Source organism: Desulfoluna sp. (assembly GCF_030145185.1).
Taxonomy (GTDB): domain Bacteria; phylum Desulfobacterota; class Desulfobacteria; order Desulfobacterales; family Desulfolunaceae; genus Desulfoluna.
This window is the reverse complement of sequence record NZ_JAQYWB010000032.1, coordinates 1-57,671: the sequence shown is the minus strand read 5'-3', so window position 1 is coordinate 57,671 and position 57,671 is coordinate 1. Positions and strand designations below refer to the sequence as shown.

39 protein-coding genes (1 of these 39 running past the window's edge) are annotated in these 57,671 nt (G+C 53.8%); 13 read left to right on the top strand and 26 right to left on the bottom strand.

Annotated elements, in window-relative coordinates:
- Window positions 1-345: the 5' end (the start) of a CBS domain-containing protein gene (locus Q1Q75_RS11995; RefSeq protein ID WP_300670743.1), read on the bottom strand. The gene continues 957 nt to the left of window position 1, outside the view; only the first 345 of its 1,302 coding nucleotides appear in the window; its start codon is at window positions 343-345; its stop codon lies off the left edge, out of view.
- A 686-nt stretch (window positions 346-1,031) separates the two neighbouring features.
- Between Q1Q75_RS11995 and Q1Q75_RS11990 the strand changes: the two genes are divergently transcribed.
- Both Q1Q75_RS11990 and Q1Q75_RS11985 read left to right on the top strand, forming a co-directional pair.
- A complete protein-coding gene (locus Q1Q75_RS11990) occupies window positions 1,032-1,583 on the top strand; it encodes an ACT domain-containing protein (RefSeq protein ID WP_300670741.1) in 552 nt (183 codons plus the stop codon).
- A gap of 57 nt (window positions 1,584-1,640) precedes the next feature.
- Complete coding sequence (locus Q1Q75_RS11985; protein ID WP_300670740.1) at window positions 1,641-3,014, top strand: PFL family protein; 1,374 nt, start codon at window positions 1,641-1,643, stop codon at window positions 3,012-3,014.
- A 207-nt stretch (window positions 3,015-3,221) separates the two neighbouring features.
- Here Q1Q75_RS11985 and Q1Q75_RS11980 read toward each other — a convergent pair whose 3' ends face one another.
- The 4 genes from Q1Q75_RS11980 to Q1Q75_RS11965 are packed head-to-tail and all read right to left on the bottom strand — an operon-like array spanning window position 3,222 to window position 6,200.
- The gene (locus Q1Q75_RS11980; RefSeq protein WP_300670739.1) at window positions 3,222-4,121 is read right to left on the bottom strand and encodes a thiamine pyrophosphate-dependent enzyme; all 900 of its coding nucleotides are present in this window, start codon (window positions 4,119-4,121) and stop codon (window positions 3,222-3,224) included.
- Window positions 4,122-4,134: 13 nt separating this feature from the next.
- Window positions 4,135-5,328, bottom strand: coding sequence for a pyruvate ferredoxin oxidoreductase (locus Q1Q75_RS11975; RefSeq protein ID WP_300670737.1), 1,194 nt, complete (start codon window positions 5,326-5,328; stop codon window positions 4,135-4,137).
- Window positions 5,329-5,331: 3 nt separating this feature from the next.
- A complete protein-coding gene (locus Q1Q75_RS11970; RefSeq protein WP_300670735.1) occupies window positions 5,332-5,637 on the bottom strand; it encodes a 4Fe-4S binding protein in 306 nt (101 codons plus the stop codon).
- Window positions 5,637-6,200: a 2-oxoacid:acceptor oxidoreductase family protein gene (locus tag Q1Q75_RS11965; protein WP_300670734.1), complete on the bottom strand. Its 564-nt coding sequence runs from the start codon at window positions 6,198-6,200 to the stop codon at window positions 5,637-5,639. Before Q1Q75_RS11965 ends, Q1Q75_RS11970 begins: the two co-directional genes overlap by 1 nt.
- A gap of 720 nt (window positions 6,201-6,920) precedes the next feature.
- Here Q1Q75_RS11965 and Q1Q75_RS11960 point away from each other — a divergent pair.
- Window positions 6,921-7,985, top strand: a complete 1,065-nt coding sequence (locus tag Q1Q75_RS11960) for a branched-chain amino acid aminotransferase (RefSeq protein ID WP_300670732.1) — start codon at window positions 6,921-6,923, stop codon at window positions 7,983-7,985.
- Window positions 7,986-8,394: 409 nt separating this feature from the next.
- On the opposite strand, the gene Q1Q75_RS11955 is transcribed toward Q1Q75_RS11960, so the two are convergent.
- The 4 genes from Q1Q75_RS11955 to Q1Q75_RS11940 all read right to left on the bottom strand — a co-directional run bounded on the left by Q1Q75_RS11955 (window position 8,395) and on the right by Q1Q75_RS11940 (window position 12,335).
- Window positions 8,395-9,681, bottom strand: coding sequence for a GMC family oxidoreductase N-terminal domain-containing protein (locus Q1Q75_RS11955; RefSeq protein ID WP_300670731.1), 1,287 nt, complete (start codon window positions 9,679-9,681; stop codon window positions 8,395-8,397).
- 134 nt (window positions 9,682-9,815) lie between these two features.
- Complete coding sequence (locus Q1Q75_RS11950) at window positions 9,816-10,202, bottom strand: FCD domain-containing protein (protein ID WP_300670749.1); 387 nt, start codon at window positions 10,200-10,202, stop codon at window positions 9,816-9,818.
- Window positions 10,203-10,493: a GntR family transcriptional regulator gene (locus tag Q1Q75_RS11945; RefSeq protein ID WP_300670729.1), complete on the bottom strand. Its 291-nt coding sequence runs from the start codon at window positions 10,491-10,493 to the stop codon at window positions 10,203-10,205.
- A gap of 459 nt (window positions 10,494-10,952) precedes the next feature.
- The gene (locus Q1Q75_RS11940) at window positions 10,953-12,335 is read right to left on the bottom strand and encodes a sodium:alanine symporter family protein (protein ID WP_300670728.1); all 1,383 of its coding nucleotides are present in this window, start codon (window positions 12,333-12,335) and stop codon (window positions 10,953-10,955) included.
- Between the two features lie 533 nt (window positions 12,336-12,868).
- Here Q1Q75_RS11940 and Q1Q75_RS11935 point away from each other — a divergent pair.
- The 4 genes from Q1Q75_RS11935 to Q1Q75_RS11920 all read left to right on the top strand — a co-directional run bounded on the left by Q1Q75_RS11935 (window position 12,869) and on the right by Q1Q75_RS11920 (window position 21,350).
- The gene (locus Q1Q75_RS11935; protein ID WP_300670727.1) at window positions 12,869-14,476 is read left to right on the top strand and encodes a tail fiber domain-containing protein; all 1,608 of its coding nucleotides are present in this window, start codon (window positions 12,869-12,871) and stop codon (window positions 14,474-14,476) included.
- A 44-nt stretch (window positions 14,477-14,520) separates the two neighbouring features.
- Window positions 14,521-20,265 (top strand): choice-of-anchor U domain-containing protein, encoded by a 5,745-nt coding sequence (locus Q1Q75_RS11930; RefSeq protein WP_300670725.1) that lies wholly within the window; start codon window positions 14,521-14,523, stop codon window positions 20,263-20,265.
- A gap of 30 nt (window positions 20,266-20,295) precedes the next feature.
- Window positions 20,296-20,574 carry a hypothetical protein gene (locus Q1Q75_RS11925; RefSeq protein ID WP_300670724.1) on the top strand — a complete coding sequence of 93 codons (279 nt, stop codon included), beginning with the start codon at window positions 20,296-20,298 and terminating at the stop codon, window positions 20,572-20,574.
- A gap of 68 nt (window positions 20,575-20,642) precedes the next feature.
- The gene (locus Q1Q75_RS11920; RefSeq protein ID WP_300670723.1) at window positions 20,643-21,350 is read left to right on the top strand and encodes an MgtC/SapB family protein; all 708 of its coding nucleotides are present in this window, start codon (window positions 20,643-20,645) and stop codon (window positions 21,348-21,350) included.
- Window positions 21,351-21,429: 79 nt separating this feature from the next.
- On the opposite strand, the gene Q1Q75_RS11915 is transcribed toward Q1Q75_RS11920, so the two are convergent.
- Window positions 21,430-22,275: a 3-hydroxyacyl-CoA dehydrogenase family protein gene (locus Q1Q75_RS11915; RefSeq protein WP_300670722.1), complete on the bottom strand. Its 846-nt coding sequence runs from the start codon at window positions 22,273-22,275 to the stop codon at window positions 21,430-21,432.
- Window positions 22,276-22,767: 492 nt separating this feature from the next.
- On the opposite strand from Q1Q75_RS11915, the gene Q1Q75_RS11910 reads away from it, so the two are divergent.
- Window positions 22,768-23,529, top strand: a complete 762-nt coding sequence (locus tag Q1Q75_RS11910) for a hypothetical protein (RefSeq protein ID WP_300670720.1) — start codon at window positions 22,768-22,770, stop codon at window positions 23,527-23,529.
- A gap of 89 nt (window positions 23,530-23,618) precedes the next feature.
- On the opposite strand, the gene Q1Q75_RS11905 is transcribed toward Q1Q75_RS11910, so the two are convergent.
- The 5 genes from Q1Q75_RS11905 to Q1Q75_RS11885 all read right to left on the bottom strand — a co-directional run bounded on the left by Q1Q75_RS11905 (window position 23,619) and on the right by Q1Q75_RS11885 (window position 31,297).
- Window positions 23,619-24,041, bottom strand: a complete 423-nt coding sequence (locus Q1Q75_RS11905; protein ID WP_300670718.1) for a DUF126 domain-containing protein — start codon at window positions 24,039-24,041, stop codon at window positions 23,619-23,621.
- Window positions 24,038-25,303 carry an aconitase X gene (locus Q1Q75_RS11900; RefSeq protein ID WP_300670715.1) on the bottom strand — a complete coding sequence of 422 codons (1,266 nt, stop codon included), beginning with the start codon at window positions 25,301-25,303 and terminating at the stop codon, window positions 24,038-24,040. The genes Q1Q75_RS11905 and Q1Q75_RS11900 overlap by 4 nt, the downstream gene beginning before the upstream one ends.
- 97 nt (window positions 25,304-25,400) lie before the next feature.
- Window positions 25,401-26,132, bottom strand: coding sequence for a transglutaminase family protein (locus tag Q1Q75_RS11895; RefSeq protein WP_300670713.1), 732 nt, complete (start codon window positions 26,130-26,132; stop codon window positions 25,401-25,403).
- A 226-nt stretch (window positions 26,133-26,358) separates the two neighbouring features.
- On the bottom strand, window positions 26,359-28,296 hold the full coding sequence (locus Q1Q75_RS11890; RefSeq protein ID WP_300670710.1) for a M28 family peptidase: 1,938 nt from the start codon (window positions 28,294-28,296) through the stop codon (window positions 26,359-26,361).
- Between the two features lie 445 nt (window positions 28,297-28,741).
- Complete coding sequence (locus Q1Q75_RS11885; RefSeq protein WP_300670708.1) at window positions 28,742-31,297, bottom strand: PAS domain S-box protein; 2,556 nt, start codon at window positions 31,295-31,297, stop codon at window positions 28,742-28,744.
- 614 nt (window positions 31,298-31,911) lie between these two features.
- Here Q1Q75_RS11885 and Q1Q75_RS11880 point away from each other — a divergent pair.
- Window positions 31,912-33,015, top strand: coding sequence for an NADH:flavin oxidoreductase (locus tag Q1Q75_RS11880; protein ID WP_300670705.1), 1,104 nt, complete (start codon window positions 31,912-31,914; stop codon window positions 33,013-33,015).
- A gap of 363 nt (window positions 33,016-33,378) precedes the next feature.
- Window positions 33,379-34,596 (top strand): amidohydrolase family protein, encoded by a 1,218-nt coding sequence (locus Q1Q75_RS11875; RefSeq protein WP_300670703.1) that lies wholly within the window; start codon window positions 33,379-33,381, stop codon window positions 34,594-34,596.
- Between the two features lie 560 nt (window positions 34,597-35,156).
- On the opposite strand, the gene Q1Q75_RS11870 is transcribed toward Q1Q75_RS11875, so the two are convergent.
- The 5 genes from Q1Q75_RS11870 to Q1Q75_RS11850 all read right to left on the bottom strand — a co-directional run bounded on the left by Q1Q75_RS11870 (window position 35,157) and on the right by Q1Q75_RS11850 (window position 42,666).
- The gene (locus Q1Q75_RS11870) at window positions 35,157-35,756 is read right to left on the bottom strand and encodes a TIGR00730 family Rossman fold protein (RefSeq protein ID WP_300670700.1); all 600 of its coding nucleotides are present in this window, start codon (window positions 35,754-35,756) and stop codon (window positions 35,157-35,159) included.
- 109 nt (window positions 35,757-35,865) lie between these two features.
- Window positions 35,866-36,873, bottom strand: a complete 1,008-nt coding sequence (locus Q1Q75_RS11865) for a diguanylate cyclase (protein ID WP_300670698.1) — start codon at window positions 36,871-36,873, stop codon at window positions 35,866-35,868.
- Window positions 36,874-37,003: 130 nt separating this feature from the next.
- Complete coding sequence (locus Q1Q75_RS11860) at window positions 37,004-37,600, bottom strand: chemotaxis protein CheB (RefSeq protein ID WP_300670695.1); 597 nt, start codon at window positions 37,598-37,600, stop codon at window positions 37,004-37,006.
- A gap of 40 nt (window positions 37,601-37,640) precedes the next feature.
- The gene (locus Q1Q75_RS11855) at window positions 37,641-38,489 is read right to left on the bottom strand and encodes a protein-glutamate O-methyltransferase CheR (RefSeq protein WP_300670692.1); all 849 of its coding nucleotides are present in this window, start codon (window positions 38,487-38,489) and stop codon (window positions 37,641-37,643) included.
- Between the two features lies 1 nt (window position 38,490).
- Window positions 38,491-42,666, bottom strand: a complete 4,176-nt coding sequence (locus Q1Q75_RS11850) for a response regulator (protein WP_300670690.1) — start codon at window positions 42,664-42,666, stop codon at window positions 38,491-38,493.
- Between the two features lie 392 nt (window positions 42,667-43,058).
- Between Q1Q75_RS11850 and Q1Q75_RS11845 the strand changes: the two genes are divergently transcribed.
- A complete protein-coding gene (locus Q1Q75_RS11845) occupies window positions 43,059-43,592 on the top strand; it encodes a MarR family transcriptional regulator (RefSeq protein ID WP_300670686.1) in 534 nt (177 codons plus the stop codon).
- Window positions 43,593-43,595: 3 nt separating this feature from the next.
- Here Q1Q75_RS11845 and Q1Q75_RS11840 read toward each other — a convergent pair whose 3' ends face one another.
- From Q1Q75_RS11840 to Q1Q75_RS11815, 6 genes are all read right to left on the bottom strand, one after another.
- Entirely contained in the window at window positions 43,596-43,976 is a 381-nt protein-coding gene (locus Q1Q75_RS11840) for a hypothetical protein (RefSeq protein ID WP_300670683.1), read from the bottom strand.
- Between the two features lie 310 nt (window positions 43,977-44,286).
- Window positions 44,287-45,405 carry a patatin-like phospholipase family protein gene (locus tag Q1Q75_RS11835; RefSeq protein ID WP_300670681.1) on the bottom strand — a complete coding sequence of 373 codons (1,119 nt, stop codon included), beginning with the start codon at window positions 45,403-45,405 and terminating at the stop codon, window positions 44,287-44,289.
- A 321-nt stretch (window positions 45,406-45,726) separates the two neighbouring features.
- On the bottom strand, window positions 45,727-47,643 hold the full coding sequence (locus Q1Q75_RS11830) for a long-chain fatty acid--CoA ligase (RefSeq protein ID WP_300670678.1): 1,917 nt from the start codon (window positions 47,641-47,643) through the stop codon (window positions 45,727-45,729).
- 720 nt (window positions 47,644-48,363) lie between these two features.
- A complete protein-coding gene (locus tag Q1Q75_RS11825; RefSeq protein ID WP_300670676.1) occupies window positions 48,364-49,017 on the bottom strand; it encodes a class I SAM-dependent methyltransferase in 654 nt (217 codons plus the stop codon).
- A gap of 40 nt (window positions 49,018-49,057) precedes the next feature.
- Window positions 49,058-49,465, bottom strand: coding sequence for a CGGC domain-containing protein (locus tag Q1Q75_RS11820; protein WP_300670673.1), 408 nt, complete (start codon window positions 49,463-49,465; stop codon window positions 49,058-49,060).
- A 357-nt stretch (window positions 49,466-49,822) separates the two neighbouring features.
- Window positions 49,823-50,824: an MBL fold metallo-hydrolase gene (locus Q1Q75_RS11815; protein ID WP_366945203.1), complete on the bottom strand. Its 1,002-nt coding sequence runs from the start codon at window positions 50,822-50,824 to the stop codon at window positions 49,823-49,825.
- Between the two features lie 376 nt (window positions 50,825-51,200).
- Between Q1Q75_RS11815 and Q1Q75_RS11810 the strand changes: the two genes are divergently transcribed.
- Together Q1Q75_RS11810 and Q1Q75_RS11805 are read left to right on the top strand one after the other, a co-directional pair.
- A complete protein-coding gene (locus tag Q1Q75_RS11810; RefSeq protein ID WP_300670671.1) occupies window positions 51,201-51,563 on the top strand; it encodes a CGGC domain-containing protein in 363 nt (120 codons plus the stop codon).
- 916 nt (window positions 51,564-52,479) lie between these two features.
- On the top strand, window positions 52,480-57,459 hold the full coding sequence (locus Q1Q75_RS11805; protein WP_300670670.1) for a papain-like cysteine protease family protein: 4,980 nt from the start codon (window positions 52,480-52,482) through the stop codon (window positions 57,457-57,459).
- The last annotated feature ends 212 nt before the right edge of the window (window positions 57,460-57,671 follow it).

Sequence of the window (57,671 nt, the reverse complement as noted above, 5' to 3'; positions counted from 1 at the left end):
GGACCCCAGCCCATCATTGCGGACCTGATCCGCTTTGATGTCTCCGCCGTCATGGTGATCCCAGAGGTGAATGGTCAGATCGTCACGATCCTTCAAGGGAGAGAAGCCATCGAGACGTTTCCAGCTGTTGGTGTCCACAACAATCAGGTGGGTCACTTCATCCAGATTGATTTCCTTGGGATGAAGGACCTTGAAAAGGTCCTTGTGAATGGCCATGAAAGCACGGACATTGGCATTCACACTTTTAGGAAGAACCGGAACAGCGTCCGGGTAAATCATGGTGGCGGCAATAAGAGAAGCCAACGCGTCGAAGTCGGTCCCCTTGTGGGTCGTCACGATCTGCATAGTGTCTCCTGTTTCTCAACACTCCGGTCCCAGAGGTCGGATTGAATGGTTTTCCTGGTCATCATCCTCCCGATAGCAGCACCCTTTATGGATCATCCCCAAGCACGCGAAACCCTCTGCCCCCCAGGGATCCATAAAAGGTTTGAGAACTGTATCAAGCCTATTGTAGAAAGGATAACGAATTTTTCAACCCCTGGCTCAACTTTTCGCTCCAAAAAGTCCGCTATCCGGTCCCCGTATCATAAAAATTGCGCAAACACGCAATCCGCTTCGATTCAGAGCCACCCATCCCATAAAATTGTCCCTTTATAATGGCAATACGCGACTCACGCCCGCGGGCTCTCCCCCGATTAAAAATCCTTTATTGAGGTTTTCAGCAATCGTATAAACACCCTCCCCTCCCCCTCCCTGCGTCGACACGCTCAAAAGCGCTATCCATTTATTTTAAGGGTGTTCATGCAAAACAGTTCATGGTACATAGGACAGATCGTGTCAAATCTTCACGCCTTCGGGAACGACACGATTGATATTTAGCGCTGAAACCGCGGGACAGTCTTCGTATTTACGCAATCGCATGCTTGCCTACTGATGGAATACACTGAACAGACCTCCCCAGACAGCCCATTTCACTCAATGGCCCCGAAAATCACAGGGCCATACCAACACTTTAGAGTCAGGTTGTGCACATGAGCAAGATCATCATTACGGCAATCGGGAAAGACCGACCCGGCATCGTCTCTTCGGTGGCCCGGGTTCTTTTTCAGCTGGGCTGCAACATTGAAAACGTCAGTCAGACTATTCTTCAGTCGGAATTTGCCGGCATTTACATTGTTTCCGTTCCGGATGGCACTGATTTTGAAACCTTCTCTGAACAATTTCGAGAGGCGTTTGGTGAGGTAGGACTTCACGTTCACATCGAGTCCATGGAGACCGAGCTCCCCCATGTTGAGCCCTCCGGCGAACATTTTATCATCACCACCATCGGCCCGGACAGCAAAGGCCTGGTGTATGATATCTCCACGGTCATTGCCGAGGCGGGTGTCAACATCATTAACCTGACGGCGGTGTTTGAAGGGGGGGACAACCCAGAGAAAAACATCATGGTCTACGAGGTTCTGGTCCCCGACAGCGTGGATCGCCACATTCTCTCTGGAACGCTGAAGGAGAAGGCCGCAAGCCTCAAACTGGCCCTCACCTTTCAGCACAAAAACATCTTTGACACAGTGAACCGCATCTGATCTTCCGGTCACCCGGTGTTTCTCATCAATACGTCACAGACATTTCAGGATAAGACCATGCTTAGCGAAAGCGAACTGATATCAACCGTCGAGATGCTCAAATACGAGCACCTGGATGTACGGACCGTCACCCTGGGAATTAACCTCTTCGATTGTGCCAGCCATGACTTAGAGGTCTTCAAGGCCAACCTGCACAAAAAAATCACCCGCCTGGCAGGTCCCCTCGTGGAGACATGCAACACCATCGGCGATAAATATGGCATTGAGGTGGTGAACAAACGCATCTCTATCAGCCCCATCGGCGTGGTGGCAGCCCCTTTCAATTCGGCCCAGATGGTGGAAATCGCCAAGACCTTGAATGATATTGCCGTGGAAGTGGGCGTGGACTTCATCGGCGGCTTCTCTGCCCTGGTGGAAAAAGGCATTGCCAACGGCGACCGGGCACTCATCGAGGCCATTCCCGAAGCCCTCACCCAGACCGATCGCATCTGTGCCTCCGTCAATGTCGGCTCCACCCGGGCAGGCATTAACATGGACGCCATCCTGCTGATGGCCAATGCCATCAAACGCGGGGCGGCGCTCACCGCCGACAAAGACGGCCTGGCCGTTGCCAAGCTCTGCGTCTTCTGCAACATCCCCCAGGATGTGCCTTTCATGGCCGGCGCCTACCTGGGAACCGGAGAGGCCGACGCCGTCATCAACGTGGGCGTCAGCGGCCCCGGTGTGGTGAAACGCGCCATTGACCGCGCCGTCGAATCCGGCTCCAGTCTCGGCCTGGGCGATATCGCCGAAGTCATCAAGCGCACCGCCTGCAAAGTGACCCGCGTGGGCGAGCTCATCGGCCGTGAAGTGGCACAGGCCCTTGATATCCCCTTCGGCGTGGTGGACCTCTCCCTGGCCCCTACCCCCACCGTGGGCGACAGCGTGGGCGAGATCTTCCAGAGCATGGGGCTCACCAGCATCGGCCACCCAGGCAGCACCGCGGCCCTGGCCATGCTCAACGACGCCGTGAAAAAAGGCGGCGCCTTTGCCAGCTCCCACGTGGGTGGCCTCTCCGGTGCCTTTATCCCCGTGAGTGAAGACCTGAACATCGAAGAGGCCTGCAGAAACGGCTCCCTCAACATCGAAAAACTCGAAGCCATGACATGCGTCTGCTCCGTGGGCCTCGACATGGTGGCCATCCCAGGAGCCACCTCCGAAGAGACCATCGCAGGCATCATCGCCGACGAGATGGCCATCGGCATGATCAACAACAAAACCACCGCCTGCCGGCTCATTCCCGTCCCTGGGAAAGCCGCTGGGGACAATGCCCACTTCGGTGGCCTCCTTGGCCACGCCACCATCATCGACGTAAAGAACTGCGAGGGCCAGAACGGCTTCGTCCGCCATGGTGGTCGCATCCCAGCGCCGATTCACAGCCTGAAAAACTAGCAAATCCTGCTCCGCAGGCGGGGTCATTCGCCCCAAGGCAATGTGACCAAGACATTCTCCGAGAATGCAAAAAGCCCGAATCATCCGTTGAGATGATTCGGGCTTTTTTTGTGTTCGCCTTGCCCTGGAGCCAAGGTTTTCCATGATAAAAAAAACGAGCGCCCCATGGGGTCGCCCGTTTTTTATATGATACGATTTATTCTATTTTCAGGCGGTGTAGTTGGCCCACTTCGCGTCGATCATGCCCTGCATCTCATCGGTCAACTCCTGGGAGAGAGAGCGAAAACGACGCTGGGTTTTGAAGTATTCCTCGACGGGGGTGCGCTCTTTGCCCACGCGCTTGGCGGACTCGCCGGTGAGGGAGAACTCGCCCTTGACGATCTCATACAGATCAAAGAGACCGGTGGTCACGCCCAGCTTGCCGATGTGGACGGTGTACTGAGGCGCAAAGCCCCAGCCCGAGGGACACGGGGTATGCACGTGGATATAGCGGGTCCCGCCCTTCATGGAGGCGGCCTTCTTCACCTTGTCGTAAAGATCCAGGGGATAGGCGGCGGAGGCGGTAGCCACGTAGTCAATCCCATGGGCGGCGATGATGCTCGGCACGTCCTTTTTGTGCTGAAGCTTGCCTTTGATGGGGGTGGTGGTGGTCATCACCCCTTTGGGGGTGGTGCCGGAACGCTGGACCCCGGTGTTCATGTAGGCTTCGTTGTCGTAGCAGATATAAATGATGTCTTCACCACGCTCGCAGGCGCCGGAGAGAGCCTGGATGCCGATGTCTCCGGTCCCGCCGTCACCGGCAAAGGCGACCACGTTAAGATGATCCCGCCCGGTGGCCCGCAAGGCGGCACGCACGCCCGTGGCAGCCGCAGCCGTGGAGGCAAAGGTCACGTTCACGCACGGAAGCTTGGTGGAGGCCACGGGATAGAGCCCCTGAAGCACGGTCAGGCAGCTGGGAGGAACGGCCAATACCGTGTCCTTGCCCAGGGCTTTCAAGGCGGTGCGATACACAATACCCAGACCACAGCCGGAACAGGCCCGGTTGCCCGGATTCACAATCTCTTCATCCGTCAGAGTTAAAACCGTCGTTTTCTTATCATTATCCATAGCAGGCAGGCCTCTACAGCTTTAAGCCGACCCACTGGGGTTCATCCCCAATGGCGGCTTCGTTTTTGATGGATTCGGTCAAGGCGTCATAAAGGTGGTGGGTTTTGATCTCCCGCCCCCCGAGGCCCACGATGTAGTTGTGCACAAAAGGACGGGTCTCGGCGCTGTAGAGCGCGGACTTGACATCCGCATAGAGAGCCCCCTGATTGCCGTAAGAGAGCGCCTTTTCGAACACAATGACCCCCTTATGAGCGGTCAAGGCGTCACGCACCGCGGCATCGGGAAAAGGACGATAGACCTTCAGGCCGATAACTCCAATTTTGGTCCCCTCTTCCCGCATGGCATCCACCACGTCGCGAAGTTGGTATGAAAGAGACCCCATGCAGAAGGCCACGTAATCGGCATCCTCGCAGCGGTAGGGCTCCACAAAGGGATCGCCGCCCCGGCCGAAGGCCTCACCAAACTCGCCGTCAATTTTTTCGATTTCGGTCAATGCCGCGCGAAGGTCCGAATGAAGGGTCTTGCGGATCTCCATATAGCCGGGAGCCGTGTTGCCGTGAAGGTCGGGTCGGACATCCGGCAGGGTCACGGTGTTGAAGTTCCGGGGCTCCTCCGGGTTCAGGAAATGGGTGGGTTTAAACGGCGGCAAAAAGGCGTCCACCTGCGCCTGCTCGGGGACGTCAAAGGGCATGTAGGTGTGGGAGAGGAGGTAGCCGTCGTAGCAGACCATCACGGGAATGCTCACGGTTTCAGCCAGTTTAAAGGCCTTGAGCACCGTGTCATGAATCTGCTGATGATCGGAACAATAGAGCTGAATCCAGCCCAGATCCCTCTGGCTGACGGTGTCCTGATGGTCGTTCCAGACGGTCCAGGGCGCCCCGACACCGCGGTTGGCCACACACATGACGATGGGAAGCCTGGCCCCTGCAGCCCAGTGAAGCTGCTCGTTCATGTAAAGAAGGCCGTTGGCGCTGGTGGCCGTGAAGGACCGTGCACCGGTGGTGGAGGAAGCGATACAAACCGCCATGGCGCTGTGCTCGCTCTCCACGGGGATGTATTCCGCCGAAAGCTCGTCGGACTCGACAAACTCAGATAATTTTTCCGTCAGCGGGGTCTGCGGCGTGATGGGGTAGGCGGCGATCACCTGGACTCTCGCCAGTTTGACCCCTGTTGCGGCAGCCACGTTGCCTGATTCAATCACATGCATGGTCTATTTCTCCTCCTTGGTAAAGCTCGCTTCATCCACCATGGTGATGGCGCCGGCGGGACACTCCTCGGCGCAGATACCGCAGCCCTTACAATAGGTGTAGTCGATGGTAGGCGGAAGGGTCTTGGTGACCACCGCATCGGGGCAGTAGAGCCAGCAGTTGAAACAAGAGGGCTTCCCAGTCTTGGCCGGGATGCACTTTTCCAGATCGATCACGGGACGGACCACCCGCCAGGAGCCGGTGTTCCCCCCGTCTCCGGGGCCAGGCTCACTGACTGAAATCATGCTGCAAAATTCTTCTTTGGACATCAGGCACCTCCGATGACTGTACGATCATAAGTAAGGGCAGCCGCCCGCGCGTTCTCTTCGGGCTTCATGGCGGAGAACTCATGGCGGATGGCCTCCCTCAAAAGCTCCCGACTCACAAGGCCGGTGGCCTTGGCAAAGGCACCGATCACCCCGGTGTTCACGATGCCGGGGGCAAGGCCGGCCTCAAGGGCATAGGCCGTCACATCGGCCACTGAGAGCCGATGGGCACCAAAGTCATAAGAATCTATGGATTTCGGAGTGTTGAGAATAATCTGCCCCCCCTCCTTCAAGCCGTGGGTCACATCCACCTCCTCAAGGAGGGTATGGTCCAAAACCACCACCATGTCAGGGGTCGCAATGGGAGAGAGATCATAGATCTTCTCCCGTGCAATCTTAAGGGATGTATAAACGGGGGCGCCCCGTCGCTCGGTCCCGAAGGTGGGGGCCATGACCACGCCGTTGTAGCCCGACTTGAATGCGGCGTTGGCCACAATCTTGGCGGCGGTAATGGCACCCTGACCTCCCCGGCCGTGCCAACGGATTTCAATGATGTCCTGTCTCATGCTTTCACCACTTTCAGCACTGATGTGCCTTGATCATGCCTGGCACCCGAAGGAGGCAACCTCTTCAGGCGCAGAATATCATTTAGGTATCCGACCCGGAATCATTCCGAGACGGAAGGATACGATACCACTGAGTCGGCCTTTCCGTCTACCCACGGAAAACCCGGTCATGTGAAAACAAAATCGCATCCCCTCAGGTCCACTGTCTTGGTCTGACCTTGACGTTAACGTTAAGATCAATTGCAAAGCAATATCCCAAACCAAATTCCCTTGTCAAGAACCTTTCCACAACTTCGGCCCATGCAGCAAAAAAACTTTGTTAACAAGCGTTTTTCAAAGACATTGGCCATATTCTCCTTGATTTAACCTTGGGATACCGCTATCTAAATTTAAATCCTTTGCGCACTTGCCGCTCAAGGCATCACCCGGCCGAGACCGATTCGTCATCCAGCCTTTCGGTCCTCTACCCCGGCCCAGGGTCAGTGCCTGTCCCTTCTGCGCATCCGAATGATCGAGGCACATTTAAGGGCATTGCACCCGAAAAGTCTCTCTCTTATCTGACTGTATTCTATGAAAGATAACTCTGAAGGCCGTGTTTTAATTTTCCCTTATTCGATGCCCAAAACAATATTCATTCCGAGTGACGATTCGTCATCTGGTAAATCAACCCCAATGGCTCCGTACATCACGCTGCCATGACCAGAATTTTGAGGTTCCCTAATGGAAATTGCTATCAACAAAATCGATACACCCAAAGCTCATCCCGATGAATCCAATCTGGGATTTGGTACCTTTTTTACCGACCACATGTTCTGCATGGACTACACCAAAGGCATCGGCTGGCATGATCCCCGCATCGTCCCTTACGGCCCCTTTGAAGTCAGCCCCGCCACCATGGTACTGCACTACGGCCAGACCATCTTTGAAGGGTTGAAAGTCTACAAGACCGGCGACGACTCCGCACAGCTCTTCCGACCCCGGGACAACTTCGAGCGACTGAATCGCTCTGCCGAAGCCCTCTGCATTCCCGAGATCAATGTAGACGAATGCATGGAGGCCCTTGAGGCACTGCTGGAGATGGAAAAAGAGTGGATCCCGTCTGCTCCCGGCACCTCGCTGTACGTCCGCCCCTTTATCATCGCCATGGACCCCTACATCGGCCTGAAATCCTCCCCCATCCATCGGTTCATGATCATCCTCTCCCCCGTGGGTGCCTACTACCCCGAAGGATTCAACCCGGTAAAAATCTGGGTCTCTCCCGAGCACGTCCGCGCGGTCCGAGGGGGCCTTGGCGCCGCCAAAACGGCCGCCAACTATGCCGCGAGCCTTTACGCCACCGAGATCGCACAGGCCGAAGGCTACACGCAGGTACTTTGGCTCGACGGGGTGGAACGAAAGTATATTGAAGAAGTGGGCTCCATGAACATCTTCTTCGTCATCGACGATGAGATCGTAACGCCCGAGCTTAACGGAAGCATCCTGGCCGGGATCACGCGGGATTCAGTTCTTAAGCTGGCGCGTCATCAGGGCAAAAAAGTGGTTGAAAAACGCATCTCCATTGACGAGGTGTTCCAAGCCCATGAAGAGGGACGCCTCCAGGAAGTCTTTGGCTCCGGGACGGCAGCCGTTATCTCTCCCGTAAACCAGATCAAGTTCGGAGACCGGGAGATCACCATCGGAGACGGCAACGCCGGCCCCATCTCCTCCGGCATGTTCAATGACCTCATGGATATCCAGTTCGGCCGCGCCGAAGATCCCCTGAAATGGATCGTGCCTCTCAAGTAAAACTTTTTTAGAGTTAAAAAAAATATAAAAGGCGGTATCCGAAAACTGGATACCGCCTTTTTTTATTTACAATAAAAATTCACTCTGCAATTCAAGCCATATTGTACAAAAGATGCCTATGTTGCAACGTCTTAAGACGTTATCCCACATTCGAGAATCGACAGAACCGGGGTGAATGGGCCGTGGAAGCCCGGCTCGCCCGAAGGGTGAGAAAATCAAACAGAATCCCGTGGATTACATTTTGCATTTTTGAAACGACTAAAAATATTACTGCAAAGAACTGTAATTACGAATTATTCCTTAGCCCTGATTGTTTTCTCATGAAATATCCAGGTTAGATGCTTCGGGGGTGGATCGGGTGGGGAAAAAAATCGTCTCGGTGAGATAACCCCAAAAGGGAGAGCTTGCTTTACGCCAGATGACCGGCCAGACGCTTGCCCAGCCCAAGGAGGGTCAGCGTGGGGGGAAGGCCCCAGGCTTCAGGAACCACCGAGCAGTCACACACGTAAAGATTTTCCTTTTCTGTTTTCAGGTCTGTGTCCACCATATGATTGATCTTCAGAGTTCCGCCGGGGTGGGCAGCCGCCCGCCATCCGGTGTACACGCTTTTTGCTCCGGCGTTTTTTAAAATATCGGACGCCCGGGACACCCCGGTTTTCATCTTCACCAGGTCCTCGGCGGCCAGGCTCTTACGGACCCCGCCATTCCACGTAATCCGCCCCCCCAGCTCGTCTTTGACCTTAATCATCAGCATCAGGGTATCCGGCCTGGAGAGCATGCGGTGAAATTTCAGTTTCGGAGCGATCTGGGCGGCAAAAATCGGGGTCGGGAAATGAAGATCCACCATGAGATACCCCTCCTCTTCCATGTTAATGCCGGCGGACATCTGAGGTTCCCCTTTGCTGTTCAGCCCGTCGACAGACCCGAAGACCATCACGAGAGGATCAAAAAAGAAATCATAACCGGCGCTGTAGAGGCCGCTGTGACGCAAAATGACCGGGGACCCGATCCCCCCGGCGGCGATGACCACCTTGTCGGCAAAGACCGAATGGGATTGAAATCCCTTTTTATAGGTCACGCCAATGGCCGTGTCGCCATCAAACAGAACCTTCTCGACTTTGGCCCCGTTGATCAGGATGGCACCACCGTCTACGGCCTCGTTCACAAAATGGCGAGCGGTCCACTTGGCATCGTAGGGGCACCCGTAGCTGCACTTTCCACACTCGGGCCGACACTTTTCCTGGTCGATGAACTTATTTAATTTTTCCCACGCATACCCGAGATCCCGGGCGCTTTCCATCAGGCGAAGGGCTCCGGGACCCATCAGCTCATCTTTAAGGGGAGCCACAGGAACCTCCCGTTTCGCCTCTTTCACCTCGGCACGGATATCGATGCCATAGGAGTCGAGCAGCTCATAGGGCGGCTCAAAGGCCGTGGCACAATAAAAAATAGAGCTGCCCCCCGTGCAGGTGCCTCTCACCATCCCCAAAAGGGTCTTGTCGCTGAAAAGAATATTTTTACCCGGAACACCGGCATTCTTTGCCAGTTGAAGCAGGGATCCTTTGACCGGCTTGTTATCCCCCCACTCAAGAATCAGCACCTTCTTCCCCTGAGCCGTGAGCTCTCTGGCGACGGTGGCCCCACCCGGCCCGGAACCCACTACAATCACATCAACCTGTGCATCGATGGTCTCCATAATGCCTCCCTCTTGTAATTGTCGACAATCTACAATATTGAGCATTACACGGTTGCGAACCTATGTCAACTTAGATTAACACCGTTCACCATCATGGCAAAAAAGAAGCAACCCATGGAGGGCCACCGCCTGGCTTATCTTGGACAATGGATGAGTAAAGAGGATCGGAGGGCTATCAGCGCATACTCTTTTTCAGTCGCCACATAGGTCTCAATGGCCTGAACCCCCCCGTCAATATCATGGGTTTCCAGGCAATCAATGATGGTTTTAAAATAGACCGTTTTATCGATGAGACAGGCACGTCCCATGGAGATAGAGAGGTATTGCAGGCGTTGAATATTGGGCAATAAGGCAAAAAGGGTCTGCGTCAGAATGGGGTTGTTCGTCGTCTCCAGCCCCACGGTGGCAAAGTTGAAAATGGCCGCGTAGACCTCTGGGGAATCCCCCTGCTCGGCAGCAGCCACCATCTGATCGTGGGCGAAGATTAGCTGCATGCGGTGAGCCTCACCGCATCGCTCGATTCAGCGTCGGACCACAAGGCCATACAAGACCGCCAGCACATCGGCGTACCCCTCAATGGTCTCCTCAGTGACCTGGCTCACCCTCGCCCCGCACCGGGGGATGATCTCCACCAGTCCACTCTTTTCAAGGATACGAATCGCTTCCCGGATGGGAGATCGGCTCACCCCCAACTCGTCGGAAATGGTCTGTTCAAGAATCCGTTCCCCGGGTGCCAGCTTCAGACGAACGATCTTTTCAGTCAGGTAGGTGGCGATGCGATCGGATAAATTCTCAGAGATCTTGAAGGCCATGGAGTACGCTCCCAATCGAAGAGATGAGATGAGATGTCGACTGCCGATCGTTCACCCATACCACCCGGATTGTTTTTTGTCGACAGGATGTTACACGAGCAAGTCTCTGTACCTTTCCGCCACCTGAAGAACCGGCAGAACGTCAATGTACCGGCACAATAAAACAGCTTGAATTGCCTCAGACATACAGGATGACGATAACATTCCGCCATGCGAGACCTCGTAGGGTGCGGCTCCCGCACCGTTCAACGTCACGCAAACCGCTGGCCCCGTCTCAACATTTATCACAAAATGCGGCGTTGCAGGTTTATCGGACGTTAAGCGGTGCGCACGGCGCACCCTACATTTCACCTCAACACGGTTACCAAAGGACAGACCCTTTATACGGTTTCCGTCTTCATCGACCCTGCCGCATCGGTGTGTGGCGATTGGGTGGCATGAGCTGAATAGTTACTTTTTTTATTCCACCGTCCGGTCATCCCAGATCCCCGGCTCCAGCTGATCCTGAATCTCGGGGTATTTTGAGGCGTCGAAGGTGGGAAGCTTTCCTGATTTAAGCTGATCGTTGTAGTCCCTGGCCAGCTTCACGACCACCCCCGAAAGAAGTAAAATGGCGATGAGGTTGATCAACGCCATAAATCCCATGGAGAGGTCTGCCATGGACCAGACCAGGGGAAGCTCTGCCACGGCACCAAACATCACCATCCCGAGAACCAGAAAACGGAAAACGGTCAGACCGCCGGGATGGTTGCGTTCGAGGAAGATCAGGTTCGTCTCCGCGTAGGAGTAGTTGGCGATCACCGAGGTAAAGGCAAAAAACAGAATGGCAATGGCCACAAAGCCATTGCCCCAGCTGCCAACGCTTGCGGAGAGAGCCTTTTGAGTCAGTTCGATGCCGCTCATGCCACTGCCCGTCTCCAACGTTCCGGAGACAAGAATCACAGCGGCCGTGGCCGTACAAATCACGATGGTATCGGTAAAAACACCCAGCATCTGAACATACCCCTGGGAGGCGGGATGCGGAGGATAGGGCGTGGCCGAAGCGGCTGCGTTCGGGGCCGAACCCAAACCCGCTTCGTTGGAGAAAAGCCCCCGCTTAATCCCGTTCATCATGGCCTGGGCGATGGTATACCCCAAGGCCCCAGAGACGGCCTTGTCCCAACCGAAGGCACTCTTTATGATCAGGGAGATCACGGCCGGCACTTTCTCAATCTGAGACCCCACAACATAAAAGGCCAGGATGAGATAGACAAGGGCCATGACCGGCACGATGAGCTCTGCCACCCGGGCGATGGTGCGAAGGCCACCGAAAATCACGATCCCGGAGACGACCACCAGAACCATCCCCATGATCACCGGAGAGATGCCAAAGGCCACGTCCATGGCCTGGGCGATGGAGTTAGCCTGAACCGCGTTGAACACCAGCCCGAAAGAGATAATCAGAAAAATAGAAAAAAGGACGCCCATCCAGCGCATCCCCAGGCCCTTCTCCATATAATACGCCGGACCACCGCGATAATTACCAGCATCATCACGGGTCTTATAAAGCTGCGCCAAAGCGCTCTCGGCAAAGGCGCTGGACATTCCCACCAGGGCCACAAGCCACATCCAGAAAATGGCACCGGGCCCCCCGAGGGTCAAGGCAACGGCCACACCAGCGAGATTACCTGTCCCCACGCGGGCGGCAAGGCTGGTACAAAGGGCCTGAAATGATGAAATGCCTGCACTGTCCGCCTTCCGACTTTTTCTCAGCACAGTAAACATATGGCCAAAATGACGAAACTGGATAAACCCCAGGCGAAGGGTAAAATAGACCCCCACACCAATCAGGAGATAAATCAAAACAGATCCCCAAATCAAACCATTCAGACTATTTATAATACTGTTTAACACACGTTCCTCCTTACTGTTTTCAGGAACAGTCTTCTTGTCAATGTGACTCCAAAATAAAAAAGCACGAGCCCGGGGAGCGTCTGTTTACGCTATCCCGTTCGTGCATGCATGTATTTAATTACGCCGTTCCTGATGATTCACATTTCACATTTTCGAATAAAAATATAGTATGTATTACCTTAAATTGCAATCATGTAAAGTCACCTAAAATTCAAAATTTATTTTCCAGAAAACTCATCAACGCTTGATAAACAGGCCCCACACGTTCCCGGTCTGCAGGATCAAAACAAGCCAGACCCCTATTTATGTACAATATTTCAGCAAAAAATATTTACTTTATCTTTACTTAGCATTATACTTTTTTCCTCTTTAGCTTCCCTTCACGGGAACACTATCCATCAGAATACCGACAGAACACGTACCCGAATTTTATCTCATCCCAAGTGATAATACATATCACGCGCCAACAAAAAGGGGGTCCCATGCGTTTATCTGATTTTACGGGAAAAGGAACAGTAGCCGCTGCCATCCTCATCATGAGTCTGTGGATGCAAACGGCCTTTGCCGGCACCCATCGCCCTGCAGAAGTACGGATTGAAAACCAGAGCGTCACGGTAAGCACAACGATCTCCGGAGCCACCTACCTCTTGCTTCGGATCATGGGGCCTTCCGGAAACCATATCGGCGACTGGCAAACCACGGGAGCGCCCGTTACCTGGGCTTTACCGGAGCAGGCAGAAAATGGCCTCTACCGTTACGAACTCCGCGTAGGGACCACCCCGAGGAAGGCACGAACGGCAGACACAAACACAGCCCCTGCCGCGCGTGAGCATGTGGAATCCGGCGTCTTCCGGGTCACCAGCGGCACCATCGTCATCCTCGACCCCACCGCAGAAGAGACGGGCATGATAGACAACCTGGGCACCCAGGCCCTTACGGCTGTTGTGTGGGTCCTGGATGCCATCGCCTCCCCTGCCCATGCCGACCAGGTTATCCTGGACGACGCCATCATCACGGGCAGTGAATGCATCGGAAACGACTGCAATAACGGGGAGAGCTTCGACTTTGACACCCTGCGCATCAAGGAGAACAACCTGCGCATCCACTTTCAAGACACCTCCAACTCAGCCAGCTTCCCCCAAAACGACTGGCGAATCCTCATCAACGACACGGCCAACGGCGGGGCCAACTTCTTCGGCATCGAAGACAGCTCAGCGGCCCGACGGCCGTTCACCATTGAGGCCGGAGCTCCGTCCAACGGCCTTTATCTCTCCGCCACCGGTAACCTCGGTCTGGGCACCGCCACCCCCCTTACCGACCTTCACCTCGTCACCGGCAATACCCCCACGGTGCGCCTGGAACAAAACGGAGCAAACGGTTTTGCTCCTTACACCTGGGACCTGTCCGGCAATGAAAACCGATTCTTTCTCCGAAACGTCACCACCCAGACCAGCCCCCTGGTGATAGATGCCGCAACCGGCGCCATGGGGCTGGGGACCCTTGCCCCCCGTGCGGCCCTTGAGATCCAGCAAACTTTCAAAAATGCGGACCTTCTTCTGTCGTACAAAGATGTAACCAAGGATGGGGAACCTGAGGTCATTACCAAAATCGAAGCCTCCGACACGGCAGCGCGCATGGGCTCGGCAAGCAGCCACCCCCTTCAGTTGATGGCCGCCTCCCAACCCTTTGTCACCCTTACCCCTGAAGGCCGCCTGGGCATCGGAACGACCACCCCTTCCGACACCCTGCATGTTACCGGCAACGCCTTTATCACCGGCAACCTCGAACTGGGGAGCAGCCGAACCTTAAAGTTCAACATCACCCCCCTTGCCCCCCACGATGCGGAAGCGGCCCTTACCGCCCTTGAACCGGTCCGGTACCGCTACAAATCCGACCCCGACGAAGAGTCACTGGGCTTTATCGCCGAAGACGTGCCCGACCTTGTGGCCACCAACACCCGAAAGAGCGTCAGCCCCATGGACATCGTGGCCGTCCTCGCGCGGGTGGTCAAAGACCAGCAGGAGACCCTCGCAACGCAGCAAAAGGCCATCGACGCCCTGCAGAAGCGACTCGACGCCCTGGCTCGCTGATTACAGCACGCCCCAACCTCAGGACCTCTCACGCGGATGGCATCATGACCCGACTTGTATCCCTACCCACGCTCCTTTCTTTTGCGGCCTGGCTCTTTGCCTTTCCGGTCTCCGCCGGAAATATCACGGTACACGATGGGGCTCGACTGGAGCTCCATTCGTCCACCCTTACCCTCAACTGCGGTGACCTCTCCGTGACCTCAGGGGGAGCTGTTCACCTGGGATCCGGCACGGTCCTGGGCAGCCGTTCCATGGAAGCCGACGCCTCCTCCACCCTGGAGTTGGGCACGGCCGCCATCAACCTCTGCGATGCACCCGGCCCTCCGGCCCCCACCACAGGGACTCTTTTCATCGACAGGGTACCGGATGCCGTCGTCTCGACCTGGAGTCTTTCCGGCCCTGTCGCCCGGTCAGGAAATGCCGACACAAAGCTGACTGATCTCCCCGAAGGGACCTACGCCCTCACCTGGGGCGATGCACCCCCAGGCTGGAAAGGCCCCGCAACTGCCATCCAGCCCCTGGCCCTTCCCGCCGGAGTCACCGCCACCCTGACAGGCACGTACACGGCCTTAGACGCAGACAATGACGGCGTGCCCGATGCCCAGGACACCGGAGACTCCGATGGAGACGGCCTCTCAGATGCCTGGGAGACCGCCCACCGCCTGAACCCGGCGGTAAACCAGGGCATCATGGATCAGGATCTGGACGGTTACTCGGACTTTCGAGAGCTCCTTGCTGGGACCTCACCCACCGACAAGGCCTCCACCCCCTCGGCAACCACCGTCTTTGTCACCCCCGACGGCACCGGCTCTGGCACCTCCTGGGGCGATGCCTTTGGCAGCATTCAGACCGCCATCTATTATGCCGGCCCCGGTGAGGCCATCTGGATGCAGGCGGGGACCTACGTTCCGAAACAGAACCCTCATCGCGTCCCCACGGATATCCGCAGGGAGGTGGATCCGGCCACGGGTATCTTAATAGAGCCCCTCTCCCCGCAAGAAAATCCACGTTCGCGCCATCTTGCCTTAAAGCCAGGGATCACCCTCTACGGGGGGTTTGCCGGCACGGAAACCGCGATTGACCAACGGGATGTCCTCGCCAACCCCACCTTATTGAGCGGCGACCTTGCAAGAAACGACAATCCAGACGATGAAACCACCCTTACCGACAACCTTTACCACATCATTTATCATCCCACAGAGAGCACCCCATGGGACGGCATGGCGACCTTAAACGGACTGACCCTCTCCGGTGGAAATGCTGCCCCATCCTCCCCTGAGGAGGTTCTCCCCGATGACGCCCTCCGAGGGGGAGGGCTTTTCCTAAGCGGTATCAACCTCCATCTCATCGACTGCCGCATCGAAGGCAACCGGGCCACCGAAGGGGGTGGGCTTTACCTTGCCGACGGAGAAGCAACCCTCACCGCCTGCCGCCTCGAAAACAACCGTGCCACGGATGGGGGGGGCGCCTATGGAATCCGTGCCTCCATGAAATTCACCAACTCGGTTCTCGCCAGGAACACCGCAACAGAAAAAGGCGGAGGGTACTACAACACTTACGGAAGCTTGCTTGCACTGCGTGGCTGCACGGTCGTCGGCAACATGGCAGCCAATGGGGGCGGTGCCTTCCTGAACAGTTGGGTTGAAACCGCTGACAACTGTCTTTTCTGGAACAATACCGCCGCAACTGGGTCCAACATAGGGTCTCCTTCATACCCCTACGAGATCTTTGACTTCGTCACCAAACATTCATCCAACCTGGATCCCCTGTTCGTCAACACCACCGAAGGCAACTACGCCCTGCAGGAAGGCTCCCCGGCCATCGATGCCGGCAACCCCGACACGGACCTGAACCTCTTCGGTATCACGGACATGGCCGGCAATGCCCGCTACGACGGTCGCCTCGACATCGGAGCCTTTGAATACCCCTCAAGCGCAGCCCTGCCCCCCGAAGGGGATGCAGACGAAGACGGCCTTACCAATGCGGTAGAAAGGGCCGCAGGACTCAATCCGCGCCTTGCAGACTCCGACGCCGACGGCATGACCGACGGTTACGAGTCAAACAACGGGCTCTCGCCCCTTTCGAACGATCGCTGGCTGGATGCCGATGAAGACGGGTTTGTCAACATCCGGGAGTTCACCGACGGGACATCGGCCAACGATCCCGGTGCCACGCCGTCCTCCCGTGCTGTCTGGTATGTGTCGCCGACAGGAGACGCTGCCAACGACGGACAAAGCTGGTCCACCGCGTGGAAAGATCCCCAACGGGCCATCTGGTATGCAGCCCCTGGCGAGGCGGTATGGGTGGCAACGGGAACCTACACACCGACGTGGTCTCCCAACCTCCCGGGAAACCTCGACCCGAGAGCCCGGCATTTCTCCTTGAAAAAGGGAATTGCTGTTCATGGGGGATTTACCGGCACCGAAACAACCCTTGCCGATCGATCCTTTGCTGCAACTGAGACGATCTTCACTGGGGATTCTTTGGGAAACGACAACCCCCTGGCTCCCGAGACCTGTTCAGAGAACCTCAGGCACACCTTCTACCACCCGGCAGGTCTATGTCTTGACGCCACGGCAACCCTGGATCGTGTCACGATCTCCTCCGGCAACGCCGATGGGACAGACCTCCACAGCCTGGGTGCTGGCATGCTCAACCTGTCTGCCAGCCCCACCCTCACCTTGTGCCGGTTCACAAAAAACCAGGCCAGCAACGGCTGCGTACTCTACAACGACAATGCGTCTCCCAGATTGGTGCAATGCCTGGCAACCGGCAACCAGGCCATTGCCATCACCAACCGCAACCACAGTCGCCCCAACCTGATCAATACCACCGTCGCCAACAACACCGGCGGAGTCATAAACGACCCCACAAGCTCGGTGCGCCTTGATAGCTGCATCATCTGGGACAATGGGTTTGAAGCCCAAGTCTCAGACGCAGGTAACACCAGTACGATTCTCTGGTCCCTCGTGGGCGGCCCCGAGCAAAACCCAGCCGCCGATCCTGAATTTACCGACCCCGAAAACGATGAGTTCACCTTAAGCGACACCTCGCCCGCCATCCATGCCGGCAACCCGGCCGCAACGGTCGACACCCTCGGCACCCAGGACCTCGGTGGAAACCATCGCCTCTGCGGCCCCATCGACATGGGAGCCTTTGAAAACCACACCGCCGATATCGACTGTGACGGCATCAAAGAGGCCGACAAAGATTCCGATGGAGACGGCCTGCCCGACCTCTATGAAAACGCCCATGGCACCGACCCATCCCAGGCCGACACCAACGGGGATGGCACCCCAGACGGCAGAGAAGACACCGACGGAGACGGTCTCAACGCCCTTGAAGAACTCTCCGCAGGAACCGATCCCGCCCTGGCCGATACCGACGGGGATGGCCTCACCGACCGTGAGGAGGTCGCCTTCGGATCCAGCCCCACCGAAAAAGACCGATGGGCTGACACCGATGAAGACGGCTTCTCCAACGGCCGGGAGGTCATGGCAGGCACCCTGTGCAACGACGCGGCCAGCTACCCCGCAAAGCAGACCGTCTTTGTGGATGTGGACGCGTCCGGGGCGAACAACGGATCCTCTTGGGGCCAGGCCTTCACCAACCTCCAGACGGCCATCTTCTATGCGGCCCCGGGGGAAGAGGTGTGGGTGGCTGAAGGCACCTATGTGCCCTCTGACGCCCCCCACCTCCCTGACAACACGGAACCCAAGGGGTATCATTTCACCCTCAAGGCCGGGGTGTCTATTTATGGAGGATTTGAAGGAGACGAATCTCTGCGGGACCCGCGAGACACGGAAACCCACAAAACACGCCTCAGCGGCGACCAGGGAGGCGGCATCCACAGCAACCATGTGATCTGGCACAAGGCCCTCAGCAGCTCTGAAACCCTCCTGGACGGGGTCACCGTGGAAGAGGGAGACGGCACAACCCCTTCCGCTGACATAACATCCACTTATGGCGGCGGCCTGCGAAACGAAGGCAACCTGCGGCTCAACCGATGCAAAATAATCAACAACAGCGCCTTCTGGGGGGGAGGCATCCATGCCGCCGGGGGCAGCCTGACGATCACAAACTGCCTCATCGCCACCAACACCAGCCTCATTCAGGGTGGTGGTCTCTATCTCTCCGGCGATGACTTCAAACTGATAGCCACCACCGTCGCTGAAAATACGAGCCCCAATGCCGCCAACCTCTACGTTGCCAATGCCACCTCTACAGTAGCGGGTGAAGAGACTCAGCAGATCTCCGGATCCATCATCGGGACCGGCTTTACCGTGTTCAAAGGGACCCCGCTTCATATCACCGGCTCCTGCATCCCCGAAGGCACCCTGAGCTCTGTCGACGAACCCGGTAACACGGTCTCTGCGCCCCTGTTCGTGAATGCCTCCGGCGGTGATTTCCACCTTCAGAGCATCTCCCCCTGCCGCAATACCGGGCCCGTCAATACCGAAGACGGACCAGGCCTCCTGGACTTGTCCGGTGAGCCACGGGTGAGATGCTGGATAGACATGGGCGCCTATGAATTCCAGGAGGAGCCAGACACCGACGGCGACGGCACGCCAGACTGTACGGATGAATGCAGTGCAGACCCCGGCAAGGTAACTCCTGGCTGCAATGGTTGCGGCACGCCCGACGTGGACACGGACGGCGACGGCATCCTGGACTGCCGCGACGACTTCCCCGGGACACCCGGTGAATCCGTGGACACCGATGGCGACGGCGTGGGCGACAATACCGACTCGGATGATGACAACGACGGCATGCCCGATGCCTGGGAGCAGGCCCATGGCCTCAACCCCCTCTCCCCGGCAGATGCCGACCTTGACATGGATGGAGACGGGATCAGCAACGCAAGAGAGTATGCCCTGGGAACCCTCCCCGACAACCCAGCGGATCACCCGGCACGGGCGATTCGGGTTTTGCCGGAGAGCGGATCGTTTACCGACCTGGCCCCGGTCCTCACAGCCCGATACGGGGACGGAACCATCAAAGGAGTACTCACCCGTGCCCGGTGGCAGATCGACACAGACGACAGCTTTTCTCACCCCGTGGTGGACCTGTCCATCGCACAGCCCCTCATGGAGCTCGCCGTACCTGTCCTGGTGCTGGAGCCCAACATTCGCTACTGCTGGCGTGTCCGATTTGAAGATGAGGCGGCACTCTGGTCGGCGACCGCGTGGTTCACGACGGAAAGCCAAGGGGTGAAGGACGGCAACTACAACGGGATCGCTGACGCTCAGGAGACCTGTCGCACGGCGGATAATCCAGAAGTGCTCTGCCTGCCGGGCCTGCCCGTGAAGATCGCCCTGACAGACCCCGGCGACCTGCGACAGGTGGAGAAGATCACACTCCTGCAACCTGAGAAAATCACCGACAGCAGGAATATCCCCTCACTCCGGCCCAGCTGGATGCTCGGTTTCCAGGCGGAGGTGAACACCCCCGGAGAAACCGTCACCTTGACCTTCACCACAGAGGCTCCGATTCCAGAGGGCATTGTCTGGGCCAAATACGATGCGGCAAGGGGCTGGCAGGACTTCAGCGATAAGGTGACCCTGGATGACACCCGGACGCTTCTCAGCCTGACGGTCACCGACGGAGGCCCCGGTGACGCCGACGGTGTGGCCAACGGGATCATCGTGGATCCCTTCGGTCCCTCCAAGGGCGAATTCCCCGTGGACCCACCGGTTGACATCCCCCCGGAGGACCCGACGACCCCCGAAGACTCTGGATCGTCCCACTTCGGCCCCTGTTTCATCGGCATCCTGGAAAGCGAGGCATAGCCCGGAAACAAAACAAGACAAGGCAGCCCCATGATCGCACCCGACGTCATGGGGCTGCCTCAACCCACCCTGCCCTCCGGCCTGACCCATGACTTAAAAACATCAGTCAAAATATCCCCGCATCTTTTTCCTGATTTTTCCCTCTCTATTCAATGTGCCCGCGGCGGGTCACTGTTTGCAAAAAATGACGCAAAAATGCTCCGGTTACCACCGTCTGCTTATCTAATTTTTCATGGTCTTGTTCTTTGGCAGGAACGCCAGAGGCTATCATTGACGCAAAGGTTACATTTTTTACTAAAAAAAATTTAACCTGGCACGCCTTTGGAGTATGGTGACTCTTTTGATTGATGATCTGTGTTAGACAAAAAGGAATCGTGATGCTGGAATTATGGAATGAGTCCCTGCCTTATATCATACGGATTCTAACCGCCGCCGCCCTGGGCGGGTTGCTCGGGCTGGAGCGGGACATCCATGGCAGGGAGGCCGGGTTGCGAACCCACCTCCTGGTCTGTGCGGGATCCGCTCTGTTTATGACCCTCTCCACGACCGTCTCCTCCTTTGGCGTGCTGAAACCCGAAGCCTTTCAAGGCGTCACCGATCCCGGCCGTATCGCCGCACAGATCGTTACGGGCATCGGTTTTCTCGGGGCCGGTGCCATTATCAAAGATGGCCTGTCGGTTCGGGGCCTCACCACCGCCGCCTGCCTCTGGATCACCTGCGCCATCGGCATGTCGGCAGGAGCCGGTCTCTATATCCTGGCCGTCACCACCACCTGCATCGCCCTCTTCTCCTTGTCCACGCTGAATATCGTGGAGAAAACATACAAAAAAGATGTCTACCGCAACCTGACGCTTTCCCTTCCTCTGGGAGAAAAACCAGAGCATGCCGTGGCGATCATGAAACAAAAAGGGCTCAAAATCATCTCCACCGAGCTGCTGAAGGACTACGACGCCGGTATCATCAACCTCACCCTGGGACTCCAGCTCTCCTCCAGGGGCAACGTCGACAACCGCTCCTACGATATCATCGCCGCCCTGGAAGAGAGCCAGATCCCCTTAAAATCGGTAAAATGGTACAAAATATAACAAGGTGACATACCTTGTCGTCTAAGGTTTGCTTTTGCCTTTTCTCAGGCGCTCCTCGATGACTCTGTGATGAACCTGTTTAATAGTCGTACCATCCTCTGCCTGCCTTGCGCCCCATGCGACCGGCATCGAGATGTTCGCGGAAAATTCCCGGGGCCTTGAAGCGCTCCCCGTAGGCATCGGTTAAAATGGTATGGACTTTGCCGAGGAGATCAAGGCTGATGTTGTCGCTGAGCCGAAAAGGGCCCACGGGGTGACCGAGTCCCAGGCGACAAGCGGTGTCTATATCTTCTTTGGTGGCCACGCCTTCGTCCAGAAGCCGATACGCTTCGTTCATCAAGGCCAGGAGGATACGGTTCACCACAAAGCCCTCGACGTTTTTCACTTTCACGGGCTCTTTGCCGATGGTACGGCAAAACGCCATGGCAAATTCTATGGTAACCGGGGTGGTAAGCAACCCGGGGATCACCTCAACGAGTTTCATCATGGAGGCAGGAGAGAAGAAATGAAGCCCGACGAACCGCTCGGGTCGAGCCGCCGAGGCAAGTTTCGTGATGGAGATGGATGAGGTGTTGGAGGCAAAAATACACTCGGGTTTGCAGATGACGTCCAACTCTTGAAAAAGGGTCTGCTTCACTTCGGAAACCTCGAGAATGGCCTCAATGACAAGATCCACCTCGTCGAAACCCTCATACATATCCGTCGGCTGGATGCGGGCGAGAACATTCTCCTTTTCCTCCGTGTCGATCCTGCCCTTGTCCACCGCCTTGGTAAGAAGTCTGGCAACGGTCTGTTTCCCGTTGTCCGCGCGTTCCTGGGTCACCTCCTTCATGATGACGTCCATCCCGTTCCATGCACAGCAAAGGGCGATCTCTGCCCCCATCATTCCTGCTCCCACAATCCCGATTCGCATCACCTTACTCATGGTTGTCATCCTTTCGGAAATCTATATGTTCACATGGAAACTATCTGTTGGCCTCAAAATAAAACCTCACGTCAACGTAATGTTTAGAGGCGATCGCGTCAAGGGATTATGTATACCATAGTAAACGATGTTACTGGCCTTGATGCCACACGCGAAAGGAAGATCCCATTGATGGCATGTTCTATTGTGCCTTGATCAATGCCCCGAAGTAGCCTATGACGACACCAGGGCATGCACTTAGCCCGGATATTCCACGAGTCGGGTGAGAAAAGCGAACAGATAACCGTGAATTACATTTTGTATTTTTGAAATAACTGAATTTTTCGCAATAACCCAATGCAATAACAGTTTATTGCTTTGAATCGATCGTTTTCTCATGAAATATTCGGGTTCGACGCACCCCTGTGACTGGCCATGCGCTCAAAACATGGTCCCATTCAACTCTTTTTCCGGCCACCCTCAAGGCTGGCCTCCCATGGCAGGTGGATCCCCATGCATTCTTCTCTCGGCCTCAAACTCGCCCTCACCCCAGGCATTATCGCTGCCGTCACCTTCGCCGGACGCCGCTGGGGTGCCCTGGTCGCCGGATGGCTATCCGCCTTCCCGGTGATCTCCGGTCCCATCCTGTTTTTCCTTGCCATAGAGCACGGTCCCGCCTTTGCGGGCAACGCGGCCATGGGCACCCTTTCCGGCATCCTGGCCTTTATCGCCTTTTACCTGGCCTATGCCTGGAGCGCCACACGGTTCTCCTGGCCGGTCTCCCTGTCTCTGGCGCTGTTCGCCTATACCTTGTCGGCAGGCCTTCTTCTCGCCTGGTTTCCACCGCTATACATCGGCCTGCCCATGATCCTGGCGGTGCTGTGGATCTCTCCCCGGCTGTTCCCGGTCACCGCCCCCCAGGCATCGGCTGCCACCACGCACCCTGATGAACTCTTGTACCGAATGATCGCCGCCGTGACCCTGGTCCTGGCCGTAACCTGGGCCTCCTCTGCCATTGGCCCCCGAGCCAGCGGAATCGCTGCCACCTTTCCGGTCATGGGCTCTATCCTGGCCGTCTTCTCTCATCGCAAACAAGGCGCAGCCTATGTGGGGAGACTGCTTCGCGGCATGGTCTTCGGCCTTTACTCCTTTACCGCCTTCTGCCTCGCCCTGAATCTCACACTCCAGACCTTTTCCATGACAGAAGCCTTTCTCCTCTCCCTGGCCGTCGCCCTTCTGGCCCAGGGGATGGCCTGGCGTCTGTTGAAACCATAAAAAAGTGCCTCCGTGGAGTGAACCACGAAGGCACAGAAAAAAAGGGACTGAATTGTCACCGTTCGACCGACCGCCGTCGGCTCCCCCTGTTATACCGCCTTCCTCAACGCGATTTGTTTCTCTACTCTCACCACGCGACGGGTGGCATCCAGCCGGATCCAATCCCCGGTCTCAATGATCTCCATGGGATCTATTTCCAGGCGATCCATCGTGGGGATATCGTTCATCACGGCGTTGATGGCAATGACGGGCTCGGCTTCCTGACAGATCATCCCTTTGGGTCCCGTCTGGAAAAGACAGGCATAAAAACCGATCAAGGCACCGGTGGTGGAGCCTCTTCCCGAGGAAAAAACAAGAATTTTATCGGAAATGATGGCCCCGGCCTGGTCGTGCAGATCGTTCACCCGACCGGTGGTGAGATCAAAATCCCCCAGAAAGGAAAACGGCATGGTCAGCACCAGGGCCTCCCCTTCCACGCATCCCTCTTTAATGGTGTGGCCTGTAATATTCATGCGTCCTCCCATGTTCCGGTCACGGCCGCGTCAAGGCATTGCCGGGTACTGCCATAATACGTATCCATCACCTTCCCCCCGGCCACCTCTCCGGCCCCCCCGCGAAGCAAATAATGAGCGCAACGCGCAGAGTTGGTCGCCACTCGGGCAACCGGCTCCTTCATATGAGCAAAAGGAAAGACCGCGATACAGGAATCCGTAATGATAAGCCCCCCTGCTTTTTCGATGATATCGTTGTACCCCATCCGACGACAAAGGCTGGAGACCCCTTCGTTTGTGGCCAGAATAAGCCGCACCCCGTCGGCGACCCGGCGTCCCTCCAGCATATAGGCGATATCCCTGATTTCCCGCATGGTCAAATGCGGGCAGCCCATGGCCACAACCTCCACCTCCGACGAGGTGTAATGGCTAAGCTTCGAAACGGCATCCCGCATCTCAAAAGGTGAAAGGGTCAGCGTCATTTCGGGCCTCCGGTTGCCAAGAGCCGCCTCAAGGGTCGGAGCTTCCGGCGTGATCCCTGTCAGATGACAGAGGCTCACCGCCCCGGAAACGGGCATGGGTGAGAGCAGGTATTTCAATTTTTCAAAGGGCACGGTGGAAGGCAGGCCATCAATCACCACATTCTTTGTTTGAGCCATGGCACCGATGTGATAGCCGATGGCGCCCATATCCGCATCGGAGAGCTGTTCCACATCGACCTTCTGAAACCGGACCACCACATCGGCATAGCGTTCTTCGCTTCGAATGCGCCCGAGCTCTGGCGTCAGGCCGGTGATGGCCGAGCAGGTCATGGCAATGCCCGAGTCCCTGTTTCCCCGAGCACCGAACAGCGAGTTGTTAATAATAATCCCGGAAGAGCCCGCCCAGGAAAAAACGTGGCCCTTTTTAAGCGCATTGCCCATCACATACGGGGCGCAGCTCAGGGTCATAAAACACCCGAGCCCCTTATAAATCTTTACGGCCTTCATCGTATCTTCAATCACCGGGCTGGCGGTATCCTCCTTAAGGCCCAGGTCCCCCACCCACGGACTGGTCAAGGGAGACAACGAGTGGATCGTGGCAAGGGTCCGCACACTCTTCACCCCTTCGGTCAGCTCCGCCAGCATATGCACCGGATCGGGTAAAATATGAGCGCTGTCCACCCGAATCAGCCGCTGGGCATCAAAGGCTTCCCCATATTCAACGAGAAACGACAGGGCTTTCTGGACTCCCGGGCCGGACTCCCCCCCCAGCATTCTTTTTTCCTCTTCTGTTAACAGCATACGTCACCACTTTCACACGTCATGAAGGATTAAACACAGGCCCCAGGAAGGGGACAAGCCCGGATACCGAGCCTGCCCCCATCGTCCAAAAGGCCAATTATGCCGCCCTGGGAGGAATACAGAGAAGATGTCTCTCGGGAACCACGTCAGGAAGATTCAACCCGGCATCCCTGATCAGGCTATCCACCGTGACTTCCGCCCCCACAGCAAAAAAGTGAGGGTAATGTTTCTTCACCGAATCAAGGAGGTCATAAACGGGGAGATCCGGGAAGCTGCCGTAATAATGCACATACTCCATGTGTTTCTCCCCCTTGAGGTTAAACTCGGGATAAGTCGAGTCATGAATTCCGTCAAACTCCGGAGTAAAATACCCCAATTTTTCACACAGCCCCCGATCGAAGGAGGGGGTCGCTCTCACCCATTTGCCCTCGAGATAAAGCTCGGCAAACCCATGAAAGGCGAAAATATTCGTCTGAAGCAATTCGTCAATTTTCCCGGGATTCTGGTGATTGATCAGGTCGGCGAAACCCATACGGGCCGGGATCCCCACAGACCGGGCCGCCGCACACAAAACCAGCCCTTTGGATACGCAATATCCCGAGGCCTTCTTCAGGATATTACTGGCCTTCATGTAAAGGGGATTGATCTCATAGCCAAAGAGATCGTACTTGATATCATCTCTCACCGCATAAAAGAGGCTGATGGCTTTTTCCCGAGCCGTGTAAGCCCCCCGGCACGCCTCCTGTGCATACTCTGCGATTTCGATAGAATCAAAATCGATAAAAAAAGTAGATTTCAAATACATGGAAAATTCTTCGGTTTCAGTCATGGCTTCGGTCTCCTCTTTTTCCCTGATGGGATCAGAATAAGAACCTCCGGCGACGAAAAGCGCACCACCACTCTCGGCAGACACATCCTCACTTGCAGGGTGTGACGGTGCCGTACGCCTGCGTTCACAGGGGCACGACACCGTCACCTCGTACTTCGTTCCGGAAGGTAAGTGATCAACATTTCATGTGGCGTTACCGACACGTCCCGGCCGGTGCGTCTCTGCCTTATTCATTCAGCTTCATGTAGGTTCCGATCATGCTGGACACCCCTTTTGCGAGGGGATAAAGCTGCGACACATCCACCTTGTCCAGGGTATCGTCGGCGGTCAGCAGATAATAGGGCTGGCCGATCCAATGAATAAAATCAACCCCTGTATACATGTGATAATGACCGGCTTCCCCGGGAGGCACCGGCCCCAGAAGGGTGGAGGGAATCATCAGGGTCCGCTCGGGTTGGATTTCCTGCATCATGCGGGACGCCGTGGCGATGGCATTGTAATCCTCGTTAACAAAAACGATGGAGAGGGCCTGCTCGCCATCGAACTCTCCGTTGCCCTGGCCATCGTCCACATAATTTCGGGCGCCTAAGTGCTCTAAGTTGATGTCGAGAACGGCATGTTTCAACAGGTCTTCGGCATGCTTGTGCGCAAAGGCTCGAGACCCTTTCCCCCCGTAAAAATGGCCTGTTGTCGCAATAAACAGCAGGGTTTTTTCCCGTTGTTCCAACGGCACCTGAGCCCAGGTTTGGGCCATGGCCAGGACCATGCCCACGCCTGTGCCATCCTCGGTGGCCCCCTTAAAAGCCGAGTCGTGATGGGTACTGACAATGATGGTCTCTTCGGATTTGCCCGGCAGAATCCCGCAGATATTACGGCCCACCCCTTTCTCCAGGGAGCCCGTGATGGTGAGTGTCGCCTGGCCTCCGGCCTGAGCCAGGGCCTTAATTTCGTCATTTTTATAATGGGAGACGTACATGCAGGGCATGGATTTCATTTTCCCGGCATAAGGACCCCAGTGCGTGTTGATATCAAACGGATGATCCTTTAAAACAAGCACCAGCCCTGCCGCGCCGCCATCGCTGGCCAGCCAGTAGACCGAATTGGGATTGTTCTCTTCCGTGTACTCCGCCGGAAAATTGCTGCGCACAAAGGTCAGGTCCTGAGAGCTCAACAGGTTGAAGGACCCCGTGGGGTCCGAGGTATAATACCCATCGTCATAAAGCATCTGCACCAACCCCACCGGAAACTTAGGAAAGGTGCACTGAGCCACGACAACCTTCCCATGAATATTTCCCAGCTTATCAAACTCTTCCGGCGTCCCTTCCCCCGCCCAGACCATCTCGCCAGCCACAAATCCGCCGTTGGGTTTCTCTTCGTAGACAATACCGGTGTTCACCGTATAAAAGGCCGGAAAATCAGACACCACACCGTCTTTTTCCAGTTCCAGTTTCCAGGAGTCGGCCTTGTACACATCACAGTCAACCTCCTCGACGAGGACATTAGCCGTGCCTAAAATCTCCTCCATTTCACCGATGATGTACTCCTCGGCGATCTTGGCCTCAGGCGAGCCAATACGACGATGCGGCGTCTCACAAACCTTTTGGACATACGAAAAGATCTCCTCTCCGGAGGGGATGAATTCATCGGCGTTTACGGGAACAGGAAGGGTCAACTGGACGGCCGAGGCAAAGGCCCTGATCCGCTTGAAATGGGGAATATCCATGATCACGCGCATCAAAAGCTGCACGGAAGACTCATCGCCGCTCGGCATAAAAAGCGCCGCCCATCCATCGGCAGGTTCACTGGCTTTGCTGAAAAAAATGTATTTCCAGGCGACGATTTTGTACCAGTAGTATTTCCCAATATCTGCCGTGGCGTCATCATAGGTCGGCGTCTTCAGCACAGGGCTGATGGGGACATAGGGGCCGGCCATATTACGGGCCCGAAAGACACTGTAACCCGTGGCTTTATTGACGGGGTCCCACTGCAGGCGCACTTGATTTTCAAACCGCCCGTTGCTGGCCACCACGTTGGTCGGTGAATCCACCTGGCTGATCCACTGCAAGCCGTCAGATAGAGACACCTCATTCATTTCATCTGCGTAAGCCGATGAAATACAGAGAACAAACAAAGCCGTCGCCATGGTCCACATGATTTTATTCATGCACTCCTCCTTCCAGATTCGGGTTAATCATTCATAGGTATAAGATTCATAAAGTCGGTGAGGCAGGATAGGGGTAAAAGGTCATCCGTCGCGGACATATCGTCAATTCGCGACACCGGCCTGCCCACTTGCCACAGACCCTTTTTTTCTGTTTATCAGGGAGAATAAAGATAAGACGACTCAGATTCACTCAGGATATCCGGGATCGTCATACCTGACGAAGCCACGGATTTAATCTCTGACCTCCAAGAATTTGCATAAAGCGTGCCACCTTCTCCTTTTCTTGCCAAAAGACGACAGGACAAGGGGTGCGCATCCAACATCGCGTGGGTGCAAAACAAAAAAAGAGTGGGGAGAATATCCCCACTCTTTCCATGCGCTCACCCAATCGCTTGTTTTAATTATGTAATGATCAAATAGAGGAAATCTTCCTTACATTGGGGAATTATTCCTCACGGTCAGGGGCCAAATCAAATTTTTTAATCTTTGATGCCAGGGTTTTCCGGTCGATGTTCAACTTTTGAGCCACACGGCTCCGGTTCCATTGATGCCGCCCCAGTTGACTCAGGATAATCTCTTTCTCAAACCGCTCCACCTGAAGCGCCAGGGAACCGGAACTCCCGGAGTTGGAGGCATTGGAGCTGGCCCGTCTCGACTCACCTGAGACGTCGGGGAAGCCAGAAATTCCGCTAAAATCCAGTTTATTCAAGGCAAGGAACCGATTCAAAACATTTTGCAGCTCCCGCACGTTACCCGGCCAGCTGTACCCCATAAAAGCCCGTCGAATCTTCTCTGAAATCCGGGGGAGCGGCTTGTCGGTCCCTGCCTTCATCAAAAAATGGTCCAACAGCAAAGAAATATCCTCGGCCCGGTCCCTTAAGGGGGGCATCCGGATGGGAATCACGTGAATCCTGAAGAAAAAATCCTCGCGCATTTTTCGTTGTCCCACCAGCTCCGTCAGATCCCGGTTGGTCGCGGCGACAATGGAGAAATGCGCATGTTTCACCTGATTGCTGCCAATGGGGGTGTACCCCCCGCCTTCAAGCGCTCTCAGAAGCTTGACCTGCATATTGAGACCGATCTCCCCCACCTCATCCAGGAAAAGGGTGCCGCCGTCGGCCAAATCGAGGAAGCCCGCCTTATCGCAAACGGCCCCTGTAAAGGCGCCTTTTTTATATCCGAAAAATTCGCTTTCTATAATGGTATCCGGGATGGCCCCACAGTTCACCGGGACAAAGGGCTTGTCAGCCCGGGGGCTCATATCATGGATGGCCCGGGCCGCGAGCTCTTTCCCTGTTCCCGATTCTCCGGAAACCACCACATTGGCAGGAGACGATGCCGCCTGAATGATCCGTTCATAGACCCGCAGCATGGCGTCACTCTTGCCGATGATGTTACCGAATCTCTCGCTTTTCTGAATGGATTTCTTCAGATAGATATTTTCGACACTCAGCTGCTGCTCCCGCTCTTTCAGGGCATCTGCGGCTTTTTTCCGTTCCGTGATGTCCCGGGCCACACACTGCAAAAGAATAACCCGGCCCCCTTCAAAAATAGGGTTACAGGTCACCTCCACATAAAAATCAGGACGATCCTTGGCGTAAAACAGGAACTCAAAGGAGTTGGTTTCACTGTCTCCGGTAAAGGCCTGGGTCAAAAGGTCCAGGGCCGTCTCCAACTCCCCGGGATCATGCAGATAGGCAGAGACGTGGGTGCCGGTCATCTCCCCGGGGCTGTACCCGCTGAATTCTGAAACCACCGGGCTGATGTAGTCAATGAGCAGGTCAGGGGTCAAGCCAAGGACCACATCTTTGATCTCTTCCGTCAGCATCCGGTACTTGGTCTCACTTCGACGCAGGGCCTCCTCGACGGTCCTTCTCTCGGTGATGTTCCGGGAAGCGCCTGTAATTCCGATAGGATGGCCATACTCACTGAGAATCAACCGGGTGATGGTTTCAATCCAACGGTTGGTGCCATCCTTATGAAGGCACTGGTACTCTGTGGTGAAGGGTACCCGCGCGTCATACGTTCCGAGGATCCCCTCCTTCAACATTGTCTTGGCCCGGCCATAGGATTCCTCAGAAAAAAACTCATGCAGCTTCAGAAGCTTAAATTCTTCCTGGGTATAGCCCGTCACCCATTCCACCGAGGGACTGACGTAGGTCACCGCAAGGTCAAGATCGGTCATAAAGACGACGTCCGTGGAGTTTTCCGCAATAAGCCGAAAGGGATCGTCCTTTTTTCTGTCTGAAAAAGAGGGAACGGGTTCCGCCGCCATGCAGTTTTTAATGACGACCAGACTTCTGCTGGTGCCGGGAATCATGGCCACCTTAATCGTCTGTTCCCGCACCCCCCCCTTATGATCAATCAGGCGACAGACATAAGATTCGGGGACATCGGCGGATGGCTGCCGGCGCTCGCGATGATATTTAAAAAGTCTCTCGGCGTCCTGCTCATGGACAAACTCCAATATGTTGAGGGGTCTCTTCAGCTCGGCCTTGGAAAATCCGGAGATCTCCTCAAAAATTCGATTAACCCGTATGATCTTCATCCCCTCGTCCAACACGACCACCGCATCGCCCTTTTTCTCAAAGAGCGTCTGAAGCCTTTCGTCGCGATCCCTTAAGGCCACATCCATATTTTTACGTCGCGTCATGTCAAAGGCAGTGCAACTGACGGCTTTGACTTGATTGTCCTCACCACAGATCGGGGATGAGGAGACATCCGCCCAGAAGACATCCCCATATTTGCAGACAAATCGACGGGTCGCACGAAATGATTCAAACTCCCCGCGAGTCAAAGAGGCGTAATTATTGTGAACCATCTCATAGTCATCCGGATGAATAATCTCCCGGATGTGAATGTTGACAAGCTCATCATCGGAATACCCGGAAACACGCCTGAAAGATTCATTGTAATCCATGAGTTTGCCTTCTATGGACAAAATCACAAGAATGATAGGGGTTGCATTGAAAACAGATTTGAATAAAGTGGACTCCTTCATGGCTTCCTTTCACACGGGTCACTCAACGTTACATTCGGGATAATGATGACGATCGCGGATCCGTCGCAACTCAATGGACACACCAGGCTACGCCCCTGAAAAGGGTCAAACACACGGATGAATACTGGAAAAATATAATAAACCGCCATCGCGGACTCAGGAAGATTCAAAAAGTTTGATCGGTCACTCAGAATGCAGAAGCCTGACGTGAAATTTTTACGTCTGTACTATTTTTAGCGTATAGCGATGTGGATGGGTGATGCGGGGGGATGAATACAATCCTGCCCCCCTGAACGGTCGAATTTTTATTATACAACAGTAAAATTAAATTCTGCAAGGGCAGAATGAAATACCCCTAATTATAATAGCAACAAGACCTTACATCAGCCCTCTGAACGATCAACCAGGCATCATTTCATGTTTTAATTTACAACGACAAGACGCTTGTTATCCCATCAAGGGCATGGCAACGATCTATTCGACCCCATGGAAAGTTCAGGAAACCTTGAAATTCTCACCGCAAGAGGCTATAGCCCCTATGTCTCCATTGTGTTGGCATAAAGCAAAAAAATGACCGAAACTGATGAGATCGTGTATCACTATCCGGAGGAACAATGAAGGAACTTTTCGACGTCACACGTCTTGGCAATCTTGAGCTCAAAAATCGATGTCTGAGGGCCGCCACCTGGGAAGGAATCGCTGAAGAGAAGGGCCAGATCAATGATCAAACCCTGGCTCTTTATGCAGACCTGGCCAGGGGCGGAGCTGCCGCGCTCATCACCGGCTATGCCTTTGTTCTGGAAGAAGAGCAGCCCAGCCCGAAAATGTTTGGAGCCTACAACGACACCTTTATCGACGCTTACAAATCCCTGACTGACATCGTTCATGAGAACGACAGCAAGATTGTTCTTCAGTTGGTCTACGGCGGCTCCTTTACCTGGTTCAACACCGAAAGCCGCGTCATATGGGGTCCTTCAGCCGTCACCAACAAAATCTCCGGGGTGACCCCCCATGAGATGACCCCCTTAGATATCCAGACCCTCATTAACGCCTTTGGAGATGCGGCCAGACGCGCCATGGAGAGCGGCTTTGACGGGGTGGAGATGCACGCAGGGCACGGCTACCTGCTGAACCAATTTCTCTCCCCCTTCTTCAACCGGAGGGAAGATGTCTTCGGTGGTTCAAGCGAAAAGCGAGCGCGCATTATTTTTGATATTTTCGAAAATATCCGCAAAAAAACCGCTCCGGATTTTCCCATCCTCATCAAGCTCAACTGCTCCGATTTCATGGGGACCAAAGGCTTTACCTTCGAAGAGTGCCTGGCCCTCTGCAAAAAGCTGGACACCCTGGGCATTGCAGGCATCGAGATCAGTGGCGGGCCGGTCTTCCGAGCACCCAAAACAGAAAAAGAGCCCACCCTTGAGGTAACACTCCCCGCCCAGGACTCCTACTTCAGCGAATACGCCCGGGTGATTGCCGAAGCCGTCAGCGCCCCGGTAATCCTCGTGGGCGGCAATCGCTCTGTCGAGACCATGGAAAACCTCCTCAACGAAACGGAGATCTCCTGCTTCTCCTTCTCCCGGCCTCTCCTCTGCGAACCCGACCTCATCAACAAATGGAAGGCCGATAAAAGCGTGAAACCCCGCTGCACCTCCTGCGGGCAGTGCTTCACCCTGGATGGCAATAATTGTATCCAAAACCGAGAAAAAGCAGCTTAGCCCAGATATATCCGCGTTAGCTTTTAAGAAAGAGCCTCCGGCATCCCTGCCGGAGGCATCCGCTCATTTGTGCTTCGTTCGTGGTCCATCGTGCTGGGTTATCACACCTCTTTGCTCTGCCGTTATAAAAGGACAGGGGTATGGCACATCCATGGACCCAAGGCTCTCTTTATCCAGAGAAAGCATCCCTGGGTTCATTATCTCCTCTGTGAATTCCGCCCCCCGCCATTTCATTCCATTCTCAACAGATGTATAATGCCCCAGACCTGTGGCCAAAAGCCGCAAGGTAAGAAGCGCTTCTGTTACGGCCTTTGGCCGGGCCGATGCCCACATAAACGGATAAAATCAGGAACCCGTGAAACCATGACACAAATCATCAAAGCGACCCTCCTCTTCGACGGAAATGGAGGGGCTTTTAAAGACCGGTATATCACCCTCAAAGACAACCGCATCGAAAGCATTTCCGACACGGCCATCCCCTTCGACATGGAAGGGGTGGTAACCCCTGCCTTCATCGACCCTCACTCCCACATCGGCCTGGAGCGCGAAGGGGAGCCCCATCAGGAGGGAGAAGCCAACGACGAGATGGGCCAGATCCTGCCCCTGGCAGACCCGCTGGACAGCCTCTACTTCGACGACCGCGCGTTTTCCGATGCCGTGGATTTCGGCATCCTCTACAGCTGCGTGGTCCCGGGAAGCGGCAACCTCATCGGGGGGAAAGCCAAGGTCATCCGAAACTTCGCGAAATACAGAGACGAGGCGGTGATCAAAGACTACGGCTACAAAATGGCCCTGGGCCACAACCCACGCTCCACCACCGACTGGAAAGGCGTCCGCCCCACCACCCGCATGGGACTCTACGCCATGCTCGAAAAACGGTTCGATGAGCTGCTCCTCAAAAAAGAGAAGGCCTCCCTTCAACGGGAGAAAAAATTCAACGACCTCTCCGATAAGCAGGCGAAGGGCGAAATCAACGAAACCGATCACGCCTTTGAATCGGACTTCATCGACCGCGAGTACCAGCTCTCCTTCAATACGGAAGAGAAAGCCCTTCTGGAGCTTTTAAGTGGGGAAAAAATCGCCAAGGTCCATGTCCACAAAGAAGACGACATCCTCTACCTGCTGAAACTCGTGGACAAGTACGGTCTCTCGGTCACCTGCGACCACGCCTGCGATGTCTTTCATACCGAGATCTTTAACAAACTCGCCGAAAAAGAGATCCCCGTGGTCTATGGCCCCATCGGCTCCATTGGCTACAAGGTAGAACTCAAGCACGCCGAATACAAAAACGCCGCCAAACTCATGGCCTCCGACGCCGTCTACACCATCATGAGCGATCACCCGGTCACCCTGGCCTCTACCTTGCGCGAAGGGCTGAAATACTTTCTTATCCAGGGCATGAGCGAAGCCGAGGCCATCGGCATCATCACGGGCAAAAGCGCCACGATTCTGGGCATCGACGACCAACTCGGCTCCATTGAGCCGGGCAAACTCGCCAGCCTCGTGGTCTGGGACCAGACCCCCTTTCACCTCGGGGCCTTTCCCAAGGCGGTTTTCGCCGAAGGGGAGCGGGTCCGATAGGAGAAGACCACGGCCCGATGCCATCGGTGTGACAGTTTAAATGAACACAGAGATGCCATAAAAAAAGCCGCTGTGATTGACCCATAGCCCGGGTTAGACGGGGTCAATCGCAGCGGCAAGAGATGTCAAACGTTTGCCCCGGCTGATTCACCAGAGCCAAAGTTACCTCCGGCGGCCCTGCGCTATCGGTAACCTCAACATATCATTTATTATTCTGGTTACCAACTTTCCTTCCCCAGCCATGTTTGAGTGATCAATGGACAGGTTTTGGTGCAACATAACCTGCAGTACGCTGGTTATCGTTGGAAACCTGTAGGATGGGCAAAGGGTGTGCCGTGCCCATCTGGCGCGGGTGCAACCGATCACGCCGGGAAAAGAGGCTGCGTCGTCGAAATTTATGTAATTTTCATCGTTGTGGGTTTCCCGACAGCCAGATGGGCTCGCTTCGCCCTTTGATATTAAATGGGTTCCCATCCTACGACGCCGCCGTAATCTCACCTGTGTGGGTGACATTGGAGCCTGGAATGAACAGGGAACCCATGGCTGTGAATAAGAGAAAATCAGGCGAGGCTGTTTGCGGTGAGTTCTTTCGCCCACGCGCCTTTGTCTGTTTTAACCGGTGTGTAGGCCCTTAGCCGTCGAATCAGATCCTCCGGTTTTTCATCCATCAAAACCATGGAGCTGAAATTCTCTTCGATAAACGACTGACCGGCCATGTGGTTAAAAAAATCGAGTAATTTATCGTAATAGGCGTCCACATTGAGAAAACCGCAGGGCTTTTCATGGATACGCAGCTGAGACCAGGTAATGATTTCAAAAATCTCCTCCATGGTCCCAAACCCTCCGGGGAGAGCGATGAACCCATCGGAGAGTTCCGCCATAAGCGCTTTTCTTTCGTGCATGGTGTCCACAATCCTCAAATCATCCAGATCGGTCAAGGCCACCTCCATGTCATACAGATGACGGGTAATCACCCCGGTGACGCTGCCTCCGTTTTTAATCACGGTCTCTGCGATGGCACCCATCATTCCCAGGCTTCCTCCCCCGTAGACAAGGCGGATGTCGTTTGCGGCCATCTTTTCACCAAGCGCCTTGGCTGCGTTTACATAAGCAGGATTGGAGCCGGGGCTTGCACCGCAAAACACACAAATATTTTTCATGAAACGTTCCTTCTCTCTTTTTCTCATCTTTCGTATTAACCCATCCCTTGATCTATGAACCCTCAAGGAATGGAAATATCTAATTTATAAGGTGTGTCACAACCACCTGTCATGCGACGATGGGAACAGAGGTCCGAACGCACCAGCTGTTTCTTCCCGTCTCTTTGGCCTGATACAACCCGGCATCCGCCGTTTCAAAAAGATCTCGCTGAACATGCTGCAGATCCGGAGTCATGGTTGCGATGCCGATACTGATAGTGACACACGCCGCCGTCGGAGACGCCCCATGCGGAACGTTAAGATCGGAGACAGCCCTTCGAAGACGCTCCGCAACATGCCGAGCCCCTTCGGGTTCTGTCTCTGGAAGAAGAACGGCAAATTCCTCACCGCCGACCCGTGCCACTTTATCCGTATGTCTTCTGGCCGCATCAGAGATGGCAAAGGCGACCATTTTCAAGCAATCATCGCCTGCCGCATGGCCGTGGGTGTCATTGTAGGCTTTAAAAAAATCGATATCCAGCAACAACAGGGAAATAGGTGCCCGGCCCCGGAGACCCCGCCGCCACTCCATGTCAAAAAAAGTATCAAACTCTCTTTTATTGTACAGCCCGGTCAACCCGTCTGTGGTGGACAGGAGGCGAAGCTGCTCGTTGGTTTCTTCCAGCTGCTGCTGCAGCTCTTCGAGTTCAACGAGCTTCTGGTCGAGCTCACGTGTCTTTTTCCGCAGGGCGTCCTTGTGGCGAAAGAGCTCAATGAACACCCCGACCTTGCTCTGAAAAACCTTTTCATCCAGAGGCTTAAACAAATAATCCACGGCACCGCTCTCATACCCCTTGAACACCTGCGCCTCCGCTCGAAACGCTGCCGTAATGAAAATAATGGGGATATGCTTTGTCTTTTTGTTGCCACGCATCAACTCGGCGACTTCATACCCATCCATACCGGGCATCTGAACATCAAGGAGTACCAGGGCGAAATCATGGTCCAGCGTCAGCCCCAGGGCCTCCACGCCGGAGGTGGCCCGCACCAACTCAATATCGGGTTCATCCAGCAGGCTCTCGAGTGTCAACAGGTTCTCCGGACGATCATCAACAATCAGTATCTTAGCAATTCCCATGACAACCTTTTATGGCTTAATTCGATAGAGCCGATCAGCTCTTTTTAAATCAACGGTACCCTTGGACACCGGAAGCGGTATACGAACCGTTACCATCAAGCGCCCTCACCGAGCCCGGAGAACCAGGGACTCATTCCCCTGGAGAGCTCTCATGAAGCCCCTGACGAGCCAAGGTTTGCAGAAAAGGGCCGATACAGTCAAGGGGTAACACATAATCCACCGCCGTGGACTTCAGGGCCGCTTTGGGCATGGCATCGACTTCAGCGGTGGCTGGGTCCTGCACGATCGTCAACCCGCCAAACTGCTTGATCTTAGCCAGTCCCGCAGCGCCGTCGGAATTGGCCCCGGTCAAAACCACCCCCACCAGTCGATCGCAAAAAACCTCCGCCGCCGTTTCAAACAAGACATCCACCGACGGACGGGAAAAATTCACCCGCGCTTGCGCTGACAGGGCCATGGTTTTGTCCTCCTCCACCATCAGGTGATAGTTGGGAGGCGCGACATAAATGGTCCCCGGCCTCAGGGATTCTTTATCTTCTGCTTCCTTGGCATGCAGTGCACACCGCATGTTCAGATGCAAAGGGAGATAACTCTCCATGTCGGGGCTGAGATGCTGAACCACAAGCACCGGCATCATAAACGAGGCGTCGAGAGTCGGCAGAATCGCGTCCAGCGCCGCAAGCCCTCCGGCAGAAACACCTATCACGACCGCTTCATATTTTTTCAAGCGCCCCCCTTCCACCTGATGCCCTGCAACAGCAAACCTCTTACAGGGTCGATGGGCTTCGCTTCTTTCGGTAAATCTTTTCACGTTCCGAGACCACGTCAAATTTGTCGGCAACACTTGAAAACCGCAGGCTCTCCTTGGACCCCAGACAGAGGAATCCTCCCGGGCACAGGCTGTCCCAAAAAAGCTGCAGCACCCGGTTCTGCAGCTCTTTGTTAAAATAAATCAAAACATTTCTGCAAAAGATCACATTCATCTCACCGAACACCCCGTCAGTCACCAGATTATGAGAGGAGAACAGGACATGGTCCTTTAACGAGCGCTTCATAATCACGTTGTCATAATCGGCCGAATAGTAATCCGAAAACGAGCGAAGGCCTCCAGCTTTCTGGTAATTTGCCGTGTAGTCGCGCACCAGATCCATGGGGTAGATGCCGTCTTTTGCCTTTTGGAGAATCAGCTCATTAAAATCGGTGGCGTACACCTGCACGCGATCGTCCATCCCCTCTTCTTCGAGAAGAATGCACATGGAGTAGACCTCCTGACCCGCCGAACACCCCGCATGCCAGACTTTAGCATACGGATAGGTCTTGAGGTGAGGCAGCACCACGTCACGGATCCGCTTGTAAAACCAGGGATCCCTGAACATTTCCGTCACATTAATCGAGAGATCAAGGAGCAGGCTGTTGAAAAAAGCCTCATCATAAATCACCCGATGCTGCATTTCTGAAAAATTTTTAAACCCTTCTATAGACCGACGATGCTCCAGCCTCCGCTTGGTATGAGTAAAGGCGTAGCTTCGAAAATCATGACCGTATTTCAGATAAATGGCTTCTAGAAGGAGCTGAATCTCAAGCCGCTCGTTTTCAATGATCAGGGTATCATTCATATCAGTACAACCACACCCTCAACATAGAGAGAAGTTTTTCGGTGTTCACCGGCTTGGCAAGGTAATCACTGGCACCGGCCTCAATGCATTTACTTCTGTCCCCTTTCATGGCCTTTGCCGTCAAGGCAATAATCGGCAGCCTGGCAAACTTCTTTATTTTTCGGATCTCTGTCATGGCTTCATACCCGTCCATTTCCGGCATCATGATGTCCATGAGCACCGCGTCGACCTGGGCTGTCTCTTTCAGCTTTTCCAGACTTTCGCGTCCATTTCGAGCGATGATCACCTGGATGCTGCGCTCTTCCAGGACACTGGAGAGGGCAAACACATTGCGCATATCATCGTCCACAAGCAAGAGGGTCTTGCCACTTAAAACGGCCTCTTTGTCATGGACCATTTTAAGCATTTTTCTCTTTTCTTCTGGAAGATTGGCCTCTACCCGATGCAGAAACAAGGCCGATTCATCGAGCAGTCGCTCCGGAGATTTCACCCCTTTGACGATGATGCTTTCCGCATAGCGATTGAGTTCTTTTTCTTCATCGCGGGTTAAATCACGTCCCGTATAAATGATAATCGGGACCCGTGCGGAGGTCTCGCTCAGCCGGATCTTCTCCAGCAGCTCAAACCCGGACATGTCGTCTAAGCCCAGGTCGAGAATCATGCAGTCATACCGCCCTGTTTCAAGCTCTTTCAATGCTTCACGGCCCGTACTGACGGAGGTGGTGGCCACGTCACCGTTTCCAATAAGCGCCTCGATACTCTCACGATGGATTTTATCATCTTCCACCAGCAGGAGCCGGCTGACAGGCTTGGAGACAATGTCTTCGAGCCTGCTGAGCGCATCTTCGACCTTCTCCATGCTGACCGGTTTTGTCAGATACCCCACCGCGCCCATGCGCATGGCATCCAGGGAGCTATCGTTTGCCGACATAAAGTGAACCGGAATATGCCGGAGCTCCGGATTGTCCTTGAGACGCTCCATGACCGTCCAGCCATCGATACCGGGCAGGCCGATGTCAAGAATAATGGCGCTGGGTTTGTAATAATCAGCAAAATGAAGCCCGGCCTCGCCGTCTTCAGCCACCACGCATTTAAAACCCCGCTCACGGGCAAAATCTCGCATAATTTTGGCGGAGTTGAGATCATCTTCAATGATCAAAAGACTTTTTGTCTCAGGGGTGAGCGCTTTGCGGTCATCGTCCACATAATCGTTCTCACACGGCTGCGAGTCCCCTCCCCCGATGCCACTCACCACGGGCTCTTTTAATTCTGTGCCCTGCGCGACAGGCACCGGTCCCTGAGGGACAGGTGCCCCCTCTTGGGGGGGCATTAAGGCGGAGGGCACGACGTGACGGGTCAGGGGCAGCCCGGTTCCAGGGGTGGACACCGCTTCACCCGGGAAAGCCGTCCCGTTGTACACCTCAGGAAGGATGACGGTAAAGCGACTGCCCTGCCCTTCGGCACTTTCCAGGTAAATCGTCCCCCCAAGAAGCTTGGACAACTCCCTGGAAATAGACAACCCCAGTCCGGTGCCGCCATACTGTCGACTCGTGCTCCCGTCTGCCTGTTTAAAGGCCTGAAAAATAGCGTCTTGTTTCTCTTTTGGGATCCCGATCCCGTCGTCCTTGACCGTAAAAGCCATGGCCCCCTCAAGGCAGGTCGTAACGCCGGTAAACACCGCCGGATCCGGCCGGGAGACAGTCAGTGAAACGGTTCCCTTCTGGGTAAATTTAAACGCGTTGGTCATCAGATTCCGAAGAATTTGCTGCAACCGTTGCGAATCGGTTCGGATCGTGTCCGGGACCTCTTCAGCAACCTGTAAATCCAGGGCAATGTGTTTATCCTCGGCAACATCTTTGTACAAACGCCGAATATCCCCGATCAGCCCGCCGATCTGTACATCTTCAATGACCAGCTCCACCTTGCCCGCTTCAATCTTGGACAGATCAAGAATTTCGTTGATCAGAGCCAGCAGGTCCGCCCCCGAGGCATGAACGGCGCTGGCCGACTCCACCTGTTTCGCGGTTAAATTGCCCTCTTTGTTTCTGGATAAAAGCTGGGAGAGGATCAGGATACTGTTCAACGGAGTCCTCAGCTCGTGGGACATATTGGCCAGGAACTCCGATTTGTATTTGCTGGCGATCTCAAGATCACGGGCCTTGTGCTTGACCACCGTCTGTGCCTTGACAAGGTCGGCGTTTTTACTCGTGATGGCTTCTTTCTGTTTTTCAAGGGCCTGGGTCCGTTCTTCAAGCTCTTCGTTGGTAACGCGAAGCTCCTCCTGCTGTGCCTGAAGTTTGGATTCCGACTCCTTCAGAGCCGTCGTCTGTTCCTCCAGCTCCTCATTGGTGACGCGAAGCTCTTCCTGTTGCGCCTGAAGTTCGGATTCCGACTCTTTGAGGGCCAGGGCCTGCTCTTCCAGCTCCTCATTGGAAACACGCAGCGCCTCCTGCTGTTCCTGGGCCTGCTCAAAAAGATCGTGAATCAATTGCCTGGACCGGGCGGCGTTGAACAAGATGGCGGCATTTTCAATATTCTGATCGATAAAACGGCGCTGCAAGGGTGTAAACGGGTTCACAGACCCCAAAAGCATCACGCCGACAACGCCCCCTTCAAAGGAAATAGGCGCCGCGATAAAATGAGATGGGATGGTTTCCCCGGCCCCGTAATTAATGACAGGCACATCGGCCTTCATATCGGTAAAAATAAGGACCTCGTTTTCCATGGCCGCCTGACCGACCATCCCCTCTCCCAGCTTGATGCGATTAAAATTCCCGCTGCGATCGGTGAAGGCATAGCTGGACTTGAGTTCGAGCACATCGTCGGTCAGAAGATACAACGCCCCAAGCTGAGCATCCATGTGCCGGGTCATAAAGGAGGCGAAACGGCGAGCCAAAAGCGCGCTGTCATGCTCCCCGCGCAGTTTGTCGTCCAGCCCCTCTTTTCCGGCTTTAAGCCAATCGAGTTCCTGGAGCTTTCGAGCCATGGTGTTCAGCGCCGTTGCCAGCTCCCCGAGTTCGTCTTTCTGGGACAACTTCAATGTCAATCCCAGATCCCCGTTGGAGATGGCCTGGGCAAAACGAATATCGGAGATCAGGGGACGGGTGATGGTCTGTGAAAGAAAAAAAGCCCCCACTCCGATCAGGGCGATCAGTATTCCGGCAATCACCGTAATCGCCTGGGTGACCTTTCTCACCGGCGCCGTGATTTCATACTTGTCGATCTTGGAAATTAGATACCAGTCAAGCCCATGGAGTTTCAGCTTGTTGTAGGCCACAAGGACTTGGTTCTCCTCGCTATCGGTATAGATAGCGTGTCCGCCCTCATCACCGGCCCCCACAGCATCCGTCCAGTAGTCCAGGGGATTTTTCAGTGAAAAGCCGACCGTGTACTGGCCCTCCCCCATCGTTTTCAAGTTGCTTCGAAATTCAAACCGATTTTCATTCGTGTGGGCCCGCAAAAGATACGACTCACCGGACGCCCCCATCCCCAGCCGGGCATCCACGATATGGGTCACCTGCTCAGGGGAGAATTGAAAGATCAGGACCCCCTTGACGGCGGCCTCATCATCGAAAATGGGTTCTCCGATAAAAAGCGCCTCCAGGCCCCTGCTGGGTGCAAAAGGGAAAAAATCCGAGACAGCCGTCTTACCCGAGGCCACCACACCCCGCCACACCTCGGCCAGACCGCTCTCCTTATAGGCACCGAACTGGAGATTGGTGCCGAGATCATCCTCTCCCGCAACGGAAAAAAGAACCTCTCCCTGGGCGGCATCCACCACCAGAATATCATGGTAGCCGGCATCCTGTGCATAGGCCTCCAGCATTTTGCCATAGGGATCAACCTGACGCCAGTAGGCGGCAGATCGTGTATCCAGCCCCAATTCCTGGCCTTTCCGTGAGAGCGTTCTCTGTGTCTTGAGAATCGCCAGCAACTCCTTTACCCGCTTGGAACCGGATAGAAATTGGATCCCCTTATACCGGTCTTCAAAATATTGCTCAACCTGGTCTTTTCGAAGGGTCTGCACCGTGCTTAACTGGTCGAATGAATTGTCCATTAAGGTGGTCGTGACCAGCCGACCCCCAAAATACCCGGCAATCAACAGGGGAATGGAGCCTGTGATGATGAACAATAAGACAAGTTTAAATCGGATCCGCATATCTGAAAAACGAAACATTTTAACTCCGGAAAAAAAATTACGGGGAGAAACAGTTACCTCCATGGGTTTATAAGGTTTGCCCTAAAAAAGGTCAACCGCTGATCTAAAGAGAATGTCTGCTCAATTTTGACTCAACAGATAAAATCATGCTGAGGCCGTCTTACCTTAAGTCAAAAAAGTTAAAAATATGATTCTGAATTTAGCGTCTGACAGCCCCAGAACAGCCCCCTGTGTTTACAAAACATTCGACACAACGACACAAAGAATCAGGAAAACATGACCCGACACCCACCTCATCCCAAATCGCATCGTCCACCGACAACCCTGTTGACAGCGATCCGATTGCTCTTTACATATAGGCGTCGTAAGGCGAAACGGGACGAAGGAACAGACACTGACAGGGCGGAAAAATGAAACCAGCAGACATGCTTCAGGCACAGCTCACCTATGTGCGTTACCATCCAGACATTGATGAATCCCTTTTTGAGATCACGATGAGCTGGTTTCGAGAGATAAATAGACTCCATGAAACATTGAAAACACTGACGCAAACGATCAGTGGTCATCCGAAAGGCCGTTTTGACATGCTCAGGGGCCTTTTTCTCCATCCAGAAGGCAGCATGAGACCCACCGACCTGGCCAGGGTGGCCCGCATGACCCGCGCCTCCTCATCCCACAATCTGGACGTCATGGAGCGAGACGGCCTCATCCTCAGAAAAACCGATCCCAAGGATCGGCGCTCCGCCCGAGTCAGCCTGACCCCCAAAGGCCGCCAGTTCGTCTCAGAAATCTTGCCTCAATACCTGAAAGCCATTGAAACGGTGGCCAAAAACACCTCGACTCCTTTGAAAGAGGTCTCAGTGCAAAACATCAGACACCGCAACACCCTCCTCGAATCCATCATTGAATCCATCAAAGAAGAACAGAAGAGTGACAGGCGATAAGGGTCAGGGAACAGCGACGAGATGGATAATCTCAATCAGAGTGCCATACATATGAAAACTGACGGCACTCTTTTGCTGCCGGGCGGTGCCTTCCACTTTCAGGCCCTCTGTTTTAAATGCGTCAGGAAGATTTATCGGATCATACGCGTGGCCATCATCACCTTGGATGACAAAAAAACCGCCTTCAAGCGCCACAAATTTTATCGTGCCTGAGAGGGCTAATATCTCTGCCGGTTTGGCTACAGTCCCTTCAGAGATAACGCCCTGCGACGCAGGGGCATTGGGCCCGGACCCCTGAAGGGCCTCGGTCACCGAAATATCATTTTTGCATCCCCCCAGGATCACCCCCGCCCCTATCAGAAACAGCCCTATCATTTTTTTCATGACCACTTTCCTTTGCTGAAACTATGTAAAAAACCGGAATTTCCATTCCAAGCCAACCGGGCCACCCCGGATATTTCACGAATCGGGTGCGCTTATCTGCAAGGCATCAGAGCTGCAGATGTAGTGGTTTACCTCAATGCTCTGATAACGCAGCAGATGAGTGCACCCGGCTCGCCCGAAGGGTGAGAAAAGCGAACAGATAACCGTGAATTATATTTTGTATTTTTGAAATAACTGGATTTCCCGCAATAAACTATCGTAATAACAGCTTATTGCTTTGAATTGACCGTTTTCTCATGAAATATCCGGGTTAACCGGCATGCTCGGTGCCTATATCAAAGAATTCTTTCTTCAAATCAACGGTTGACTGGTTTCCGATGGCCTCATAATTTTTCTGGAGCCACCAGTCGGCCGTCGCCCGTCCCCGCTCAAAGAGATCCGTCAGAAAAGTCCAATCACTGTTGAACTTACTGGAGACCTTTAAATCACACAGAATTTTGTCCGCACGAACCGAGTGAACAAACATATGCTTCAGGCGATCTTTGTATTCATCCTTCAGCCACCCCTCCTCAATAAGCTTTGTCACAAACGCAATGGAACGCAACTCTTTCATCAGAGATGAATTAAACTCAATTTCATTCAATCGATCCATGATCTCACTGGCATCGGTGGGCAGCCCCTCTCGGATGAGAGGGTTTATATGAATGATCACCACATCACGCGTCTCCGTGTGGTAAAACAACGGGAAAATGGCCGGGTTGCCCATATACCCACCGTCCCAATAATACTCTTTGTCAATTTCAACGGCCTGATACAGTTGGGGCAGGCATGCCGAAGCCATGACGACATCCAGGGTGATTTCGTCTGTCGTAAAAACACGCACCTTCCCGGTTCGGATTTTGGTGGTGCTGACAAAAAGGCGGGTCTCCTGGCAGCGATTCAACACCTCAAAATCCACGGCTTTAGCAAGGATATCCCGCAATGGATTGATGTTCATCGGGTTGAACTGATAGGGGGAAAACGTCCGGCTCATGAGGTCAAACAGGTTAAATGAAAATGAGGTGTCGATATTCCATTGATCAAACATTTTTTCCCAGGGAGGCGACCCCATCGGATTAAACATCCGCGCGGTATCACTGACGTCTTTCCAGAAAGCATGCATCGCCTGCCTCGCCCCCTCCGCCCCGCCGACCATGTTCCCATAGGCATACACCACGGCATTCATCGCCCCGGCACTGGTCCCGCATAACCCGTCAATTTTCAGGCGCCCGTCTTCAATAAATCGATCCATCACGCCCCAGGTAAAGGCTCCGTGAGACCCGCCCCCCTGGAGGGCAAGGTTGATGTTTTTCTGGTGATTCCCCTTCCCATCAGGGGCTGGGCAACCGCACGCATCCGTCGCTTCACGGGCTTTCCCGTTACGCTTCATGGCGAAACTCCTTCATATTCTGGGTCATTAAAAAGGATGATTGACGCCTGGTATCAGGCCGCACGATGTCTTATAGGACGAGGCGAATCACGAGGAGGCGGGGCATGAGGATTGTCCGGTCATCCCTGGACAGGGGTGGCATACCAATCATCGATTGATGATACGCGTTTTCTTTCTAAAGATCGCCTGTTTTCGGTTCCTTGAAAACAGCATTCCGGGCAGCGGGTCAGGTGAAAAAACCGACCACGCCTGGGGTTCATTCCAATCGCCCCTCCCCTGCAGAAAGACAGGGAAGGGGCAATCCGATCATAAAAATTCGAATTATGCCATGTACAAGGCTTCAATGGTCTCTCTGTAGTTTTTAGAAATCACATGTTTCTTGGTTTTCTGGGTGGGTGTCAACTCACAGGTTTCTTCCGTGAACCGTCTCTTGATCAACGCGTAATTCTTAATCGATTCAAAGCCTTCGAGTCCTTTATTGGCTTCTTCCACTTCTATTGAAATCAGCTCCTTAAGCCTGGGGTTTTCTATAAAGTCATCCCCCACTTCCACGCAGACGGGTGCGCCGGTAAAATTTGAAAAGACAAGTTTGCTTTTATCGTACGGAATGCTTTCGCTCTCAAAGACAGAGATAACATGCATAAAATTGGGAACGATCAGTGCGGTCAGATATTTTTTCTCGTCCCCCACCGGAAAGACCTGTTCAACGTAAGGGCTGGTTGCAAACACGCCCTCGACTTTTAACGGGGCAATATTTTTCCCCGTGGACAGACAAATAATCGCTTTTTTCCTGTCAACCACTTTAAAGTAACCATTATCGTCCTGAATGACGATATCCCCTGTTCGGGTCCATCCGTCCGCAGTAAAAGAGACCTTGTCCTCTTCCGGCTTGTTCAAATAACCGGAAAACAGACCGGCACCCCCGATTTCAAGCTCGCCGTCCTCGGCGATTCGTCCCGTGGAACCGTTTGCCGGAGGCCCGACAAACCCAGGCTTGCAAGCGGTCAGAGGATTAAGGACACAGGCATTGCAGGATTCTGTGGAGCCGTACCCTTCAATGACCGGGAAACCAAGGATATAATAGAATTTTAAGAGATCAGGCGAGATGCCCGCGCTGGCCGAAAAAGCAAAACGAAAACGGCTTCCAAAAAGGGCTCTGACCTTGGAATAGATAAGCTTGTCAGCCATTTTGTACTTGAACCTGAGCCAGGAGGGAAGCCGTGACAGCAAATCGCATGAAGGCGACATATCAATTCTGCCGAACTCATCCGTTTTATACAGAATCGCATCTTCCCCCACCGAGATGGCCCAGTTAAAGAGGGCTTTTTTTACGACACTTTGAGACATGGACAGCCTGAGCTGAATATAGATCTTTTCATACAGGCGAGGCACACAGTTAAACCACGTGGGATTGTACCTCTTCATATCGGCCAGGATGGTCGACGGTTTGTCGGCATAGGCAATCGTGGAACCCTGCCAGATCGCCATGCCCTGGCAAGAGCCTCTGTCGAAGATATGCGCCAGGGGAAGAAAGGACAAGGTCACGTCCTCCTCGGTCACATCCATATCGTACTTGCTGAAATAATCTCGAACCCCCCGCATCCTTGAGGAAAGAGACCAGTGGGTGAGGATCACGCCTTTCCCAAGCCCCGTCGTCCCGGAGGTGTAAAGTATGGTGTACCAATCCATGATGTCTACACCTTTCCATCGTTCTTCATAAAGATGAAAAGATGCTGCCGCATACTCTTTCCCAAGCGCCATCAACTCTTTCATGCTGATGATTTTCGGGTCATCGGAGGTATACGCCATATCCAGGATAATAATTTTTTCAACGGATGGCATCTTATCGAGCCCCGGCAAGACTCTCTCCAGAAGTTCCTTACTGCCGATCAAGAGGTAGCGGCACTGTGAATCGTTAACGATATAATCAATTTCAGAAAGAGAAAGCGTGGGATAAATGGACACACTGACGGCACCGGCGTTGGAAATGGCCATATCCACATGGGTCCAGTATGGACTGCTCGCGGCAAGGATTCCCGCACGGTCCCGCCTGTCCAGCCCTAACGAGAGGAGCCCGCATGCCAGGTACTCAACACGCTGCTTCATCTCATCCCAGGTAAACGTTCCGACACCTTCGGAATAGAGGGTGGAATTAAATCGCTGGGCAACCCGATCCCCGAGCCTGTTCGCACTGGTGTAAAAAGCTTCACATACCGTCAGTAATTTTGGCTCTGTCATAGACGACCTCACTCTTCTCTTATTGATTAGTGTACGCAAGGTATAGACGTGATTTATGAGGGGACTCAGCAACTTGCTGGGACTGCCTCAATACGAGAATCCCTTTAGCCTGACAAAAACTTAGCATAAGAACTTTTGTAAGACAAGCACGCGAGGGGAACCTCTGGGCCCCAAGGGGAGCTGACAGAACCCGTATTGATTGATACAAAAAAGAGACACAGGCACGATGACCGGCACCACAGCTCCTGCAACCCGGAAGCATTCAAAATGCTCCTGTCGATAGAACGTGACCGCATGGAAGCGCCCCTTTTGGGGGTGGACCTTTGCATATAAAAATTCAATAAAACCGATATTTTTAATGGTCTAAGCGCAGAAAGCGCATGCCTCTGTCGGCAAGGTGAGGCCACCTTAAAAGTGGGGCTTGGCAAAGACGCCAGGCAGAGCGGAATGTACCACACATAGCGTTCACATTCGCGTGAAGGGTGAAGGTGTGTGGGGGGGCACGTGTCGCAGCAAAATAGGCTTTTCCAAGAGAACTTGGACCCGTGAGCGGATCATTGGTCGCAAGCGCATGCTATGAAGGTGTTTCCGAATCCATTCACGGGCAAGCATGAACCGACATCACTCCAGTGACACTGTGTGCCACCTTAAAACAGCCTGAAAGGGTACGAAAAAATTAAGGCAAAATTTTCATAAAAAAATTCCGAAGGGCTCAGCCCCTCACTCTTTACTGAGCAGCTGCAGCTCCTGCCACTCCTGCAACAGGACAGGTCGGGTACTCATATCCACCCCCGGCTGTCTTCCCATCTGCTGAGCCAATGCGATGTCAAAGGGCGTATCATAGTAATCAAAAACCCACTGGTACATCTCCTCAGGCGTCTCAAAAACCCATTGGCTGGCAAAGGCCTCCCGCCGATGAACCACCCAATCACTCTCCGCAATGGCCTGCTGAGCTTCCAGCTTTTCCTGGTCTTCTTGATGAAGAACCTTGCAAATCTCCTCGATCCCGCCCTCGTTCAACGGCTCAAGGACCAGGACGACGCCCTTGTCTTTGAGGACCCTTGAGGCCTCCTGAAGCGCTAACCTGCTGTCCTGATGGTGAAGAGAAAGGCTGAATAAAACGAGGTCAAAACGGCCGTCAGGAAAATCCAACCATTCCCCCGAACCCACGAAAAAATCTGCGCTCGGCACTTTCTTCCTGGCCGTTTCAATACACTTGCCATCGGGATCGATGGCGGTGAGGTGTTTCACCTTTCCCACCAGCCAGGAAGTAAGTCGTCCATCCCCGCATCCAATTTCGAGAACCTCTGACCCCGTCATATCCACACATTGCAACATCACCTCAAGGGTTCTCTGCTCACTGTTTTGTCTCATCGATTCTCCCGGATCCATTAGAAGGGGGATGGCTGTACCATCAGTGCGTGTATTCGATCAACTCGATATCCGGACCGATTTTCGCGGCAACGGCATTCCTTATGGCCTCAAAATGCGGGCAGGGAAAACCAATAGGGTTACCTTTAGATATACAGGAAGCAAGGGCAATGACCTCAGCGCCTCGATCCACCATCAGCTTGGCCCGAGCCACCGCACGCTTACCCGGGCACCCACCGCAGGTGACAAATCCCACGATCTTTACAGGGCCTAAATGCTCGAAACCAAGGGTCCCGGCCGAGGCCACCTTAAAATCTGAAGTCCCCGGACACATGTCCTCTGTTTGCTGACAACGGATAATACCTACTTTTTTCATTACTTTCTCCTTGGAAGTGCTGGCACAAAAAAATAAAACAGACAAACAATCGAGGCCTCCGGCGACACCATTCATCTGAACAGTAACCTGCAGCCCGGCTCGCGCTCCCGACTGCCCCCAAGGACATACGCCACGACCCACAATATATCAAGAAAATACAGGAAGTATTGTTCATAAGAACTAACGAGTAACACAAAGAGCAAACTCGGCTCGCCCGAAGGGTGAGAAAAGCGAATAGAAAACGGCAAATTACATTTTGCATTTTTGAAATATCTATATTTTTCTTTGTAACACGCCGTAATAATGTATTATTGTTTTGGTATGGTTATTTTCCCCTGAAATATCCGGGCCAAACGGGCCGAACCCCCATGCTCGAAGAGGCCACAACGAATTTGATTGCCGCCCCATGTCAGAACACGTCTTCATTATTTTTCAGTCCAGAAGACCTTCTTCCCTGAGGCACACCGCAACAACATGATGCACAAAGACAACTTGCCTCGGATAATTCACCAGCTTCAGCATCCGGAAAAGTGGAGACTCCTGGATCAACAGCCTTGTCAGCCTGCGTACATCTTTATCCTCCCCGCTTAAACGATAGGCGGCCAAGACTTCATTACGCATCACCTCCAAGCGTCGAATATGAAAATCGAGATAACTTAAAATCTCTTCTCTCCCCTGCTTCACAAGCCCATGCGCCGGGAGCAGCGTATCGACTTGCTCGGCCCGACACAGTGCCTTCAGCATCTCCAGGCTATGTAGACAATCCTTCAAAGACCCTGACACAAAGACCGGATTCCCTATCCAATCCGCATCACTGACAAACAGCGCTTTCTGTTCCGGCCAGAAAAGCGAGACGGAGCAGGTGCTGTGCCCTGGCGTGGGTAAAAGGATCTTATGGCCCACCCTCCAACCCCGCACAGTCACCCCGCCCAAATTCATAATCTGCAGATCGTCTTGCCTGAGCGGCTCCGGTTCAACAGACCCATTGACAGGGTCTGGCCAGGAAAGACTGCCGACCACGCCGAGTAATTTTCGCGTCATCCTGGGAGAGAGTGCGTCCAGTCCCGCCAAAAAAAACATCAACACATTGTAGGGGAAGGAAAAGGCCAGATAGGGATTGAAGTATTTGCTGGATTCAGCAAACATATTCTCTATAAAGGGTGCGGGTTTATTTTTCACTTCCCCCCCTTGAAACCCCTCCTCATGGAGGTAAATATGGGTCTCTGGAGCCCCGATCACGTCGCTTAAGAAAAAATTATTCGCATGATCCATGTGCGAATGCCCCGCAATAAGAAAGGCCTTTTTCCATTTCACCTGCCCCTTCTTTCTCCTGCGAATATGAGCCTCCACTCTCTTCGCTATCCCTTTCCCACAGGAGGGGTCGAAGAGAATCACTTCATCACCTTCTTCGAGAAAATACATGTGACTGGCCATGGGCTCTATCATCAGATTGCGGGAAATAGACCCATTGAACATGAAAATACCGTTTTTAATTTCCGCGGGCTGCATGTTCATTTTGAGTGTCTCCTTGGCTGTGAATGTGAATTTTGAGATTTTATCTGTCACCTCTTCAGCTTTAAAAAAAGCCTCCGGCGGCAAGGAAGCGGGTTCCGATCTTCTGGGGACAGGCACCAGCGTCTTTTCATTGCCGGCCCCCAATCGGTCTCTCATAGAGCCACGAGTCGCGGCATCTTTCCCCTTTTAAAAAACCGCCCCCTTGCAATTCTATCCATAAGTATCATAAGTATTACAAGGATAAATAATGAGACCAGTAAATAGAAGGAATAACCCTATCCATACGGGAGGACACATGGAAAAGATTTTGATTGTCGGTTGCAAGAAAGCCATGGATGATGTGTGCATCGGCTGTTCAAGGTGCCTGGTGGGTTTCAATCGCCGGGAGGGAGAATTTGAGAGGTATGATCAAGACGCAGAGATAATCGGCCTGCTCAACTGCGGAGACTGCCCAGGGGCCACCATCGTGACACGCCTGGCCCAGGTGAATTTATGGAACAAGCCCATGAACGAAACACCCACCAAGGTGCATATTGCGCCCTGCATCACCGACCACTGCCCGTACAGTGAGACCTTGATCAAAAAAATCAAGGCCAAAGCCGGGGTAGAGGTGATCGAAGGCGCCCACCCGTATAAGCCAAACGATATCTTCTCCTGAATCGAGCGTCGCCCGCAGCAACGGCTTGCGGGCGATGTTTGCACCCCGCCAAAATGAAACATCCCATTGAAGCAATCCATAAACGGCGCTCTCATGCTTATTAAAAAGCATGGAACGAGGATCAATTCATTCGTTTCAAAGGAGAGTCAAACGTTTTTTCGATATAATGTTGAATGTTGCCCACTGCATTTTCAATGCCGTTTCCTTCCTTTATGGCCATTGCAAGAGTCTCTGCTTTTCTTTTCATAGCAGGATAGGACAAAGGGACAGGCGAAATGCGTCTCCGGTTAAATCTCATGTAAGGGCGCGTACCGTTCGTCTGATTCCTGCGAAAAAAAGCCGCATAATCACCGGTGGTTCCATTTAAATTTTGGTGTGGGATGATGAGTCGACGCCTATCCCGGATATTTCACGAATCGTATGTCTTCACCTCAACAGGGATTGGGTGCTGAATTCGTTCTTATCGCTGGCAGGTTCATGCGTTGATTGATGACATGAGATAGGGAAGGGGCGGGAAACCATGGAACCCGCTGGCATGCAGTGGAATTCGGGTGCTATTTTCATGCATTCCGGAGCAGAATGTGGGGACGGACCCTTTCCCTATGGCTTGACCTTTTGCTCAATATGTGAAAGGTTCTACTGAATAACAACACGCCTTATCTATCCTTATTGACTATATTTATTGTCTGTACTTAAGACCCGCCATCACATTTTATAAGATTTACCGGTCTGGTACGATACCGCGAGCCCATGCGAGCACCAGGACCGTCTGTTATGACAACCCGCTTTAATGCGTGGCACCCCCTTCATCACTTTTCGTCTATTTTTATTTGCGACAGCCCTTAATCTTCAGTTGTCCTGCATTTTTTTTTGCGATTAAAGCCGATATTTCTTTTGATCATCTCAAGGAGGTAACATGCAAAGAGAAAGTGTCAACGCTGTTTTGGTTCCAGTCAGTCTGGGTGATGCATCCCATGACTATTCAGGCCATTTTGTGAAGGTCAGTTACATTCAGGCCCTCGGGGGGAATTCTGTTTTCAGCAAAGACCGCTCAGATGTTGCGGGTGATGGCTCCTTCCGATTTTTTATTCCGAAAAAGGAGTTGCTTACGGATGAAAGGGTGACCGTCGAAGTCTATGCGCCTGACGGTGAATTGCTGGGTCGGCAACTCTACAGCTATGGGAGTCTGAATGCGGCGGATATTTCAGGCAGTGCCGATGACGAAACGTCACCTCTCGCCATAGAGGTCGACCCAAAAATAATCACCTTCAACGACATGAGTCCCGCGGAGAAAGCGTATAAGAAAATAAGCGGTAAACTCATTGACCTCACCGGGGAGCGGAAAGCCACGGGGCTGCAGCTTATTGTCATGGCCAGTGAGGACCCGCATGCAGCCTTCGACAGCGAGAGTTACACCCCCGTTTTTTCGGCGGTAACCGATCAGCAGGGATACTTTTTTGGCCGCGCAGCAAACAAAACATACCAGCAGGTGTATGGCGTGATTGCCGGGCTGGAAGCCCAGCCCGTCGCCATTGCCCTCGACGACGGGAAGTTGCCCAAAGAGATCATTCTCGTTGCCGATTTATCAGATCTTCCTGAATGTTTTGCCTGCAACCAGGGCACCCCTGCCCTGCCCGACGGAGACGACCTGGTCAACTCCCCTGCTTTCTCCCAGGATTTGGGCGGCCACTGTGTCGATTTTACGGTGCCGAACAGAACCCTGGAAGAGTTTAGTTTTTATCATACCGTCCGAACAACAGAACCGGAGATCAAAGGGTTAACGATCACGACCCGAGAGAGCAAACTCCTCAGAAATGAGCTGTTTGCCATTTCAGATGATCTGTTTGCTCTGTTCGGCAGGCTCAACAACTCATTGACAGCCTTGTCAGTCATTCCCTATTCCGTAGACGAAGAGATCACAGAGAGCGCCGATGAGGAGCACACCACCAAACGATCGGCAGCCCCGACAGAACAGCCCCGGGGCCTCCGAACCAAGGCCGCCTATGCCCCCGCCGTTTACCGTTTGCAGGTTTCATCGGGCATCAATAAGTTTAAGCTAAACACACAGGACCTCCTGCAGGTGAACAAGGACGTCACGTTCAGCGACCTCATCAAGGTGCTCTCCGAACAAGACCAGCGAAAAAAGAAACTTTTACGCCTCCATCAAAAGCTTGCAGCGGCTTATTGCGGGAAACACGGAGTTCAGGAGGCAAAAACCTATTGTGAAACCCTGGGATCCAAGGCCACTCTGAACCGTGAGACCATGGCATCCCTGCTGGGTCATATCAAAGAGTATGCGGATTTTATCAAGACCAGCAGGAAGCTCAGCAAGGCGTTTGATACCTTTCTGGCCGAACTTCGCGAGTTGTTGAAGCAACCCTATGTGGATTCCAGTCTCATTGACATCATGAAGAGCAAATGCGGAAAATTAATCCATGCCGTCGATAAGGACACTCCGGAGTCTCAAGATCAAGAAGAGCTGCTGGGGTATCTGAGACGGATCATGGCCGAGCTGGTCACGGTCCAGGATGATCAACTCTCGGGTTTCGAGCCTTGTCCCCCTTTGGAAAAGACCGATACGGTTGGCATTCTCTGCCTGATGCATCAATTTGACGACATCAAAGAGACCCTGCGAGACAAGTCGATCTTCTCCCTCGGAGAGATTGTGATGATGCGGTCGAATTATGATACATTTTTGGCCAGTATCTCTTCTTTCTTGAACCTTTTGGGAGAGTTCCACTCTTTTTATACCTCAAGTTCGAAATACATGATCTCCCTCGAAGACGACTATTTCATCAAACACTATGACAACATAAAAAACACCCTGATCTCCTTTAAAAGACAGATTTACAGGGCCATTAATAAGATAGAGGAGATTGAGCGGGCCTATATCTCCAACCATCCGGGCCGGAAAGAGCTAAGCGTCGAAAACAGTGTGGACTGGGACGAAACGCCGACGATTTATGAAAACACCACGATTGCCCACGGACATATCCTGCACTTTAAACAGAAGTGGAAAGCAGATGGATATTCCCTTGGGGACCTTCTTTACAGCCTGCCCCTTGCGCCCTGCCAGGAGAAACAGATTGCCATTGTGGATTGGGACAGAGAAGAACGCGCAGGCAGGGTGGAAACGCAAACCGTTTCGGAAGAACTTGCCGCGGGAATTTCGAGGGATCGGGATATCAGTGAAATCATCAGCTCCTCATTCCGAGAAAACATCAATGCAAGCTCAACCAACAAGACAAGCTCAACCAGTGCCGGAATCGGCGGGGCTTTGGGGGGCTTCTTAGGCCCTGTCGCCCTCGGCCTTGCTGGCGGCGTCTCCCATTCCGGGGCGTCATCCAAGTCGACGGCGGCACAGAACTCGGCAAGGAATCTCTCGGGAAGTTCACTGAACAGGCTGCAGGACACCGTTGCACAATCGGCGTCCGCTCTCAGAAGCCAGAGAAATACGGTGATTCAAACGATAGGGCAAAATGAAACCGTCAACGTGCAGACAGAAGTGATCAAAAACAACAACCACTGCCACGCCATGACCGTCGAGTATTTTGAAGTGCTCAAGCATTACGCCATCGAGCAGGAGCTGGTGGATGTGCAGGAGTGCCTTTTCGTGCCGCTGCCCATGAGCTACTTCGATCATCAGAAGGTGCTTCGCTGGAACCATACGCTGCGTCGGGCCATATACGGACGCAAGCTCCGAAGAGGGTTTGATGCCATCGAGCGTATTGAGACAAACTATGCGAACTCCGATCTTCCTGAAGGGACTTACGGCGACGAGAACATCGAAGAGTTTACCGGCCACTTCAGCCTCTCTTTTGAGCTGACCAGGCCGTACATCAGTGCCATCGAAGAGCTTACCAAAACAGAGGAGTACGACCTCTCTCTTGATTTTCCCTGGTTTTTCGGAAAGATGGTCTTCAATCTGGAGCGGGAGGTGCCGTTGACGGAACAGGAGAAGGACGCTGTTTTCGAAGCGCAGTACGCCCCGGAGATCGTCCGCTCCTTTATTGAAACCCTTCAGGTGGACGGGGTGGCCGACGATGGCACCGAAGAGACACTTGAACTTGACTTTACGCTGCTCTCTCATTACCGACGGGGCATGCCCTTACGCGTCAGTATCGCGAGCAAAGAAAAACAAATCATTACGCGCAAGCAGATCAAGCACCTGCGTTTCCGGGCCAATACGAGCGTTAAACGGTCCTCGAAGATCATCCTGCGCACGGCATACCTACATTACCGAACCCATCATCTCAGTGAATATATTGTGCGTAACGGCCGAGTCAATAACGACATCATCAACACCACAGACGTAAAAATCGATCTTTCGACATTCCCATGGTTTGAGATAGAGACCAAAACAGATGCCGCGCTAATCTACACGCCGCTTTCGAGCAAGGAACTCCGAGACCCCAGAAAAGAAGACCGGGAAGCAGCGTCGCTGTTGATCAACTTTTTGAACGAACACATGGAGCGGGCACATAAAATCATTTGGATGAGCATGGACGAAAGCCGTCTTTTCGGATTGCTTGATGGGTACATCGCCCCCCATTCCGGAGGTAGAAGTGTCGCCAGCGTCGTTGGAAATAACATTATCGGTGTCGTGGGCAACAACCTGGTCCTGAACGTTGTGCCGGGAGAGCGGCTTGACCCTGTCTTCCGGAAACTGCAAGATCTTCTGGCTTACTACCAGCCCACAACGCCTCAAGATCCTTTCCGTATCAGTGTTCCGACCAAAGGCGTCTACGCCGAATCGGTTCTGGGACGCTGCAACAGCTGCGAAGAGATCGACGACACCCGGCTCTGGCGCTTTGAAGAGTCGCCGTGCGGATCGAAACCGACGCCCATCAATGCGGTTTCAACCGAGAGCCGTAAAAGTGACCCGGGCAACCTGCAGGTGAAAGATCTTCCGGCACATATTGTCAACATGCAGTCGGCGCCTGCGGCACCTGATCCCACCGGGCTGGCCGCCGCCTATGCGCTTCTGGGCAAGGGGGATGCCTTTAAAGATATGACAGGGCTCGCCGGGACCCAGGCCAATGCCCTGCAGGCATTGCAAACGACCTCCAAGAGCGTGACGGATCTGGCTGGATTGGCCGCTGATATTCAAAAACAGCAGTCGATGAAAAAAGATATCGGTAAAACACTGAAAACCATCGATGAGGCCAAACAAAACAATCAGATTACAAAGGAACAGGCCAACACACTCACCCACAGTGCGCTCAACTCATTGGTTGGGGAACCCACGAAGAAAACGAAGCTGAGCGAAGAGAAAGAGGTCAAAGAAGCCATCAAGAAAGCCTCAGACAATAAGAAAGATCTTAAAATCAAACGCGACAACGAATCTGTAACCATCGCCGTTCCAGCCTCCGGAGCCAGCACCGGGGGGACGAGCTTCGATTACACGGTGCCCGGCCTGGTCCCCATTGTTGCGCAGCCGACCAACAATACCTGCTGGGCCACGGTGGCAACCATGATGCTTTCCTGGCACGACAAGCAATCCTACACCATTACTGCGGCCATGGACAAAGCCGGAGCCAAATACCGAACGATGTTTGATAACGACGAGGGCCTGAAAGCCGCCGACCATGAGGCGTTTGCCCTGGCTTGTGGCATGAAGGGAGAACCACCGATGAGTTATACGATCAGCGGGATACGCTCGCTCATCGAAACCCATGGCCCGCTCATCGCAATCGCCGATGAAGCGCCGGGGGCAAGCTGGGCCATCCATGCCCGAGTGATTCGTGGCATCTATGGGGACGGCACCGCTGACAACACATTTTTAAGAATCAACGATCCAGGCAACGGTCGGCAGTACAGCGAGTCCTTCAGGGCCTTTGCCAAAAAATACGAGGAAGTCGCCGATGCGCCTCGTATACAGATTATGCATTACTAACCCGGATATTTCACGAGTTGGGTGCGCTCATATGCAAGGCATCAGAGCTGAAGATATAGGGTTTACCTTAACCCGGATATTTCACGAGTTGGGTGCGCTCATATGCAAGGCATCAGAGCTGAAGATGTAGTGGTTTACCTCAAGGCTCTGATAACGCGGCAGATGAGTGCACCCGGCTCGCCCGAAGGGTGAGAAAATCAAACAGAATACCG

Bases quoted from the DNA above. Each gene is read 5' to 3' on its own strand.
- Q1Q75_RS11970 (WP_300670735.1), bottom strand. From the start codon at position 5,637: ATGTCCAAAGAAGAATTTTGCAGCATGATTTCAGTCAGTGAGCCTGGC.
- Q1Q75_RS11880 (WP_300670705.1), top strand. From the start codon at position 31,912: ATGAAGGAACTTTTCGACGTCACACGTCTTGGCAATCTTGAGCTCAAA.
- Q1Q75_RS11850 (WP_300670690.1), bottom strand. From the start codon at position 42,666: ATGTTTCGTTTTTCAGATATGCGGATCCGATTTAAACTTGTCTTATTG.
- Q1Q75_RS11805 (WP_300670670.1), top strand. From the start codon at position 52,480: ATGCAAAGAGAAAGTGTCAACGCTGTTTTGGTTCCAGTCAGTCTGGGT.
- Q1Q75_RS11885 (WP_300670708.1), bottom strand. From the start codon at position 31,297: ATGAAGGAGTCCACTTTATTCAAATCTGTTTTCAATGCAACCCCTATC.
- Q1Q75_RS11910 (WP_300670720.1), top strand. From the start codon at position 22,768: ATGCATTCTTCTCTCGGCCTCAAACTCGCCCTCACCCCAGGCATTATC.
- Q1Q75_RS11955 (WP_300670731.1), bottom strand. From the start codon at position 9,681: ATGGAGACCATCGATGCACAGGTTGATGTGATTGTAGTGGGTTCCGGG.
- Q1Q75_RS11875 (WP_300670703.1), top strand. From the start codon at position 33,379: ATGACACAAATCATCAAAGCGACCCTCCTCTTCGACGGAAATGGAGGG.
- Q1Q75_RS11945 (WP_300670729.1), bottom strand. From the start codon at position 10,493: ATGGCCTTCAAGATCTCTGAGAATTTATCCGATCGCATCGCCACCTAC.
- Q1Q75_RS11895 (WP_300670713.1), bottom strand. From the start codon at position 26,132: ATGACTGAAACCGAAGAATTTTCCATGTATTTGAAATCTACTTTTTTT.
- Q1Q75_RS11990 (WP_300670741.1), top strand. From the start codon at position 1,032: ATGAGCAAGATCATCATTACGGCAATCGGGAAAGACCGACCCGGCATC.
- Q1Q75_RS11855 (WP_300670692.1), bottom strand. From the start codon at position 38,489: ATGAATGATACCCTGATCATTGAAAACGAGCGGCTTGAGATTCAGCTC.
- Q1Q75_RS11965 (WP_300670734.1), bottom strand. From the start codon at position 6,200: ATGAGACAGGACATCATTGAAATCCGTTGGCACGGCCGGGGAGGTCAG.
- Q1Q75_RS11820 (WP_300670673.1), bottom strand. From the start codon at position 49,465: ATGAATGGTGTCGCCGGAGGCCTCGATTGTTTGTCTGTTTTATTTTTT.
- Q1Q75_RS11905 (WP_300670718.1), bottom strand. From the start codon at position 24,041: ATGAATATTACAGGCCACACCATTAAAGAGGGATGCGTGGAAGGGGAG.
- Q1Q75_RS11915 (WP_300670722.1), bottom strand. From the start codon at position 22,275: ATGAGTAAGGTGATGCGAATCGGGATTGTGGGAGCAGGAATGATGGGG.
- Q1Q75_RS11810 (WP_300670671.1), top strand. From the start codon at position 51,201: ATGGAAAAGATTTTGATTGTCGGTTGCAAGAAAGCCATGGATGATGTG.
- Q1Q75_RS11930 (WP_300670725.1), top strand. From the start codon at position 14,521: ATGACCCGACTTGTATCCCTACCCACGCTCCTTTCTTTTGCGGCCTGG.
- Q1Q75_RS11815 (WP_366945203.1), bottom strand. From the start codon at position 50,824: ATGGCCAGTCACATGTATTTTCTCGAAGAAGGTGATGAAGTGATTCTC.
- Q1Q75_RS11920 (WP_300670723.1), top strand. From the start codon at position 20,643: ATGCTGGAATTATGGAATGAGTCCCTGCCTTATATCATACGGATTCTA.
- Q1Q75_RS11835 (WP_300670681.1), bottom strand. From the start codon at position 45,405: ATGAAGCGTAACGGGAAAGCCCGTGAAGCGACGGATGCGTGCGGTTGC.
- Q1Q75_RS11980 (WP_300670739.1), bottom strand. From the start codon at position 4,121: ATGGATAATGATAAGAAAACGACGGTTTTAACTCTGACGGATGAAGAG.
- Q1Q75_RS11840 (WP_300670683.1), bottom strand. From the start codon at position 43,976: ATGAAAAAAATGATAGGGCTGTTTCTGATAGGGGCGGGGGTGATCCTG.
- Q1Q75_RS11985 (WP_300670740.1), top strand. From the start codon at position 1,641: ATGCTTAGCGAAAGCGAACTGATATCAACCGTCGAGATGCTCAAATAC.
- Q1Q75_RS11865 (WP_300670698.1), bottom strand. From the start codon at position 36,873: ATGGGAATTGCTAAGATACTGATTGTTGATGATCGTCCGGAGAACCTG.
- Q1Q75_RS11890 (WP_300670710.1), bottom strand. From the start codon at position 28,296: ATGAATAAAATCATGTGGACCATGGCGACGGCTTTGTTTGTTCTCTGT.
- Q1Q75_RS11925 (WP_300670724.1), top strand. From the start codon at position 20,296: ATGATCGCACCCGACGTCATGGGGCTGCCTCAACCCACCCTGCCCTCC.
- Q1Q75_RS11960 (WP_300670732.1), top strand. From the start codon at position 6,921: ATGGAAATTGCTATCAACAAAATCGATACACCCAAAGCTCATCCCGAT.
- Q1Q75_RS11830 (WP_300670678.1), bottom strand. From the start codon at position 47,643: ATGACAGAGCCAAAATTACTGACGGTATGTGAAGCTTTTTACACCAGT.
- Q1Q75_RS11825 (WP_300670676.1), bottom strand. From the start codon at position 49,017: ATGAGACAAAACAGTGAGCAGAGAACCCTTGAGGTGATGTTGCAATGT.
- Q1Q75_RS11935 (WP_300670727.1), top strand. From the start codon at position 12,869: ATGCGTTTATCTGATTTTACGGGAAAAGGAACAGTAGCCGCTGCCATC.
- Q1Q75_RS11870 (WP_300670700.1), bottom strand. From the start codon at position 35,756: ATGAAAAATATTTGTGTGTTTTGCGGTGCAAGCCCCGGCTCCAATCCT.
- Q1Q75_RS11900 (WP_300670715.1), bottom strand. From the start codon at position 25,303: ATGCTGTTAACAGAAGAGGAAAAAAGAATGCTGGGGGGGGAGTCCGGC.
- Q1Q75_RS11845 (WP_300670686.1), top strand. From the start codon at position 43,059: ATGAAACCAGCAGACATGCTTCAGGCACAGCTCACCTATGTGCGTTAC.
- Q1Q75_RS11975 (WP_300670737.1), bottom strand. From the start codon at position 5,328: ATGCATGTGATTGAATCAGGCAACGTGGCTGCCGCAACAGGGGTCAAA.